The following is a 57,671-nucleotide window of genomic DNA, read 5'->3' as shown; positions in this document are numbered from 1 at the left end:
TTTAGGATTGTGTCCAGCAAAAAGTCCATTAGCACTAAGATTATTAAAGGCATATTCTATAATAGCAGCGCATGCTTCCTTAGCAATTCCCTTTCCCCAGTATTTCTCTTTTAAATGAATCCCAATTTCAAATACATTGTTTTCAGAATCATATGGCCTTAAACCACAGCACCCTAAATTTTCATTAGTTTCTATTAAATATATTGGCCAATATTGAAGACTGTACTTATTATAAGTTTCTATTTCCTTTTTTAGCCTTTGTTGCACTTGTTCTTCTGACATCTTTCCTTCTGCTATAATAAATTTTGTCACTTCTGGATTGCCCCATAATTCTAAAGCGTCAGGCATATCATTTTCACTCCATATTGAAAATCCAATTCTTACTGATTTCAAAAAGAATTCTTTCATGGTTATCACTCCTCGTATAAATTATCTTGATGCACAAATCTCTATTTTTTAATTAATTATTATCTCTCAATATACAAATTTGAAATACCAAAAACTATAATAAGTACAATAAATAGATTCTCTAATTATCAAAACAGTTTCCGAAAAAATTTAACTATAGCTTCAATTATTAAACCTGCAATGACCATAATTCTTCCAAAAAGCATTCCAATTATAATAAATATTAAAACTACTATTACGCCTCGTAGAACATCCATTTTGATTACTCCTTCTGTTGTTTTTCTATCTAACATTCAAAATTCAATTTTATTCCGATTTAGCTTATCATTATCTATCGATTATAGCATACTTATAAACATTATTTTACATTTCAATTCATTACTATATATAAATTTATACATTGGTGGAATTTATCGTGAAGCTGCTTTAGAAAATAATTAAATACCTGATATTAGCTTATTTAAAAGCAATCAGGTATTTGATTATAACCATTGCATTCTATATCCTCTTATCTGCGTTTTATACCTAAAATATGAATTGTTGCTGCGATTATCTGAAAAGTTATCCCAACACCACATACTCCAATCCATCCAAATAGTCCCCAGAAAAATGTTCCTAGCCATGAACCTAATGCTCCACCACAAAAGTAAAATGTCATATATACAGCATTGTTACGATTACGAGCTGTAGCATCTAAGGTATTTATACGTGCTTGATTTGAAATTTGACCCGATTGAATTCCTAAATCCAACAATATTACTCCAATGATAAGTCCCCACATTTGATATCCAAAAATCAGGAACCAAATATATGATAAAAATGAAAACATGATGGCTATAGTTAAAGTGAATCTAGGACTTCTTTTGTCTGCAATTCTCCCTACCATAGAAGCTGCCAAAGCCCCTACAATTCCTGCTAATCCAAATATCCCAGCAGCCTGAGCTCCCAAATTGTAAGCTGACGACTTAAGTAAAAAAGATAGGGACGTCCAAAATATACTGAATGTTCCAAACATCATTGCACCAATTAATGACGCTTCCATTAAAATTGGTTGATTTTTCGCTAACCCTATTAGCGATTTAAGTAATTCTTTATAACTCATTGAAGAATCTGAAATAGATTTAGGAAGCCATAACTTAAATACTAGAATTAACAAAATCATCATTCCAGCAGCTATACGGTAAACAATTTGCCATCCTAGAATTGATCCTATAATTCCACTAAATACACGTGATAATAATATACCAATTAGTAATCCACTCATTACACTTCCAATCACTTTGCCTCTTTCTGCTGGTTTAGCCAGATGTGCTGCTAATGGCACAATTAACATTGGAGTAATAGAAGTCACCCCAACTATAAGAGAACTTAATAATAGCCACCATATATTTAAAGAAATTGATAAAGAAAGCAGCGATATAGCAGAACAAAATAACATTATCATTATTAAGCTCCTACGTTCCTTAATATCTCCTAGCGGAACTATAAAGATCAATCCTATTGCATAACCAATTTGAATCAGCATTGCTGCAATGCCAATTGTAGACGATGATACATTAAAGAATCTAGAAATCTGTTCAAGTAAAGGTTGGTAATAATATAGATTAGCTACACTAACCGCACAAGCTACCGACATTAGTACAATTAAAAAATTACTCAATTCAAATTCTTTCTTTATAATTATATCTGTGTTTTTATACATAAATATCACTCCCTCAATTCTTCATTAAATCACTTTAACGTAAACGTTAAGTGTAATGTAAAAAAGTACAGGCCCATACCTGTTACTTACTTTTAAGACTTATCTTCATTGTTTTTAATAATTGCTTCTATCCTACAAATATTGTTCTTACACTCAGTTTTAAACGTGTCTAACTCATTTATTTTCTCTTCAGCTCTTGCAATATGGCTCTTTAGAATTTGTATTACCTGACGTTTTCCTTCTAAAAGTCGTCCGTCTGTAAAATATAAATCTATAACTTGACCAATCTCCTCTAAAGTGAGTCCTAAATCTTTAAGCAGCTGAATCTTTTTTAGACGCTTAATATCCTCATTTTCAAATACTCGGAGTTCCCCTACTACCCTATTATTTCTATCTCCTAATAGTCCAAGTTCTTCATAGTATCTGATAGTTCTAGTTGTCAAATTTGTAAGCTTCGCAATTTCACCAATTTTATAGCTCATATGATTGCACCTCTTCTTAACGTTAACGTCAACTGTATATTATCATCCATTTTCAAGTTTGTCAACTATTGTAAGATTTATTATCTCCATATTATAAAATTATTCTGCCATAGTAAAAATTTTTTACATTTTTACTTCTGAATTCTTGCTCTATTTTATAGGAATACATATATTTAAAATTATAAATTCACCTTAACCCGCATGTTTCCTATAAATATTTATATATTTTCATAGTAAAATTTTTTTATATGAATATATTTTTATTTGTTTTTATTTGTACATATATTCCTATCTAAATATTTTTCTATAAATAAACTTACATAGAAACATTCAAACATATTTTCAAATTTTTATAGCTTTATATGAACCTATGAATATTTAAAAATATATAAAAATTTTAATTTTTTTCTATTTAAGTATTTATATATTTTCATATTTCTATTATATAAGATAATTAAATCTGTTAAGGATAATTTAATTACACCCTCTGATTTCCATTGATGCATATTTAAAAACAAATAACTAGGCTTTATTAATGAAATTAACTACAAAGAAATCAAAAAGCTAATCCAAATGGCATGCCCCTTCTATTGATGGTGAAGCCTTTGATATGGTAAGAAGCTATACCTTAAGGCGCTCAACAGTCCGAAGCTTAAGTAAAATAAAAGCTATCCATGACGATGCTAATGATATTATATTTTGTAAAGAATGTACAGTTTAATTCCCATAAAAGAACAAAAAATTTACAATAAGAATATTAAGCCTTAATCAATTTCTGAATCTCATTTAATAAAACTGGAAAATTAGTATATCCATCACGAGCAATAAAATGCTTTCCTGATGAAAGGATAATAAGATTTGCATCTAAAGATTCAGCTAAATTTTGTGTAGATTCTGTTGGAACAATATCATCATCTGTTGCAGTAATAACGATTCTTGAAGGAATTAAACTTTTTATTCTTTCAATATCAAGTGATCCATCTACAAATTCCTGAAGTCCTTCTGTTTGTTCATCCATGGGATTTTCATTTATAAAACCTGAAACAAGTATTACACCTTTTATTTTTATGTTTTTTTCAAGAATATAGCGTAGTGCCGTAACACATCCAAGACTATGCCCAATAAATATTGTATTTTCATTAATATCCAAAATATTTTTCCTAAGATGTTTAAGCCAGGATTCAAGATGCGGATCTTGTGAATCAGGCATATTGGGAATATAAATTTTAACAGGGCTATTTTTTAACTGTTCTTTCAACCATGGAAACCATTCTGCTTCGCTAGAAGATGTATAACCGTGAATAACATATATATTAGCAACTTTCATTTTACCATTTCTCCTAATTATATAAATATTTTTTATTTCAAACTATTGTTCAGGTTACTATTTATCTTTTCAGCAATACTTATTAATAATACTGCACCCTTATTTACATATTGCTTATGTTATATGAATAATTGGAATTTTGTTTTTAATACTTAAAATTATTTTACTCAAGATTTAATTATTATAGTTAAAAATCTTTATCTTGCTTTTTAAGCAATTCCCTTATCTCTACAAGAACTTTAAGGTTTTCTTTCAATATTTTTGTGTTAGTAGACCTATCAATAGCAAGTTGTATTATAATATAAGAAAATAATACTATAATTATTATAAGTATAAATTCCATAATGCCACTCCTCATTTTTACATTAAACCTAGCAATAATAAGTTATAAGTTAATCCTCCTTTTATTTGATTACTATTTTGATATATATTATGAATTATTATTAATATAAATCTTTAATGCTTTAATTAATAAGATAAGCGCATAAATACTTAATCCACCTAAAACTATAGGAGCAATAACTAAAAATGAAGATAGAACCTGTCCTAAAAATTGCATTGTGTTCATTGATATCCCTCCAATTTAATATTCATTACATCTATAATAATAACATAATTTGTAAATGCTACACTATTCAATTTAATAGATCATTATTATATTTTATTAGATTAAATCTACATATTAAATAGATTATATGAATAATAGGAATTTGAAAGTCACTAGTTATCTAATATTATTGGGTATACAACCTTAAATTCTTCACAAACAACAAGCATATCTTCTGTAAATTTTTGATCAATCTCTTTTAGCTCCATAGAGAAAATTTCAGAATGACATTTTCTCCAAGATGTAAGTGTACGATCAAACTCCCCTTCTTTATATGCATGTTCCTCCTTCACTTGGTTAAAAGGTACAATATATACTTTTATGGTTTTTGTGATACAAACAGCTTCTCCTTTTGTATTTAATATCAAATTGTATCCTCCAACTGGTGGCAATGGAGCATTTTCTGCAACATAACAAGGATACGCACTAGCTGTTGCAATTTTAATCCCTTTTAATACTAATTCAGCCAATAAATCTGGCATGTCAGGTGCATTTCCGCCAAATGACCATGCCTCGTAATCTTTAGCATTCATGTTAATTTTAATATATTCATTCCACATTTGTATTTCAGTCATTTTCTTTCTCCTCTTTATATAATCTTTCAATAAATTACAATTTATAAGGCTATCCAATATTGTTCAATAACACGATTTTCTCCTTTAATTAATACTTCATTTTCTTTTTTTCCTCCTTTTGATAAAATAGTTTTCTGAGAAGCAAAATTATCGTTATCACAAGTTAATAAAACTTTATTACTATGTAATATATCTTTACAATAAATCAATGCTTGTCTTAATTCTTCTTTTGCATATCCCTTGTTTCTTTCAGACTTTCTTACAGAATACCCTATATGACCACCATATTGTAAAAGATGCTCATTTAGAGGAACAATTTTTTTATATCATCGTCTATTCCTGAACGAGAAGTATTTACTGTCTTTAATCACCATTCTCTATCTATTTTGCCTTCTCTCAATTTTTCATTTAAAACCCATCCGATTATACCATCTTTCTTAACTAGAGTTTGTGTACTTGATTTTTCTATTATAGAAACTCTATCTCCTTTTTTAACAGAAAGATAATAATCTGTACAATCATAACAGCGCATTCCTTCCTTAGTTTTAAAAAGTTTGTCATTTTTCACCCAAAGCTCATGATTTGAAGAAATATGCCTACATAAACTGAATTCTTTCCCCTCTTTTAATACCTCTATTGCATTATCCATCCATGAAATCTGAATTGTATTTGAATTTGAAGCTTGCTCTTCTACAATTTCACCTATTAAAAAATCATCAACTGCATCAAAAGTAATATTTCCATCACCATTAATTATTAGTGCATTCAACTGTCCTTCCGATTTAATCATATTTCCGCCATCAATACTGATAATTTTTTGTTCCTCGTTTATAATTGGATTGCAGCAGCCTCTTTCTTTCCCATAATTTGCCGTTGGCCAATGTCCAACAATCACATATTTAGAAAAAACTAATCCTTTCTCAATAAATGCATCATTTTTGATAACCTCACTAATATGTTGCTCTTCTAAATTATCAGACGTAATACCTGCATGAGCGAAAATAAATTTCTCAGTTTCAATAATATGAGGTAATTGTTCTAACCAATTAAGCTCACAGCTAAAATTTTGTCTTATTTGTTCTTTAATATATTTAATATCTGATTTTTCATCTACTTCAATTGATAACTCCTGACACATTTCATTTAAAATGCTGTTTTTTCTAAACATCATATATCTTAATAGATTTTCATCATCAACTTCGCTTTTTATATCTTCCCATACCGTATCACAGTTTCCACTAACCACATAAACTTCCCTTATCATTGATATCTCCATTATGTATCTTAAAGTCTTTAAGCTCATCTCACCCTTTTCAATTAAGTCTCCAACCAAAATTAAAATATCTTTTTCAGTAAAACATATCTTTTCTAATACTCTTTTAAAGGCACTTAAATTTCCATGGATATCACTTATTGCTATAACTCTTTTATCTTTTTCAACTAAAATTCTTTTTACTACTGCTTTCAAAATCTTACCCCCTTATTTATATTAATTAAATACATAACCTAAAATTCCATCTTTTCTGTTTTCTAGTTATTTTAGCCGCCTTGATATTTTCATTTATTTTAAAACAAACTTCAAAGCAACATCATCTCTCTTAAAAGTAATCATATTAACACCTTCAAAGAAAATCTTCGTCACTTGTGGTACGGTACATCTTTCATTATCCTAAACTTTATTTATCATTTAAATATTTTTTATCTAGTCGAATGAAGTTCACATTATAGACATAATCACCACTTCAACCATAGTGAATAAATCTCCCAAATATAAAAAAGATAGAACACTTATCTCTAAATATTCTATCTTCATTATACTTCAATTTTTACAAGTTTTATATTAATTTACCATATTATCTACAATATTTTCATATTCCATTTATTAAATCTTATAAAACAGCCAGCTGCATCCATCAACATCATATTTAAACTTAAGTACCTTCTCAATATCCCCAATAACAGCACTGCAGGTAATCACCACATCTTATTACCACATGGCATTTCCATATCAGTACTTATAATCTTTCCTATCTTTCACCAGGCATTTGTTTTCTTCTTCAATAATAAATCTTATGGTATTTACTTTTTCATACCTTCTTAAGCCTCATTCTCCAAGCATATTCTGAAGAATATTTATGGTAATATTGTTCGGAATATATATTCTTATATTGTAATATTCTTCAGAATAAATATGGTACAGAATACTTATGGTAAACCATATTAGAATATCAGATATTTTATAAGTAAAAATATTAGTAAAGAAGAACACCTGGCCTAGATGTTTATTACTTCTTGTTTTTAGAATTCTGGATCCAATGAAATAACAGTTTCAATGACTATTCAGTCTCTTATTATCTCTGGATGCTCATAAACTTCATTAGGATTCATTCCAATCCTAAATCCATCATTTAGTTTTTCAATTTTACTTATATCTTCTTTACTAATTTCAAAATTAAATATATCTGCATTTTCTTTTATCCTTTTATATGTTGTTGATTTAGGAATGGTAGCAACTCCCATCTGCAAATCCCATCTTAATACTATTTGAGAAATTGTTCTCCCATATTTCTGTGAAAGTTCCTGTAAAAATGGAATTTCAAAAACTAACCCCCTCATTAAAGGCGACCAAGCTTCTAGCTGAATATTATATTTTTTACAATACTCCATCAAGTCTTTCTGAACAAGCCTTGGATGAAATTCTATTTGGTTTACTGCTGGTATAATCTCAGCATTTTCTATTAATTCTTTCAAATGATGTATTGTAAAATTACTAACCCCTACGGCTCTTATATATCTTTCCTTATATAACTTTTCAAGTGCCTTCCAAGTTTCTTTATTTAAGGATTGTGGCCAATGGATTAAATATAAATCCAAATAATCGGTCTTAAGTTTTTTTATAGATTCTTTGAAAGCCTTAAGAGTTTTCTCATAACCTTGTTCTGAATTCCAAACTTTATCAACTAAAAATATTTCATTCCTTGAAACATCACTTTCCTTCAATGCACAACCAATTACTTCTTCATTTCCATAAAAAGAAGCTGTATCTATATGGCGATATCCAATTTTTATACTTTCCTTTATTGCGTTACTAAGTTTAACCCAGTCTTCAGCATTATAAGTACCAAATCCAAGTAAAGGCATTTTAACTCCATTATTTAGAATCACATAATCGTTACTATTTTCCACCATTTTTCTTCCCTTCATGTTATTTATAAAAGTTGAGGCCTGCAACTTATTATATTATAATAAGTTAATGATAATTTTTCCCTTATACTTGTTATCATTTTAAATAAAAAACATTTCAAATTAAATAAAAAGAAAGGTAATTAATTTCATATGAAAATTAACAATACAGACATTAAAATTTTGAAGGAACTTCAATTAGATAGTCGTCTATCTATTAGAGAATTATCAAAAAGAGTCAACCTATCTCCTCCATCAGTTGCTGATAGAATAAGAAAATTTGAAGATAGTGGAGTAATTGAAGGATACACTATAAAAATAAATGAAGCTGCTTTAGACTTTTCCATACAATGTATGATTCAAATTGATATTAAAAATAGTAATTTTGAAAAATTCAAAGACTTTATTTATAATCATCCCCGTGTAATTTTCTGTTATAGAATTGCAGGTCATTCTTGCATATTGTTAAAATTAAGTGTTAAATCAATATCTGAAATCGAAAAATTTGTTGATTCTATTTCATCATTAGACTCTACAACTTCTACACATATTATATTTTCAGAAATTCCTATAAATAAAAGTATAGAGAAATTCTTTTTAGATTTCTAAATTTATGTGTTTTGAATTAGCTATATATAAATTTTTATATTCACAGGATTTATCAATTATCTTTTTTGCTATTCCTTTGTATTAATTTTTAAATGTCATCTTTGTGATGGATAAGTATATTCCATAAATTCTTCATGAACATTTCTTAACAATTCAGGAATTTTCAAATTCTGTGGGCAGTGATTTGCACAAATTCCACAAGATACGCATTGATCTGCTCCAGAGCCTGAAGGCACTAGATTACTTTGATAAACAGCTTTATCTATTACATGAGATTCCATTAGCTTCTGGCTGTTATAAAGCTTAAATATTTCAGGAATTGCTACACCTTTTGGACATGGCATGCAATATCTGCATCCGGTGCATCCAATGGCTTTCTTAGCTTCATAAGCTTCTCGTATTTTACTAATAAAATTCAAATCCTCTTCTGACATGACATTTGGAGCTGAATGTTCAAAAATTTTCAAATTATCTTTTAATTGTTGTAACGTATTTGTACCACTTAGGATGACAGATACCTCGGGCATATTATACAGCCATCTAAAACACCACTCTACTAATGGACGTTTTTCTGGATATTGCTTAATTAAATCACGCACTTCTTCTGGAACAATATTAAGTATGTTGCCTCCTCTAAGTGGTTCCATTATTACTGCAGCTAAACCTTTAGCCGCACCATATTTAAGACCTTCTACTCCAACTTGCTGATTTTCATCCAATATATTCAACTGTATTTGAAACATTTCCCAATCATATGCGTCTACAATTTCTTTAAATGCATTTAAGGTATTGTGAATCGAAAAACCTTTATGACTTATTTTTCCTTTTTGCACCATTTTATCTAAGAAAGTAAGACCATCAAATCTCTTGACCTTCTCCCAGTTGCCATGATTCATATTATGAAGAAGATAAACATCAACATGATCTGTGCCTAGCCTTATCAATTCTTCATCCAAGTATTTTTCAAAGTCTTCATGTTTTTCTATATTCCAAATAGGACTTTTAGTAGCTATATAAGTTTTATTTCTGTATCCGTCCTCTAATGCCTTTCCTGTTATTCTCTCACTTTCTTTGTAAATAAATGCTGTATCAATATAATTCACGCCATTGTCTATGGCATAACGTACCATTTCAATAGCTTCCTTTTCATCAGAAGGAAAGCGCATACATCCAAGTCCAAATCTTGACACTTGCATTCCTGTTTTTCCAAATTGTGAATATTCCATAATATTTCTCTCCTTTTTTAAATTTTATTAGTTTTAAGTACCTTTATAAAATGCCCTTAGAAATATTATCATTAAAATTCCTTAACTACTCTAGACCATTGCTGCAAAAAAATTGCCTAAAACTGCAACCTATTATAATTTCAACTTAATAAGCTGTATTGAATTCTTTCATCATATCGAGTATTATTTAGAATAACAATATAATTGATAAAAACATATTCTTAAATTAACAAAATTGATAAAGGATTTTTTAATTAAAGGCTGGTGAGTGTAAATGTTAACCCAAAACCCCCGCTCCATAACTTTATCTGAAGAGAATCCCTCTAATAAGCAGAAGTTAATCAACAAAATCATTAGTATGACTGAAAAAATTACAAATACTGATGGATATACTGAAACAATAATTCCTTTCCTTATTATTTGCAGACATAATTATGAAACTCCAGTGGTTCAAGGTGTATTATCACCTTCGTTTTGCCTCGTTCTGCAAGGTAGAAAAGAAGTTTATCTTGGCGAGCATATTTTTCAAGCAAATCCTGGAGATTATTTGGCGTCTGTAGTGGATATACCAGCCTCTGCCAGAGTAACCGGGTGCACCAACAACTCCCCTTACATAGGTATTCGCATTAGTTTTACCATGGAAGAAATAACTTCTGTTATGCTGGAGGCTGACATAAGCGTTGACAAGAGAGATAATAAGTTAATATTTGGAACATGTATTGGAAAATCTGATACTGACTTTTTAGAATTATTTGTAAGACTTCTCAAGCTTGTAGATAATCCCTCAAAAGCTAAGTTTTTATCTAAACTTATAAAACGTGAAATGATTTTTCATCTATTATCAGGAGAGTATCGGCACTTATTTTTGCAGCAGGTATTTTTTGACCAGCAATCTGATGGAGTTGGAAAAGCTCTTGCATGGATTAAAGAAAATTACACTCATTCATTTACTATTGAAGAACTTGCAAGATCCTTTAATATGAGCGTATCCGGACTACAACATAAGTTCAAGGCTATAACCTCACTGAGTCCAGTCCAGTATCAAAAAAAGCTGCGTCTTCAAGAAGCAAGACGTCTTATGCTTAGTGGCTCTATGGATGCAACAACAGCTGCACTTGAAGTTGGCTATGAAAGTCCATCCCAATTTAGCAGAGAATACCGTAGGTGTTTTGGCATGCCGCCTCTTAAAGATATTAAGGCTGCACAAAAAAACTACTCCCCGACTGACTTAGAAAGTTTTCTGAAAAGATTAAACCATTTTGAAAAGACGACCTAATTATAAAAACGCCTCACTTAACTTCACATTAAGCGGCGTTTAGTATTATGATTTTAAAAAAAGTAACTGTTTAAGTCATATGCAAATGGTCGTGGGTTTCATGGTGGGGGCGAATCGCTATGGGTAAATTTAATTCCATACATCATTTGCATTTACTTTTAGCCATGAAACTTTATTTTATTATTCTACTAATTTCCTACCACCCGTAAAAGCTCTATCCATGAGTTCTTGAGGTATGCTATATCCTGGAGCCTCAGTGCTACAAGCAAGTATATTATCAATTAGATCCCATCCAAAAAGTTTAGAACGCATCTTTAGGGATTCAAAAAGCTCACTACATAAATCTTCATTATCTGCAGCCTGTGCAAATACAGCAATAATCTTTTTTCCAGGATAACGTGGCTTGAAGTCATGCCCAAACATAGGACGTAAACGGTCAAACCAAGTCTTTGCCTGAGCGCTAAAGTAAGACATATAAATTGGTGAACTTATTATAATTCCATCAGCAGATTCGATGGCGCTATACATAGATTGTAGTTTGTCTTTTATAATACAGACATTCTCCTTTCTGCAATAATCGCATGCCTGACATCCTCTAATTCCAGTATCATTGAGATCATATACTATAATTTCTGCTCCTTCGGACTTTGCCCCTTCTATTACTTTATTAAGGAGCTGCGTAGAAATCCCTTTCTTTCTAGGACTTCCAATAAATGCTACAATTTTACTCATTTTGTTACCTCCATAATCTTGTTTCACATTATTAATTTGTGAAATATATTATAATAAATGAATACTCATTCAATGATTTTCCTTAATATATTGTATTAATTTTGTTAAGCCATTTTAAAATACTTTTGAGCCTAAAAATTTGGAACCTGGGCTATGATGTTAAATATTCATTTAAATTAATCATAAAGAATTTATTTTTTTATTGAAGTACAACTCAGTTCAATTATTTCCCTAATATTTTGTTCTGTAAATTCAAACTCTCCATTGAAATACTTTTTAGCAATCTGCATTAATGGACTAAAAGAATAAATAAACAATAGCTCAATATCAATTTCCTTAAAAACACCACATTTTTTACCATTTTCTAAAAACTCTACTAAGGGTCTGCCTATCATCTGAACTTCTTTATATATTTTTAAAACAAATGGTGAATTCATGAACTGTTCAATAAAGAGAAAATTTTCCTTATTGTTTATAAAGAAATTAATATAATTATTCAATATCTTTTTAAATTCAGCTTCTGTTGGTTGTAGAATATTAACTCCATTTGATACTTTTTGCTGCATATCTTTTTTAGCTTCCAAAAAAAGTTTTCTAAGCATATCATCTTTATTATCAAAATAAGTATAAACTGTCCCAGGGGCAATTCCAGCTTCTTTTGCTATCTTTGATATTGAGATTTCCGCTAACCCCACTTCATTTATTAGTTGTATTGCTGCTTTAGTAATCTTTTCTTTTTTGTCATCATCTTTATATCTCATAGTTAATTCTACCTCATCCTTTGGTATTATACTGTTTTACCAACTATTTTATATATATCTTTGTACTTCATATTTCTATATTAAATGATCATTCAATTAAAGTCAATGCTTTTTTTGAATGATCATTCAATATTCAAACTCTTAATAAGCAAAAGCTTATAAACTCTTGTTGATTAAAAATAATATCTTTTAATTATAATAACATACCACCAGATGCTTCAATACGTTGACCGGTAACCCATCCCATTTCATCCGTACATAAACTAGCCACAACACCTCCAATATCAGAAGCTTCTCCAATTCTTCCGAGTGCAGCATAAGAACCAATAGTATCTTTCAAACTTGGATTTTTAATATAAGTATCTCCACTAAATTCAGTGTTAACAGCTCCAGGCGCTATAGTATTCGCTCTTATACCTCTAGCTCCTAATTCTTTAGCCAAATATCTAGTAAAGACCTCTACTGCACCTTTTGCAGCAGCATAAAGTCCAGAACCTGGAGCTGTAAAGCGAGTTAATCCTGTTGAAGTGTTCACAATTCCACCTTTGTCAGCAATAAGTGGAATTAGTTTCTGTGTTAAAAAGAAAACTCCTTTAAAGTGTACATTAACTATTTTGTCAAATTCCTCTTCTGTAACTTCTAAAATAGGAGTGTGATTTGAAATCCCAGCATTATTAATTAAAAAATTAAACTGCTCTCTATTCCATTCATCCTTTAAAACATCTGATACCTTAGATGCAAAGGAATCAAAGGAAGATATATTATTTACATCAAGCTGAATAGCAGCAGCTTTACCACCATTTGCTTCAATTTCTTTTACAACTTCATCTGCTTTTTCTTTTTGATTATTGTAAGTGATAATTACATCTATCCCCTTTTTAGCTAATGATATTGCAGAATCTCTGCCAATTCCACGACTTCCACCTGTAACTAATGCAATTTTACTATTTTGATTCATTCAAAATCTCTCCTTTAAATATTTATTAATCATTTAGAAATTAATATCTCATTATTTATACTGCTACTTATATTTCAAAGATAGTATTTCCTTAATCATCAATTTTAATGTTACCCAATAAGATATAAGTCACTTGAAATTTAATTTCCTATGATTTATACTCATGTTAATACCTAGAGATACCTCTAGGTCAAGCTTTTTTTAATAAATTTTAAAGGAGATTTTAAAATTGACTTATACAATAAAAAATATATCAAAAATGTTTGGAATTTCTATATATACAATTCGTTTTTATGACAAAGAAGGACTTCTACCATTTGTCATGAGAAATAAATCGGGAAACAGAGTTTTTACTGAATCAGATGTGAGTCTATTTAGAACAATTTGCTGTCTAAAGAATACTGGCATGCAGCTTAAGGATATAAAAAAGTATATTGATTTCTGCATGGAAGGTACTAGCACCATAGATTCACGAAAAGAATTACTTTTAAAACATCAGGAAGTAATTTTAAACCAAATAAATGAACTCAATGAAAATTTATGCCTTATTCGTTCAAAAATAGACAAGTATACATCTCCTGATGCAGTCCAAATTATTAACGAAGAAAGAAAAAAAGTTCATGAGGAAAAATGTGAAAATAACTTACTATAGTAGTCAAACTTGTTATATACTACTAACTATTAATTGTTATATACTAGTTTAATCACTGCTTTACATGATAATAATGAAGCCACTAATGATGACTTGGCTAATCTTGAAAAGTGGATAAAAAATCTAAAATAGTAACGCTCATCTCCCCTTTTGATGTGTTACTATTTATTATATTTTATATGAGTCTTAAACTGCTTAGTAATTTTCTAGTATTCTGTATTAAAAAATGCCACATTTTTACTTCTATACAATGTGACATTTCAATTTTATATTTATTTTTTGTAAATTAATATATCTTAGCTAAAAACCTAGGTGCTATCATTAATTTAAATTATACTGCCCATATTTATTTTTTAGCCTATAACTTCTTTTGCCATATTAACCATATCATCCTTACTTAATTCTGTATAACCCATATTGGTAATGGAATAAGATATTCCATCTTCATACCACATGACTGTTTGATCTTTAATAACCTTCACCTTTGTATCCTTGTCTCCATATCCAATTTCAAGAACCCCTTTATCTTCTAAGTCTTTTTCTTCATCTGTTGGTTTATATCCATCTGGAACTGTCTTGTATTGGCTGCTAGTGTATATAATTTTAACTCCATTATATTCTTCTGATACGGCATTTTGGTGTATTTCTTCATTGAAATATTTCTCATCTATTTTTTCAGCATACATAGTCAAACCTTGGTCTTTTTCGGAGCCATCTTTTTTATAATCAAAATCTGCACTCTTATACTTTTGAGTAGCATCTCCTTTATCATCTCTGATTTCTTTGTTTGAATAGTTAAATTTAATAAATTCAAACCCATTTTTAAAGGATTCAACATATTTAGGTGTAAAACCAACACTCTCTTTTACTTTATCTGCACTTGGAAAAGTTTTAACTTCAGTCAGATGAGATGAGGAACCAAATATTACAGGAAATTTAGTTGCTGCAACACATGTAACACTTGTTGCAATGATGAACATTACTGCAATTATAACTGTCTTCGATTTTAATAATTTATGTTTCATAATAAAAACTCCTTTACTATCCTTTTCTTTTAATATTTCATTTCTGATTTTGAAAAACATATTTTCTGGTACTGAAGCATTATCTGATTTTTCAATTAGGCATTCTTTAATATTTTCATCTATATTTTCATTAAAATTTTTATTCATTAAGTCTCACCCTCTTTAAATTTCTATGATTATATTCATCATCACATTTAATTAAACTGCTTTTTAATTTTTTTCTTGCACTATGAAGTCTCGATTTGACTGTCCCTTCAAAGGATCCCATTGTTTTTGCAATTTCCTTAACTGTAAGACCATTAAAATAATATAGAACTATTACTGTTTTTTGTTTTAAATCAAGCTTTTCAATTTCTTCATAAAGATTATTATTTTGCTCCTTTGTTAAATATTGCTCTATAGAAGTATCTATGCTTTTTTCATCTGATTTTTCAAATATATTTTCAACTGGCAGTGATCTTTTATCTTTTTTTGCATATCTCCATGCAATCCGCGTAAGCATTTTAAAAAACCATGATTTAAAAAATTCAGCATTTTTAAGGCTTTTAATATTGTTGTAACAGTTTATGAATGCTTCTTGTACAATATCTTCACTTGTATGCTTATTACCTGTAATAAGATATGCGTATTTAAATGACTCATTTTTATATATTTCAAACAGTTCACCTAATGCGTTCATATCACCAGACTGGATTTTTATGATAAGCTCTTCTTCACACAATTTACTATCTCCCTTAACTTCTTATGGATGCATCTATATATTAGAGACATTAGGTTCTTAATTGGTTCATCTTTAACAAAAAAATTAATAGTTATCCTACATTTCCCATGTGTTGTTTAAAATATTATACTTCACTTATTATAAATTTATATTAATTTATAATATTATCCACAACACTTTCCATATTCCATTTATTAAATCTTATAAAGCAACCAGCTGCAAGGTTAAATTTGATATGTAAGATTAAATTTTATATAACTACAATTCAGTTCTATATTTTCATCCATGAACTTTTTACCAGTAAAATATTGACACCACTTCATTCATATGGTAAGCTGATTTTAATCAGTCTATAGTTATAGACTAAAAATTTTAAGGAGATGTATAAATTTGAGTATTTCAAAAATCCCACAGTCTGAATTGAATGTAATGAAGGTTATATGGGCACATAATGAGCCTTTATCTTCAAAAGATGTTATTAAGGAATTAGAAGAACAAATTGGATGGAAGAGAACAACAACATTAACTTTGCTATCTAAATTAGTACAAAAAGAATTCCTAATGGCAGAAAAAATCAAACTATATACTTATTACAGTGCATTAATAAGCAAGAAAGAATATTTGGAATTTGAAACAAAATATTTCTTTACTAATATTCATGAAAATTCCTTAAAAAGTTTAATCACTGCTTTACATGATAATAATGAAATTACTAATGATGACCTGGCTGATCTTGAAAAGTGGATAAAAAATCAAAAAGAATAATTTATATTTTGAGGTGGTTATATGGCTCAAGCATTATTTACCAATATATTGAGAATAGCACTAATCAGTAGTATTGGAATTTGCATCATTTTACTTTTAAAGAAAACCTTATTTAAAAAATATACTCAAAGTTTCAATTACTACATTTGGCTTATAGTCATAATTAGAATGATTTTACCTTTTAAAATTCCAATATATCTAAACCAAAATCTTATGATTAATAAGCTCTCTACCTTCAGCTCTTTAAATACAGATAAAGCTATAAGTGAAGCAAGCAATAATGGTATCTCACTTAACAGTTCATCGAATACTAACCAAATCATTGATGCTACAAAGCATTTTAATATTAATACATTTGAAATTCTAAGTTATTTATGGTTAATTATAACTCTGATAATTATTATATATAGAATTTTTTCTTATTTAAAATTAAAAAGAACTATATTAGATTTATCAATTAATGTCCAAGATGAGAAAACAAATTATATATATAATGACTTGCTAAATGAAACAACGATAAAGAAAAATATAATATTAAAAATTTCTGATTATACTTCTGTACCATTTGGAATCGGTATTTTCAAGTCTTATATAATATTGCCAAAAATAGATTATGAAGAATCAGAAGTTATCTGGATTTTAAGACATGAGCTTATGCATTATAAAAAGAAGGATTTGATATATAAATTATTAGTTATGGTTGTTACTTCAATTTATTGGTTTAATCCTTTAATTTACGTAATGAACAAATATATAAATATTGAATGTGAGCTCTCTTGCGATGAAAAAATACTACACAAGTGCGATTTTAATGAGAGAAAAAATTATGCTTTAACACTTCTAAACTCTTTAAAACAAAGCCAATCTAATCTTAATTATACAAAGCTCGCAACTGAACTTGGAAATAAAGAAATATTAAAAAGAAGGTTTGATAATATGTTAAATAGAAAAACTAAACGTGGAATATTCCTTGGAGCTATAGCTATAATAATTGGTATTTGTTCTTTAGGTGCAGTATCAACTAAAGCTGCTCCTAATGTTTTAAAAGAAACACAAGAAAGTATTGACACTAGCTCAGATAAAAATGTAATTGAACAATATAGTATTGCGACCAGTAGCTACAAGGGTTACTACCTTATAATAAAAGATCCAACAAGAGTAAAAATAGCATATTCATCTAAGCTCATGACCGAAGAAGAAACCACAAGTGAAATTGCTAAAAATAATAATGCTGTGGCAGCAATTAATGGCATAAGTTTTGGTGATTTTTATCCAGAAGTTAAATTGTTCGGAGGGAAAACCCGAACTGGAATAGTCTTATCAAATGGGCAAGTGATATATAATGGATTGAAAGATGACCAAAAATCAGATTTATTTGCAATAAACAAACTTGGACAATTAATTGTCGGAAGTTATTCCTTAAATGATTTAACTCATCTTGATGCCCAGGAAGCATTAACTGGTTTTCCTTCACTTGTAATAAATGGTGAAAAGACTCAAATTCAAGGAGATGGTGGATTAGGTGCTACTCCAAGAACAGCAATTGGACAAAGAAAAGATGGTGCTATAATCATGCTTGCTATAGATGGTAATTTCGACGAAAGTAGTAGTTTAGGTGCTACAATAAAAGAAGAACAAGAAATCATATATGAGTTAGGTGCAGTAAATGCCATAAATTTAGGTGGTGGTAAGTCCACAACAATGTATTATACTGATGAAGTCATTAATAAACCTTCAGATGAAAATCGAGAAAAAAAAGTTCCAACAACAGTAATCGTAAAATAAATTCTATAAAAGTTTATTAGATTCTTATAAACCTAAAGAGAAGACAACTTTGTGTAAAAAGCAAAACTATCTTCTCTTTTGTTGTTTGAATTTCTATTTTATGAATAATGTGATATTTAAAATTACTATTTGTTTTTACTACTACACCAATTAATACATACTAGTATTATAATTCTTACAATTGTAATAGTTTAACAATATTATCCCCCATTATAATATGTTAAAACCGTATTTTTCTGATTTTCAGGACAATAGATTATACTTCCTCCTGTACTATATAACTCAAACCCTTCAACATTAATAACTTGATATAATGTTGAAATATCATTACGCCCAAATATTAATGTTAATATTTTGTTAAATACCTCTTCGCTAGACTTATACTTAATATTAGCAACTGGTTTCCCAAGTTTCCACGTATGCGATGAATCTGCATCTAATACGTGAACATAGGTAACACCATCCATTTCAAAATATTCATTTGTAGCATCGCTATTTGCTTTAAGTCCCCAATATCCAATTTTTCCTGATTGCACTATAATAATATTTTTAGAGATACTTTTGTTTCCTGAACGCACCATAGTGACCCAACCAATAGGAACCAACTCTACTAAAATGCTTATGATTAAAAAAATTATTGGAATAATAATATAGCGTTTTTTAGGAGTCTTTCCCATACGCTTTTTTATTGTCCAGATAATTATAAATACTACATTCAGCATTATAAAGAATAATGCTATAAAAAATAAAAACACCATTATTAAGAAAAATCCTAATACCACCATTCTCCCCCCATAATTTAAACATATTAAAAATATACTTAATGCTTAAAAATTCACTTTAGTGCAACAACTTCAAATTTGCGATTTGTAAGCCTTAAATTACTATTTTGGATCAATTATAACATAAATTCAAAATGCCTCTGCAGATAAAAGTTCACATGTTATCATCTCTAATATAATCATTAAAAAATTGAGGAACTTTTTTATCATTTATTTCACTCTGATTAGGTGATTGTTTAAGAATTTTTTCTATATTATATCCACCTGATACAGGGAAAAAAGTAAAAATCCCATAATTAATGGCTGATTTGGGGCAGGAATATACACATCTCATACAACTGTTGCAAGAAAACTTAAACTTAATTCTTCCATTACTATCATATATATTTCCGGCAGGACAATTCCTTATGCACAGTCCACAATGAGAACATGCTTTATTAACCTTCAAATATTTTCCAATTAAAGGGAATATCCATGAAGTTATAAACATAACCATTTCCATAAGCACCTTAAGTCCAATTCCTGTTTTGAGTATTCGTCTTTCACCGCTTATAACTTCTCTGCACATGATAGACACCTTCTTAGTTGTTGCTTCATAAAGCTTCCTTATAATTATATCATCAAATTTATTTATCCAATTACTGCTTATGGAGAATAACCTCTCATAAAACACTTCATATCCTTTTCTTGAAAGCTTTCTTATTATTGGTTTTGAAGCATTATAATTAATCGGTGCTATACCTCCTGAAGTTCTAAAAAGAAATACCTTTTTGTTTTGTGCCTTAGGAAGACACTTAATAAAGTCATATACTATATTGGGAACTCCAAATCCAATAACTTGGCATCCAATTCCAACTAGATCATAGCTTTCAAGATCTATTTTAAGATTTTTCTTTAGAACATCTTCAATCCTTAGAATACTAACCTTATATTTATAATTCACAAATCTTTCTTTAATCACATTAGCAACAAGTTCCGTATTTCCTGTACCTGAAAAATAATAAATTATAACTGATTTCATATTTCAACACCCCTTTTTTACTTCTTCCCTTATTTTTAATGACTTGATAAAATTTCTTCACATTGGTATACTATTAGTATACAGGTATACTTGCAGTATACTTAATGTCAATTTCTTTGTCAATAGATGGGAGAGATGTTTTTTGAAGGAATTAACAAAACGAGAGCGTGAACAGTTTGAAAGAGAAGAAGCTATTGTTTCTACGGCTGAAGAATTATTTTGCGACCATGGATTTGAAAAGATATCTATGGACAATTTAGCTAAAGAATGTGAATTTACTAAAAGGACAATTTACAGATATTTTACGTGTAAGGAAGACTTATTCTTTGCTGTTGCATTAAGAGGTTATAAACGTCTTTTTGACATGATAAAAAATGAAAGTCAAAAAGGAAATACAGGCTTTGAAAAAATACGTTTATCTTACTATGCCTATTATGATTATTTTTGCAATTTTCCAAAACTGCTGCAATTAACAAATACATGCGGAGTTATAAAATCAAATTCTGAAGGTATAAACATCCCTTATCGTGAGAAATTCACAGATTTTGATAAAAGTTTATTTGAAGAACTAACTAAGATGTTTTATGAAGGGAAAACAGATGGAAGCATTCGTTCTGATTTAGAAATATCTACACTCGCCTTTTCCTCAATTTTTGTTGCTACAGGATTTTTTCAAATGCTTTCTTTATCAGGTAGCACCTATACAAATTATTTTGGTTTAGACAAGGAAGATTTTATTAAATTCACAATTGAAATGTTATTAGATTCTTTGAAACATAAGTAGTCTTCAGATTACTTATTACTCTATTTGAATTAACTAATGGTTATTGCCCTCCTCAAGCAATAACCCTTAGTTAATTTGTTATTTATTTTAATATCCTTTTTATATCAACATTATTATTTCGAGTAATTGAAAGTTTTACTTTTCCATTAGCATTGCTTCCTACAAGCTTAAATCTATACTCTCCTTTTGTTAACTTTATTGTTTTGTTTCCTTGGTCTGTTCCTTCTAATATATTTTCTATTTTCTTTTCTGGATTAACCAAAATCGCCTTAAAATCACCACTGTTAACTTTTGAATCATAATCTAATGTAATTTCCTCATTATCTGTTGATTTTAAAATCCAAACTGTATCAACACCAGAAAAGCCACCATATTGGAATTCTATATCATTATCAGAATAACTACTAATATTATATGTTGTATGAGTGTGATCCTCAGATTCTTGTGCAATTCTTTCATTATCATTATACATACTGCTATATATATCTTTTTTATTATTACTTGACCCGCAGCCGTTAATAGTGCTAATTAAAAATACTATACATATACCAAGTACAAATTTATTCCTTATGTTCAAGTTTAAGCCTCCCCTTTAATCTATCTTTATTAGATAATCAAGCCCCCTCCTTTAAGAAGGACTATTAAGAAGCATATTTTTTCTTCCAATTATCACACCATTGCTCATAACTTAACCCTGTTATCTCCTCTAGTGTTTTCCCATCTAATGAATAACATCCTCCTACAAAATCTCCATCTGGAAATGATGTTCCTCCAATAATTTGACCATCAGAAATTAGAACATAAACATTAGTGTTAACATTATAAATCTTTTCTAAAGGATGATTTTTAACTATAAAATTATATCCTATAATTTGTTTTCCAAAATACTTATCAGGTTCTACTCTCTGCACTCCCCATACTTCTGAATAATCTCCACTTGATCCCCAAAGCATATTTTTCTCCAAAATGTACTCACTTGTTTTTCCTCTGGAAGTAATAATTTTATATCCTTGATCTGCAAGGTAGTTCTCTGCTGTCTTTTCATCTTTTTCAGAATCTGCTGAAACGTTTTGTGTACTTTGAATCCATGCTCCATCGGAACCTATCTTATATCCATCTATAGTTGTATCGTGTTCCATATAGCCATCAGAATTGAAATAATACCATTTACCATCAATTTCTTTCCATCCTACTGTCCATGAATTTCCCTCTGTATTCCACCAACCGTTAGAATCTTGTTTCCACTTTGCATTTACTCCAACTGAATTTAATGTTAATACTGACATTACTAGTAATGAACTCGCTATCAATTTTAACTTTTTCATCTTACATTAGCCTCAATTCCATTTTTATTCCCATATCTATTTTTCCATTACATACAAATTATAACACATCTTGTAACTTCAGTATTGTTCGATTTTTAGAGAATATAGTATTTCTTTACTTATAAAAATTATATTCAAAAACTATACTGACATTACACCATCATTATAATTCCAGAACCATCATGTTCAGATGGTCCTTTTTCAAATCCAATTTTTTATAAAATACTTCTTTATTTTTAGCACTCATAACTTCCAAGCATATCTTACACCCTTTTGGTTTTTGTTTTTCAATATAGTTCTTTATTTCTTGTATCAATAAACTTCCAACGATTTAATTAAATCTGTAATCGTATTATATGTTCTTTTCCAGTCTTCAAAAGGTGTATCAATAATAATTTTATCAATAGGAAGTTGTTCTAAAATTTTTAATTCCACTTTCTGTCTTTCTTCAAGGCATGAAATATATCCATCAAATCCATTAAAACAATTTGCCTTTCCATAACCCTGTAACGTATTATAATCAATAACACTTTTCAGCCATTCATCATCACGTTCCATAGCAATTTCGGAAACTCTTTCTTTGACTTTAGAATTTTGTAAATAAATCACAACAGGATTTAAAGTCTTGATATATTCAAAAATATTTATTATGTATTTTTGAATATCTTCATAAGAGTAATTAAATCTCATCATCATTTCACATAATGGATTCTGTAAAAAACAACAATTAAAAACATAAATTCTATCTTCTGTATATGCCTGTTTTTCAAATTCGGCCCAATGATTTAGCATTACTGTTTTTTCTCTTTCCCATGGCAGACAATCATATATTTTAAAAGGAATTATTTTATCAAATAACTCCCTATTTAGCTTGAAAAGTGGTATAACTAAACCTGAATTTTCCTCGACTCCAATATTCTTGACTTGCTGTAATTCGGTATTACTCAATATTTGCAAATCATTACTTGTCATAAATGCATGAAATTCATAGTCAGCAGGATGTTCTAAAGCACTCTCATCATAGTATAAAGTAGCATGTCCTTGCTTTAAAAGAAAATCTGATACAAATCTACCTGTAGTACTTTTACCAGTGCAAGGTAATCCTTCTATTATAAATAACTTATTTTTCAATCAAAAATTCCTCCAATATTTAAATTTATTGTCTATCTTCTAATACATCCATCGTCTCCACCGCTTTTGTAATAATTTACTATAATGCGTTAATTATAACATATTTTATTAATACAATATGTTAGATTTTCAAACTGCATTATTATTAGCTAAACTTTTAATCATTGTAACTGACATTTGGATATTAAAAGTGTACTTTTGGAAAGTATTATATTTATTGGAAACTTTATTAGGATTAGTATGTACATATAGCCTGATGAAAATATATTTTCAGAACTTTAAAAACACCAAACAATATTGATAGGGGGATTTGTTTTTATGAAAAGAAAAGTTATTAAGTCATTTAATATGATCTTAGCATGTGTAACTGCTATTTCTATGTTCTTTATCACACCAAGCAATGTGTTTGCAGCGGAACAAACTACTTCAATTAATCTGGAAACCTCACAAGAAAAGCCATCATCTTTAAAAGATGCCACTTATTTAGGAGTTACCGATTCAGATAATGATCTTATTTCTTACAGGCTGCAGGTTACAATGAAAGACAGTAAAATAACTAAAGCAAATTTTTATATGTGCTTTGATGGGTGCGAATACACATCCGATACTACAGCCTACTTGTTAAACAACCAAATTATGGGCATGAAAAATCCTGTAAGAAGAGCAAGATATGAATCAATGAATAATACCTTTACTGATAATGCCTTAGCTGCAAAATCCTATAATGAAAATTTAATTGGTATTTCTAACCCTAGTGAATTACCTCAGCCTTCAACCAATAAAGAAGTATATGCCGCACTACAGGAAGCTTGGAAAAATATTATGGAAAATCAACTTATTGTTATTGAACATAGAGACGAAGCGCTAGGTGATAATAATAATGTTCTTCATGACTGGAACGAATATATTCCTAAATATGTACAAGATCATCAAAATTCAAAGGTACCTATGGTTATGGTGTTACACGCTGCAGGTAACAATATAGAACAAGCTGAAGGCTTAGGTTTTCCATATGTGGGAGCAAAGGCAAATTTTATAACTGTTATTCCAGCTTCAACTACACCTGGATTTTGGAGTGAACCAAATTCTAAATCAACTTCTTATAATGATGAAGAATTTCTACTTAAATTAATTAATGCTGTAGAAAAACATTATTCAATCGATACTCAAAAAATATATATGTCAGGAATATCACTTGGTGCAACAATGACTGCTGATATGGGCCTATTACATCCTGAAATTTTTTCGGGAATAGATGTAGTTGCAGGTGGGCCTTCATTAAACGCTGATACTGTTTCAAGCATTCAAAAAAGAGTGTCACAAAATTTGACACGTCTTCCGATAACATTTGGAGTTGGAACAGATGATGGTGTTAATTTCTTAAAGGCAGATAGTAATTCCAAACCTCAACTACGTACTGAATACGAGTCTTTTTTCAACACACTTAAGAAAATGAATAATATATCTTTAACAACTTTTGATGCTAATTATACATTCGGCTCTCCTCTTAAAAATAGCCAAACTCTTGAAAAGTACGGTTATAAAATTAATACTGGTGAATGGTATAGTAATGATAATTTACAAAAGACAGATTATATGATGATGTGTACAGTTAATGAAATGTGGCACAGTAATCCAAATCCATATTATGCTGAAATGTCATGGAACTATTTAAACAAATTCAGTAGAAAAGCTGATGGAACTTTAATTCAATTACCATCGTAATTATAAAATGCTTAATTCAACCACTACAAGAATGTAGTGGTTGAATTGTATCTTAATTAATTATTCTTAGTCTAAGTTTAAGATTGTTTCAGTTTTGTTTAGTTTTGTTAATTCAACACTTGTCCTCCATAAATCCTTCCTATTTTCTTTGTTATAGGAAAGCTCCGAAGATTTTATTTCCTTTGTACCTTGAAAATATTTACCTGTAACTTCGTTTAATTCAGGATTAATCACTAAAGATGCTAATGCTTTACCTGATTTGTCAGCAGTATTAGCATTTGGTCGAAATAAAGTAGTAACAGGGAGAATATAGTCACAAACAAATTTCATTAAAGGAGGAAAAGTTCGAGAAAACCCTGTACCTGGCATCTGTCCAGGATCAAAAGCATTTACTGTAATATTCTTATTAGTTTGCTTTTTTATTCTTTCAGCTAACTCATAAGTGCAGTATATATTACATAATTTTGAAGTAGTGTATCGACGTTGACCGATTAACATCATATTTTTATTTTCACTGGTTTCTTTAGGATAAGCTAATAATCTGCCATTCTCATATACAGGCTCAGCTATCCCTGTTTTTCGTAATGGGTCATGAGTTGCGCTACTAACAAAAACTATTCTACCTGAATTGATAATTTTTTCTGATAGCATATTAGCTAATAGAAAATGTCCAAGATGATTAGTTCCAAAGGTACTTTCAAAGCCATCCTTAGTATAATGAGTTTTATCAACCATGATTAATCCCGCATTGCAAACTAGCGCATATAGTGGTGGATAATCTGAATTTGAAAATTTGCTTACAAAATTTCTTACAGATTCTAAAGATGCAAGGTCAAGTTCCAAAGAAGTTATATTGTTATTATTCGTTTCCTTAATTAGTGAATTTACTGCTTCCTTTGCTTTAGCTGCATTACGGCAAGCTAGTATAACATTATTATTTTTATTGGCTTTAGCAATGTATTTAGCACATGCATAACCTAATCCTGAGTTCCCCCCAGTTATAATAATGGTTTTTTTATTTAAATTCATTTCAGTTAACATAATTACACTCCTTCTCTAAAAGTGGGATTAGTATATTTTGTTATTGACACCGTCAACTTAAATTCATTATAATCTAGAACATTGACAGTGTCAACATGATGTTGTAAAATTAATTATAAATATATTTGGAGGATACTATGAAAAGCATTAATGATACAAAACAAAAGCTAATTGATGTTACAAGACAAATGATTGATGTTAATGGTGTTGATTCAGTCAGTATGCGTGATCTTGGAAAAGAAATGAATTTATCTAGAAGTGCGGTTTATGTATATTTTAAAAATAAAGACGATTTACTTGCAGCCATTGTGACTGAAAACTTTGAAACGCTAAAAAATCGCCTTTGCAAATCAATTGAAGAAATAAACAATCCTAGAAAGCTTGTTTATGAAGTTTTATATACTTTTTATGATTACGGGATAAATAATCAAGAGCATTGTGAATTAATGTTCCGCAAACAATGGCCCAAAGATCAATATCCTAACCTACACATTTCAGCCGTTGAAGTATTTGGACTCATCTATAAATCTTTAGAAAAAGCTTATAAGCAAAAATGCACTATCAGTAAATCTCCGAAACAATTGACAGCAATGGCATCTGCATTTATTTACGGTCTGGTTGAGCTTAATTCTACTGGACATTTAGAACCTGAGAAAGGATTAGATGATCCAACTGGTTTAATTAATTCATTTTTAGATTTAATTTTTCTATAAGTTTATAAACTGGTACGCCCCAACATTCCCGTCAAGAGCTTATATGGTGAGGGCTATCCACTTTTAATTATTATATAAAAACTTTACTTATTCATGATAGGGTTTGCTATATCAGTAACAAGTGATATAACTTTTAATGTACCCTTTTTTAGTATTTCGTAGTATTTTGAGCATAAAAAATACCGCAAATCTATTCTCATTATAAAATACTGCGATATCCTAACTTATTATTAAATTTTCAGATATAATAACATGTAAAGCAACTCTACAAATTTTGAATTTATCGGTTATCACTCGATTATTAGTAACATATACTTAACTTTTATCTTTTTTAGGACTAACTACAATATAAGTGTTACTGTATAGTGGCATATATATATTCTTTATATTCCACATTATTTTAAAATCCTTATAATTTACTTTACGGTTACATATCCCTTTTTCATTGGTAATATTACTTAATTTTTCAATAGATTCTGCCATATAAAATCCATCTTCATCATATCCTGTTACAGGAACAAAATGACTTCCTTTTGAATTAGGACTTGGATGAATAAATACAATTACTGGCGCTCCATTATTTAAATCTTCTTTTAAATTATATATACTACCTTTTTTATATTTAGTTTTTAAATTATGCTTTCTTAAAACAATTCGAATTCCAAGTGGTGTGACACCACCTGGAACTTTACAGGGAAAATGTTGATACAATGTATTGCCATCAGAATTAATGTTAAAATGTCTTAAAACATATGCAGTGGCAAAAGCAGCACATTTATTTCCATGTTGAAAATCAATCCTATTTTTCATATTAATGCTGAACTTTAGTGGAATTTCCCTCCTCTTTTTTAACTGTAGTATCGGAACAGACATAATTAATGCATCAATTACTATAATCCAAAATATTGTTATAATAACATATTTCAGGAAATTAAGAATTTCAATATTAAAACTCATACCAAACCTCCCAAGTATCACATAAAGTATTTATTATGTTGCTTTACAAAGTACAATTTATCCTTTGGTTAATTATAGCACATTTGTAAATATCACACTATTTTGTTTTCAAAGAACATATTTTTTATTTACTGAGTCAAATCTACAAATTATCCATTACTTTTTTCCTACTACAATACCAATGAATGCTCCCAAAAAAGCACCTACTGCTATGCCTATACCAACTTTATTAAAGACTACACCTAATCCAGCACCTATTGTCAGGCCAATTATTATATATTTTTTGTTGTTTTTATTGCTGTTATTTTGTGTCAATGCTTTCACATCCCTTGTTTATATATAATACAATTATTAAAAAATTTCCTAGATATCAAAAAAGTCCTTGTAAACGCCGAAAAATCGGCATTTTCAAGAACTTTAAATCAATTTCCATTTCTTATATCTTTTAACAGTCCTTCAAACCACTCTACATTTACTAAATGATGAGAATGCGAATTTTCCATCATTTTCCTAAAATAAGTATGAAGAGTGTCATCATGCTCAAGCGATTGTTCTAATAAAGAAATTTTCTTTTTAGTTTGTTCAATTTGTATTTCTACTAGTTTTATTAAATCCTCACTTTTATATTCATTAGCAAATAACATTGCTGCATAAAAGGATAGATTTATATAATCAGTCTTAGAACCATATTTATACATTAATTTTTCAAATTCCTTCTCTCCTAGTTCAGTGATGATATAATTATTCGTTTCTCTAGTAGTATCTGATTGGTTAATTTTTTTAATATATTGTTTTTCTTCTAATTGTTGAAGATTGTAGTAGAATGAACCTTTAGTGAAACTTACTATATATTTATAGTGCCTCTCTTCCATTAAGGCTAATAATTCATATCCGTAAGAACCTGGATTTTGTTTTAACAGCCCTAAAATTAGTAATGGTATCAAAAAAACATCTCCTTTATGCTCTTCATCGAAATTATATTAACGGTTATTTCATAATTATAGGGTTTAATCATTGTTAGTTTGCATTACTTGAGATACAAATTCCTCATATGATATTTTTCCTAATGCAAAATCCATACTTTTCATATATATCTTTTCTGTTTTGGTATGTGTTCTAGCATTATCTAAATTTAGCAGCTCATTTTCATTAATTAATGGCTCCAATACATGCTGCCTATTAGAAAAGGCTTTAAAATACCGTAAACCAAATTTTCTTTGAGAAATTGCATTAATATGAATACCATCAGGATTAGAAGTTAAACCTGATGCTGTGACAAAGTAACAATTATCTTGTTCAAAAGCAAATTTTTGTAACTCTTCATTAATTAATTTATATTCAGTACAACTTTTTCCAAATCCTTCTTTGCCTAAAAAATCTCCTAATCCCCCAATGATAATTGGAATATCTGGAGCATTTAATTCTTTTCTAAAAGCCTCAATAATTAAAAGTAATTTTTTATAATATACTTTGTAGTTACCATTAAGGCTATCACTTTCTCCTTGGTGCCATAAAATTCCTGTGAGCTCACTACTTTGCATAGCAAATTTAGCTTCTGTTATGGCATGTCTAAAAAGCACTTCATCTACAGCCCACTCATCTAGTGTACTTCCACCTTCAGCACAAGGAATTAAACCAATTGTATCTTCTCCATTTTGACGACACCATGCATCTGAAAATGAACCAGCAAGACTTATTCCTGAAACAGGACGGTCATAATTAATGGGCTCCGTCATCATCTGCCATCTACCATTCCTAAGCATTTGTATTCTCTCATTATAAATTGGTGGCACCTCATGAATAAACCCGCGCCCAGCCATATTTGATTGTCCTACCATTAAAAACGATTTAATCATTTTTTTCATCCTCTCTTTATCTTTACTAAGAAATTCTTCTGATTCTTAATAAATGTTAAGTATTTACTTTGTTTATATATTAGTTATTCTTAATATATTTACCACTAGTCTAATTAGACTAACTTCTCTTAAATATTATAGTCTAATTAGACTAATTGTCAACTATAACTTTTTTCTTAGCCTTTATACTTGGTCTTGATTTATTATTTGCTTTTATTCAAAATATAAAACTTGAATTTGAAAAAGAGTGAACAAAATCGCAAGCGACTAAAGAATAAAAAAAATCGCAAATTCCTTTGAATAATGCGACTTTAAAATCTGTTATTTATTTTTATTGATTAATAATGATATTGTGTGTTTGAAATTTACCTAACTAGATTTTCTCCATCCTTAAATGCTCTCAAAGATAGTTCCTTAAACTGCTCTAAATTAGAATCATACCTCTCAAGCTTTTCTGAATGAAAATTCGTAGTTCCACAGCAAACAATACTATCTTCTAGTTCCCAACCATATGCTACAAACATACTATTAATAACTTTAATGTTCTCTGCACCCATTTCAGGATTTGGACTACCTTTAGTAAATACCGATATTACCTTTTTGCCGGGATGTCTCGGTGCAAAATCATCTCCAACCATTGGGAATGTACGATCTAGCCAATTTTTTGCTTGACCTGTAATCTGATAATAATAGATTGGAGAACCAAATACAATAGCATCTGCCTCAGTAATGGCCTTATACATTGGCTGTAAATAATCTTTAATCGCACAACCATCATGTGTACGGCAATAAAAGCAGCTTTGACAACCACGAATTCCAGAATCATTTAAATCAAATTCAATTATTTCGGCACCTTTAGATTTTGCTCCTTTTGCTACTTGTTCTAACAATTTTGTGGTATACCCATTTTTTCTTGGACTACCGTTGAAAATAACAACCTTTGACATTTTACATCTCTCCTTCTAATAATCACTTTTAATTTTGTGTAAGAATAGTACAAAGCTCAGGCAAACGATCAAGCATTTCGAAAGTATCAATAGGATTCCAGTAGTCGCGTAAAGTTATGATTTCACAATTACGAACCTCAACAACTTGAAGATAACTTCTCTGAAAAGGCTTGCTATTAGCCGTAACTTCACCATACATGTCATACTCAGCTATAATAATTTCAGGATTGCTTATCTCATGTATTATCATGGATTTATATCCTATTGGCTTTAAAAGTGTAGCTGGCATAGTCGCAAGATAAGAGCGGATATTCTCTCGCCCTGAATTAACCTCATTGATTTTTGAATATGAAACGGCAATTCCAATATACCATCACTTGCAAATAAGTTAGAAAAACTGCTCAAGTCCTTATTTAGAAACATAGTTTGGGCAAGTTCAAATATTTCCCTTGGACTTTTGATATTTTTATTTTCTTCATTCATAACAAACACCGGCTTTTAATATTAATTTACCAAAACGGAACTTAAGCTCCGCTTATAGTAAATATTATACGGAATCATGATTCCATTGTCAATATTCAAATTTTAAAGTAAAATAAAAAAAGGAACGTCAATTCCTATAATTTGAATTGCTCGACAGGCTGGTGTAGGCATTGGTACAGTATACCGCCATTTCTCGAGCAAAGAAGCATTGTTTGAGGCAGTGAGAATGTTAGTTATGCGTCTTCTGTTTGCTATAGATCAGCGTAAAGGTGATTTGGATATTGAACGATTCAATAAATTAATGTCCATTGTTATTGATGGACTTCGTTATAAAGATATCAATAATAAGTCAAAGTGAATATAGGTGTTATTCAACATCTTTTAAGATCTACATAATTCTTTCTTATTTGGGTATTAATCTGGTCAAAAAACACTGATTTTATATTTTACATATAAAATCAGTGTTTCTTCGTTTTAAACCATTATTTTCTTAAAATCTTATCCATGGCTTTTCCCTTTGCTAATTCATTGATTAGCTTATCCAAATAACGAATTTCCTGCATAATTATTTTGAAATAACTTCTATCCCCTCTTCAGTTACAAGAACTGTATGTTCCCATTGTGCTGAAAGAGAACCATCAGAAGTCAATACAGTCCATCCATCTTTTTTATCTATAAATATTTCATGACTTCCGGCATTTATCATTGGCTCAATTGTAAATACCATTCCAGGCACTAAAACCATATCTGTTCCTCTTCTTCCATAATGAAAAACAAATGGTTCTTCATGAATATCTAACCCAACTCCATGTCCTCCAAATTCTCTAACTACTGAATACCCATTACTTTCAGCATGTTCCTGAATTACTGCTCCAATATCTCCTAAAAATCCCCAAGGTTTAACTGCTTCCAATCCTTTATTAAGGCATTCTTTAGTTACTCTAACTAACCTTTCAGCTTCTTCATTTACTTCTCCAATCATAAACATCCTTGATGCATCTGAATAATACCCGTTAAGAATAGTTGTTGCATCTACATTTACAATATCCCCACTTTTAATGATAACATCTTTACTTGGTATTCCATGGCATACTACATTGTTTATTGATACACAAATACTTTTAGGGTATCCATCATAATTAAGCGTTGCTGGAATTCCACCCTTTGATATTGTATAATCATATGCTAATTTATCTATTTCCTCTGTTGTCATGCCTTCTTTAATGTTCTCACTAATTAAGTCTAAAAGACCATTATTAATTTCCGCACTCTTTCTTATTCCTTCAATTTGCTCTTTTGTTTTTATAAGCTTTTTCGTTGGTACTATACATCCTTTTCTTTTTAAGTCACTTAATTTTTTATCAAATTCTAAATGACAATTTTTATATTTAAGTCCACTTTTACACCAACATAAATCATTTCTGTTTAATATCATTATATTACTCCTTATCTTGACTATTTAATTGATCCTCCATGAAAATAACATTCATAAACTTTAGTATCATCAAAATATATTTCCTCATACCCTTGAAACCACTTAAATTCTCCATTTATAATGCAATGATATTTATACTGTCCATTTTGATAAATAATAGGGCCTCTATATGGATTATCCTTAGTCACTAAACTCAAAGCTTCCTTTAAAAAACCGCCTGAAAATCTTTCATCCAAAACTCTTCCAGTATAATTCATTGCCCAAACTGGGATATCATCCTGCCATAAACCTTCTTCTCCTGAAAATCTTTCTGTGCCCAAATAAGTATCAATATATTTTAAGTTGCCCTCTACATATTCTAAGTCATGAGAATTTGGTCTTGAGGGTTTACCTTCTGGCCCTTTTCCAGCATATGTTGATTTTTTAGCCCTGCATAAAAAATCAATTATACTTTCATTTATACATTTAATTTTATTTTCTTCTATGGACAAGCGGCAATTTTCTTCATAATCATTAACTAATTTATCAATGCTTACCTTAAACAAATCACTTAATGCAATTAATCTAGCTATATCAGGATAAGACTGTCCTACTTCCCATTTTGCAACTGCTTGCCTTGATATACCTAAAAATTCAGCTAATTTTTCCTGCGATAGACCTTTCGCTTTTCTAAGTGTTTGCAATTGTTCTTGAAAACTCATAGTTTAATCCCTCCTAATATTAGTATACTGATATTATTATCATGTTTCTACCACTTAAATATAACAAAGTTGACAACCAAAAGTTGCTTTCATCAAGAAAGAGAACCTCCTCCATCTGGATTTGGTTCTTCAACCTCACCTTTATTATCTATGTTGACATTTAAAGTATTAAATTGTAATTTCCGTGCATAATTCAATAGGTCTTAGTGGTTACTGCCGTCACCAACCTCTTTGTCATAGCAGTCAAAATTATTTTAAGCTCTTATATACTAATTTTCCATTGTTGTCCATAATAGCTATAAATCCATCTTTAATTTGAATAAGCTTCCCTTCGTATTTAACTTCTTTACCATTTGCAAAATTTCTTACCTCTCCCTTAAGATTGTCGTTAATTAATATTTCGCTTTCATCGCTAAAGTACAAATCATTTTTATCTACACCCGAATCAAGTGTTACTTTATTCCAAGTAGATGGATCTTCATCAACTTTACCATAAATTATACTTGATATTTTGTCTTCATTAATCTCACCCATATATATTACATCATTTTTATCAATGCCTAAAAGTGCTAATTTCTTACTTGAACTAAATATCAATTGTTTATTAGGACTTGTAATAAAGAATTTATCATTTGCCTTATCTTCGTATATTAATCTATCCTCATGCGGTATTACTTGCATATTACCTAAACTATTAGCTTTGATATCTACATTTGTAAGATCATCATTTCTATCTATCCTATAGACTATATTTCCTGAATGTTCATTATTTATAACTATATAAAACACATTAGTAAGTACTGATGTTGTCATATTGTTTACTACCATATTCTTTTCATACTTGCAGATTTCTTTTACTAAGGTTTTAGAAGTATTTGCAGGATTATATGTTATAAGTTGAACTTTTTCTTTTCCATCTTTTTTTATATTTTCAACTATTGCAATTAAGTCTCTACCTGCTAGCCATTTATAGTACATAATCTCTTCATTATTTTCAGTATTAATTTCACTTACTACTCCTGTTTTAGTATCTTGAATATATAAACTTTTTTCATTAATATATGTTAAGTATTTTCCTTCATAAGATAAATCAACATTCTCTGCATTACTTGGAATAGTTGCATTGATACCGTTTGTAAGATCTTTTTTAATTTCAATCTTTTTACTATTAAATTCTGATGAATTTGTAAACACAAAATTATTTAATATGTATAACGAACCAACTTCTAATATTAAAGCTAATATTGCCCAAATAATTATTTTTTTCATTCTGTTTTAAATCTCCTTAACTTTACTTAACAATGACTGCTGTTGGAATTGTTCTTTCGCCCATACTATTTGATAGTGTATTCCTAACTTCTCCATCATAATATAGTGTTGTAGATTTTCCACCATCCAAGTTAATCGCATTAATAGCGCCTAGCTTATGCATTACTTCCTGTACTTCTTTATATGTTGCTCCTAAACTAGTTAAACTTCGGCCATCTATAACCATAAGAATTATTGCACCATCTTCTCGCTGGCCAATTGCTGTTCTTGGAGCTACTCCTCCATCTACTGTAATATTACTCTCTTTTCCATTTACAATAAGTGTAGGTCCGAAGCTCAATGCTTCTTGAATGCCTAATTCTTTAAGTTGATTTTCTGAATACTTACCGACAATTAATACTCCATCCTTTGTTATTCCAAACAAATCTGTTTTACCATTCTTATCTAAACTATTCCATACTTCTTTTCCATCACTCATTACAATCCCATCTGGAAATGCCCCTGTACCTGTCCACGTAACTGAAGACTTGTCTACAAATGCGCCTCCATTAACAGCTGCAATCGCATCATTATTTTGGGCAATTTGAGATGTTGTTTCACCTTCTGTTTGCAATTTTGAACTAACACCTATTTTTACCCTTGTTGGATCCTTTATTACAAGATAGTATCCCTTATACTTAGGATTATCAGCTATCTCGTAAAATTCAATACTATCATCTTTAATCTTAGGTATCTTAACGTTGCTAATGTTAGTAGTTTCATTTTCTGCGCCAGATGATGATTTCCCTATAATACTGTTTATTTTCTCCTCTGATAAAAACAATGTAGCCAAATATTGAGTATTCATTGTACCCATTGCTGATCCAACAAATGTTCTTTTTGCATTTTCAAAAGGTCCATATAAAAGTAAAAAAGGAAATGTGCATACAATAAAAATAAGCTCAAATATCATAAAAGAAAGCAGGCTAGTAAAGCGTGATTTCTTCTTGTTTTTTATATTGCGATTTACTTTTGATGTTAGCTTTACATACTTTTTTTTATGTATTCCATATTTATTCATAACTAAGTATCCTTTCTACAAAATACACGTATACTTTTAGTTTATTACAAGTTAAGCAAATCAAGATAAAATGTAAACAAATACGAAGAGCTAATATAACAAAAGCGCTCTATTTAACATTATGCAATCTAATATAATTCAAAGAGATATTCTGAGTCTATTTTATTAATTTCACTATTAGATGAATCATCTTGTTGTTTATTTATTTCAACTCCAGTAATAAATTTATTATGGTCAGGGCTAAAAATAAAGTGCCTTGCTGTATTACATCCATTGTCTTCTTTATTTTTAAATATTTTATCTTTAATAACTATCTTATTTCCTTCTAGCTTTCCATACATTGCTATATTTTTATTTCTCTCTTTTCCTTCACCAAGATATGTAAACACAACAAACTCATTTTTTAAATCAACTGCATCGATTGACAAATTCTTACTTTCAAAATTCACATCATATTTAGTTATATCTTTATTGTCAAAATCTAACTTGTACCACCTTTCACTAACATTGCCGCTTTTATTTTTTTCAACACACTCAACTAATAACGTTCCATCTTCAAACACCTTTTCAATTTTGGGTTCACTTAATTTCATTGATGACTTCTCTCCAGTTTCTAAATTCAACTTAGTTATTTGACCTAACTCTTGTATGAAGATATTCTTACCTGTTAAATCAGTTTTGCAATTAAGTCCCCCGCCATAAAAACTTGATTCAATAGTATATTTTTTATTTTCATTATAATTTAATATTGTATACTCAGCTGTCCCTTCTGTCTCTTTTATATCATTAGATGGCTTATAATTCACTTTATTAGCATAAGATATATAATCTCGATTTATCAATTTTAAATGAGTTTGAGATAATACATCTTCCTTATTTTTTAGAGATTCCATATCTGAAATTTTATCTTCAAATTCTTTACTAAAGTCAAGTACTTCCTTAAGCTTTTCTTCCTTAGCATCATATATAAACGCTTTATTATCACTTCCAAGCAGCACAACACCACTCTCATCAAATCCATATACCCTAGTTATGCTACTATCATTTAATAATTCCGTACTCTCTTCGCTCTCCAAATTATAACTACTTAAAATAATATTTTTATCTTCCATACTAAATGCATCGCTGTTAATTATTAAAATATTCTCGTCATCAATCCAAAACAATATTATCTTGTTATCTAGGCCCTCTAATTTCTTTTGTAATGCTGGTTCACTTCTAATTTTATTGTCCTCTGTTTTAGCTAAAATATCATTTTTAACATTTTCTGAAATCTTAATTTCTTTTGTATTAGTGCATCCACTTAATATTGTAGTTGCAGTAATTAACCCAATAAGAGTTGTTTTTGTCATATATTTCACTGTAGTTCCTCCTAATACATTTAGGATTTTAAAAAATTATCTAAATATTTTACTTTATAATTAATATCCCTAACATGCAATATAAACTAAAATATACAGTATTTAATTTTAAAATGTTTCTTACACTCATATTACGCTGCAAATGTTTCAAAGTATGCATAAGTTGTTACAAACATGTTAACTTTACAATGACCTTTACTATATTATCTAAAATCTTTATTCTTATTTCTCCATTATGTTCTTCTACAATTAGCTTACATATATATAATCCTAATCCGTTTCCCTCCATGTCATTGGCATTCTCTCCCCTTATAAATGGTTCGAATGCTTTTGCTTCAAAATCTGAATTCAGATTACGGCTTTTATTGGAAATTATCACGTTATAAAAGCCACTCTCTTTATAGCCTGCAATATCCATATCTCCATTTTCAATTGAATATTTATATGCATTTTCAAGTAAATTTATTAAAATACTTTTTATATCATCATATATACCAAGAATGTTCCCTTCTTCAATATTAACTTTAACTTTTATACAATTGTTATTTCTAATCCTCATTTCATCTGAAATTTCATTTAACATTTTCCCTATATTAAATTCGCTTTTTTCCCTGCTTAAAATCTGGCCTCTTGATACTTCTAATATGCTTGAAATCATGCTATTTAATTTATCACTTTCCTTTTCAATCGAATTTATTGCCTGCTTTCTAAATTTTTCATTATGAAAATTAGTTTGTAAAAGTTCCGCATATCCAGATATTGAAGTCAGTGGAGTTTTTAATTCATGAGTAATGTTGCAGAAAAAATCTCTCCTAGTTTTTTCTAAGTGATGCGTTAGTTCTATCTGCTTTTTAATCTTTCTTCTCATTTTATTGTATTCATAAGCAAGATCACTGATTTCATCTTTATTTGCATGTTCTAATACCTCATACCCATAATTACCATTGTATATTTCCCTAACTCCTTTTAATAGATTTTCAATAGGCCTTGTTGATTCTCTCATTATAAGATAAGTTAATATTAAAATTATAAGAAAGAAAAAGCTCTCTACTAATGTAAAGAGTAAATATATGTTTCTATTATTTGTTATTATCTCTTTGTAATCTCTAATAATTTCAACAATTCCAATAAATTCGTTGTTTGAATAAAACGGATATGCAAAATATCCTTTATAATCATTATTTTCGTCACTAAAATATATATACGCCTTATTTTCCTTCGCCTTATCAATATGCTCACTAATTTTTTTGTTAACTTCACCCTTTACATTTTGGTATTGAAGTTGTCCTTTATCATCATAAATACCTATTGTTGAATTATTATTTTCTGATAAACTTATTGCTATTTTAGCGCTATTACTTATTAAAGTTTCTCTATCCAAACTTTTACTATTTACCATAAAGTATTCATTAATAAAATTTATAGAATTATTTTGCTGCATAACCATATCATTTTTTATAGTACTATTACTACTATAATCAATAATATTTTTTACCACTATATTTAAAGTAACACCACCTAAAACTAACAAAGCTCCAACTCTTATGGTTATTTTAGTTCTTAGTTTCTTATTTTTCATATTGCTACCTCATCTTATATCCAACACCAAATACTGTTTCTATGTACTTATTTTGAGCATCTTCAAGCTTAGCTCTAAGTCTTCTAACATGTACATCTACGGTCCTAAGTTCTCCAAAATAATCATAACTCCATATTTTATCTAGGAGCTCTTCTCTTGAGAAGACCTTCCCTTTATTTGTTGCTAGTAAATATAGAAGCTCATACTCCTTAGGCCTTAAACCTATTTCTATACCATTCTTAATTACAGTTCGTCCATCTTCATCTATGTATATATCTTTTCCTATTTCTATTAAATTCTTTTCTTTTTCTAATTTTATTACCTTCTCTATTCTTTGGAGCGACTTATTAACTCTTGCAATTACCTCTTTTATATGAAAAGGCTTAGTAATATAATCATCAGCACCTATTTCTAACCCCAACACCTTATCAACAATATCATTTTTAGCCGTAACCATAATTACTGGTATGTCTCTTTCTTGCTGAATTTTTTTGCATACCTCAAATCCATTTATATCAGGCAGCATTAAATCTAAAAGTACTAAGTTAGGTTTAATTTCACTATTTTTCTTTAAAGCTTCCGTTCCATTTTTCCCACTCTCCACCTTAAATCCCTCTGCTTCAAGAGCAAAAATCAGCATTTCCCTTATACTTTTATCATCTTCAACAACTAATATTTTGTTATTCTCCATCTTTTCACCTCATGTCTAAATTATATTTCTATTTTACCATTAATTTAATATAAAGGTATTTATATCTAGAATAAACTTGTAAATTATATGTAAATATTGGTATTAAATACTTTTATACTACAATAATGCATTTTAAAGGTTACAAAAATGCAAAACAGCTCTTCCAATTTTGAAACTAATCATATATTAAAATAGGCTGCATTATAGAAATAAATTCTATAATGCAGCCTGCTTTTTAATTACGACGCATATTCTACATGTTTGAAAATTATGTGATATCTTGAACTCATCGATATATATAGTAGATTTATAATTAACTTACAAATATATAATTTAAAAATGGAGAAGTATTCTTATCTTTTAACTAAAGGAAATGCAATAACATCCTTTATTGTATTTGATCCAGTTAGAAACATTATCATTCTATCAATACCAATACCTAAACCTCCAGTTGGTGGCATTGCTGTATCAATAGCTACAGCAAATTCTTCGTCCATTGGACTTGCTGTTTCTAGTCCTCCTCTTAATTTTTCAGCTTGGTCATGTAATAATATACGCTGTCTTAATGGATCATTTAATTCTGAATAAGCATTTCCAAGCTCTACTCCATAGGCATATGGTTCAAATCTTTCAATTAAATCTGGATTTTCTCTATGAACCTTACAAAGTGGTGATGATTCTTTAGGAAAATCTATAACAAAAGTGGGTTGTATTAGTTTCTTCTCGCTATATGATTCAAAAAGATTTACTATTAATTCTCCTTTCGAAACTTCAGTTATATTTAAACCTTCATTTTGTTCTTCAAGCAAAAGAGAATTCTCTTTAATTTTACTTATAATTTCTTCTTTAGTTAAATTCTCTACATCAATATCTGTATCTTGTTTTACAAGATTACACATAGTTTCTCTTTTCCATGGAGCTTTAAAATCAATTTCTTCTTCACCGTATTTTATTTTAGTAGAGCCATTAACGGACATAAATACATATTCATATATTCCTTCCATAATTCTCATCATATCTTCATAGTCTGCATACGACATATAACATTCCATTAGAGTAAATTCTGGATAATGTGTTCTATCAATTCCTTCATTCCTAAAAGATCTTGCAAATGTATAAACTCTTTCTATTCCTCCAACAATAAGTCTTTTTAAATATAATTCTGGAGAAACATTCATATATACTTCTGAGTCTAAATCATTAACAAAAGTTTTAAATGGTTTTGCTTCTCCTCCACCATATTTAGTATCAAGTATAGGAGTATCACATTCAATAAAATTCATATTATTCAAATATTCTCTAATTGTAGTAATTGCTTTAGAACGTTTAATAAATCTTTCTTTAACGTCTGAATTCATTATCATATCTAAAGATCTATGTCTTTGTCTTAAATCTGAATCTTGAATTCCATGATATTTTTCAGGGAGGGTTCTTATTGATTTAGATAACAATTCAAATTTGTTTGCTCGAATAGTTATTTCCCCTGTCTGAGTCTTAAATACAGTTCCCTCTACCCCAACAATATCACCGACATCGATTAATTTTAAAACATTATAATTTTCACTTCCAATTAACTTTTTACTGAAAAATATTTGTATATTTCCTCTTTCATCTACTATATTAGCAAAAGTTGCATTTCCCATTCTTCTAAGAAACATTATTCTTCCTGCTAAAGAAAGCACTTTACTTTCATCAATAGTATCAAAATTATCACATATATATTTTGTATAAGTTTTTTTGTTAAAATCGTAATTATAAGGATATGGATTTATTCCTAGCTCACTAAGTTTATTTAACTTTTTTATTCTCTCCACTATAAATTCATTTGCATCTGTCATTATATTTTCTAATTCATTTAGATTTTCATATTGCTCATACATTTTTGTTACCACCTTTACTTATTTATTGATTAATTTAGGCACATAAAAGAAAATAACACTTTCAATTTACCATGAATATTTTATTAGGCAAGAAAGCAGATTTACTTATTATTCTCTTATATTGCCTTAACACAAATAAAAAAAACCTTCACCTCCAAGATTTCTAATCTTGAGGACGAAAGTTATAAATTCGTGGTACCACCTCAGTTTATGTATGCGTTGCCGTATACACCTCTTCAAGTACATCAAAAAATGTGAGATACTCTATACCTATAACGGGGTATTCCGTCACATCCTACCTCTATGAAAATAGACTCAGTGTGCAGCTCCAAGACCTTCTTCAATAAAAATCCATTGCTCAATCCCACCATCTAGAGCTCTCTGAAAATGAACTATTCTATCTACTCTTCTTTTCATTGCTTTTCATATAGTTTACAATAAAAATCTGCTTTTGTAAAGATAACCTTTCTTATTCTGACTTGGTTCTCATCTATTTCTTCATTCTTCCTAGCTTTATTTATTTTCACTAACTGCCATATTATATTCTAACTCTGCATACCCTTTTACTGAAAAGCCCCATACTTTACCTGTAAATGGGCTAATAGATACTTCTACTTTTTTAGAAGAATCATTTTCGTCTTCATAAAAAAGGCGATGTCCTTTTAAAAGGATAAACTTAGGCTTTTCTATATCTCCTAGTTTGTTCTCTTTAATGAAGTCCTCTGCTGTATTTTTTAGTTGGTCGCCACTAAGTACTAATTCAGTCCCTTTATCAAGATTATTGTCATTAACCATTACCATATCTAATTCTTTTGTATTTTCATTAAAATCAAAAAGATAGCAATTATCACTACTTATATCAGTCCATCCTGTTTGAACCATTCCATGCTTTAATTGTCTTACTCTCTCTTTAAGTCCATTATCATTATCTTCAATATAAGCCATTTGCTTATCATACTCTTCCTTTGACATCTCTTTCTTATCATATAACCTTTGAACACATTCTTGTTCTTTTGGCTTTATTTCATCCAAAGTTTTTTCATTTAATATGCATGCACTAAACTGATTGCTTTCACTTTCCTTAACTTCTGGTATGTTAAAATATTTTTTTAAGACATCTAAAGACTTCTGTCTATAATCTTCCTCTTCTGCACCAGTTACTTTACCTGTACCATCATCTTGAGAAGCTGCCTGAGTATCCTCCTTAGTATATACAGTATTTTGCTTTACTGTATCTGCAAAAGCTCCCTTTATATTAACTTGGTCAAATATAGCAGAAGTAGATGCTATTACTCCTACGACTACTAATGCTGCTGTTATTTTTTTTGATAACATAATAATTCCTCCAATATTCTTATTTTATTAATTTTTAGTCCTATATTTATTTTTATTTTTAATTCGATCTTAGTCGTGCGTAAGTACTTACCACTCTTTAAGTATAGAATTAAGATGTCCCAGAAGTTTATTCCGAATGTAAAATAGTTGTAAACTTTAACCAAATTACATTTTTATATAAAGTACGCTACATATTATCTTTCAATTGAAATACTCCTCAAAGCATATAACTTATCTCTAAAATGGTCATGCACTCAATTTACTATTTTAATTGGTGAAAATTATGTCAACTTCAGTTCCTTTGCCAAGTTCGCTAATTATTTTAATATCTGCATTATGAACCTCTGCTATTTTTTTGCAGATAGAAAGTCCAATGCCTGCTCCATTGCTTTTTCTGCTCCTTGCTTTATCAACTACATAGAATGGATGCCAGATCTTATCTAAATGTTCCTTTGATATGCCTGAGCCTAGATCCCTTACAGATATAGTAGTTTTATCATTTAAATTAGATACCTTTAAGTTAATTTTACAATTATTTTCAGAGGCTTTTATAGCGTTTTCTACTAAATTACACAAAGCCATTTTAATTAAATCCTTGTCCATATTTAATATGCAGTCTTCTCCTTCAATAATTAAATCTATATCTTTCTCCTTAAGCTTAACAGATACAGACTTTTTAACTTCCAATACTATTGGCATTATTTTTTCGGGTGTTAATTTAATTTCTTGCGTCTTTGCATAAATTAAATCCATCATCTTAAAAGCCATTTGTTCAAGCCTTTTTCCTTCTTTATAAATATAATCTGAAGCTTCAAAAAATAATTCTTCATTATATTTGGAGGTTCTTATTAGATTAGCGTATCCAATTATTGACGTTAATGGTGTCTTAAGCTCATGAGTAAGATTATTTATGAAGGTTTCTTTCTCAATATTAGACATCTCCAGCTCATTTATCTTATCTTCTATTGTCTGTGCCATTAGGTTAAAATTATTTGAAAGCATATTAAATTCATCTTTTGATTTAATTCTTACCCTTTCAGAATACTGCCCTTGAGATATTTTTTGAGTAGAAGCTATTAAGGTATTTATTGGTTTTGTTATTAATCTGCTTATAAAAAACATAAAAACAGCAAAAAGAGAACAAATTAAAACATCTAATTTCATAAAAAGCGTATATTGATTCATTTTTTCAACATATATACTTGAAACATCCTTAGCATAATGTACTTTTACTTGAGAATTATAAACATCCACCAAACTACTTACATATAAATACTGTTTATCATCTACAGTTCGAATAATATAATTAATTTTCCCTGCTGAAAGATTTTCTAATTCTTCATTTTCATTTGAAACAGGGAATTTCATATCTGAAAACAGTATGTTATCCTTAGAATCTAAAATTTCTGTATCTCCATGCTGCCAGGGTTCATCATTAACAGACTTGTTATACTCATCCATTAATGTGCCAAGTAATAAATTAATATCATAATCAGTATCTGAATAAATTTTCTGCATATATAGAGAATTAATTCTTAATTGTGAAGAAACAGATTTTTGTTCTGAAAGACATTTATCCACTTCCTTTTCCAGCAAATCATTATGAAACTTTTGTATTAGTATAAATCCAGCTAAGTTTAAAGTGAGCACTAATAAAATCAAAGAAAAAAGATATATTTTCAGCCATAACTTCATATCTATTACTCCTCTAATCTATATCCAATTTTATATACAGTTTTTATGTTATCCGTAAGATTCAGCTTTTTTCTTATTTTTTGAATATGAGTATCTATTGTCCTAGTTTCCCCCATATATTCATATCCCCATATCTTTTCTAATAAATATTCTCTAGATAATGCCATATTTTTATTTTTCACAAGCATAAGCATAAGTTCAAATTCCTTTAAAGTTAAATCTATTGTCTCACTATCTTTTTTTATAATTCTTTCATCTTCGTATATTTTCAGATTCTTAAATTCTATACAATTATTATTTTTAGAATATCTCCTTAATACTATTTCAATTCTTGCCAAAAGTTCAACTGTCTCAAATGGTTTTACAATATAATCCTCTGCACCTGATGTTAATCCCGTAACTTTATCAGCCAGTCCATTTTTTGCTGTTAAAAATATTACAGGAATATTTAAATCTTTTATTTTTTTCATCAATTCAAAACCATCCATTCCTGGCAGCATAATATCCATAAGTATTAGGTCAAAAGTTTCTTCTTTTAACAAATTAAAAGCATCTAATCCATCAAATACCTGATTGCTTTCATAGCCAGCCATGCTCAAGTTTATTTTTATTAAATTAGAAATGGCTTCATCATCTTCTATTATTAAAATACTTATTTTCAAATCTGATCCTCCTTGCATAATAACCTTATATTTCTCAGTAAATTCTTAAATAAAACTTATATATCCATTATATAACAAAACTTTTAGAGAAATTGTAAAATAGTTGCAAAATAAATCACTCTACTTACTGCTTATAATTTAATGTCATCTGGCTTTTCCTCAATTTAATTTCCCCTTATCAACTAGAAAAGGAATACTCAAAGCTTTGATTACTTTGAGTATTCCTTTTATTTTATTATAGCTTCAAATATATAATCGCTTATATTGATATAATGGGTATGTTAGAAATTTATCCAACTAGATTTTCCCCAGCCTTAAATGCTCTTAAAGAGAATTCCTCTAACGCTTTTGAATCTGGAACAAGCTCAGCTCCACAAACGTGAATATTATCCTCTAATGTCCAACCATATGTGTTGAAAAAATTAGTAACATATTTAATACCTTCTGCACCTATTTCAGGATTTGAATTAGCTTGAGTAAATATTGTTACTACCTTTTTACCTGGATGTCTAGGTGTAATACTACTGCTTCCATCATGATCAATCAATGGAAATGTACGGTCTAACCAAACTTTTGCTTGACCTGTAATTTGATACATATATATTGGCGAACCAAATACAATAGCATCTGCTTCATTAATAGCTTCATACATTGGTTGAAGATAATCCTTAATAGCGCAACCATCATGAGTACGGCAATACAAGCAGCTTTGACATCCACGAATCCCAGGATCGTTTAAATCAAATTCTATAATCTCAGCACCTTTAGACTCAGCACCTTTTGCCACTTGTTCTAATAATTTTGAATTATATCCATTCTTTCTTGGACTAGCATTAAAAATAACTACTTTTGACATTTAATATCTCTCCTTCGAAACACAAACATTTTTTTAATTGAGTTAACTATTTATGTTTGTTCTCATTTATTTAATATTTACTCAAATAAGAGTACTTGGTATAATTATTATATCTAAATAAATTTATATTAACAAGAACGCAGAATTCTGTGATTAGGTATTATTTTTCTTATCTAGGAGGAATAGATATGGCAAGCAAACAAGAATTAGAGAAATATTTAAATTTAATAAAAGAATCAGATTTTCACCAAAAATGTCCTCTAAAGGATCCATTGGAAGTAATCGGAGGTAAATGGAAACTGAATATATTAGGGCAGTTACTAAGAAAGGAAGTGTGTCGGTTTAATCAATTAAAAAGAGACATATCAGGAATAACAAATACAATGCTAGCAAATTCATTACGTGAACTTGAGAATGATAAATTAATTACTAGAAATCAATATAATGAAATGCCTGTAAGAGTAGAATATACTTTAACTGACAGAGGAAAAGATCTGTTACCATTACTTTATGAATTAACTATTTGGTGGGATGATTATTTAAAGCATGAAGAAATTTTAAAATAATACATTAAATAATGAAGGAAAACCTCCTCCCTCTGGACTTGGTTTTCCTTCATCATTTGAATATATTTTATTTAACTTACTACCTCTCCATTATCTATTCCTTTGGTTTTTTTAACGTGAGTATTCCAAAGTGAAGTGAATATTGGAACCAAAATTGAAGTTACAACAACGCTTGTAGCAACCAGTGCAGTTGCTTGAGCTGCAACAGGCGCAAATTGAGGCGCCATTTTTGATATTATAACTGGATTTGCAACAGCTGCACCAGCTGAACTTGAAGCAGCTAAACCTGCCAATCCATTTCCTCCTCCTACGTACTTATCTGCAAGAATAAGAGGAATACCTGTAATAACAATAACAGCTAGTCCAAGGAAGATTCCAAGTAAACCAGTTTTGAAAATGTTACTTAAATCAATTGTATTACCTAGTGCAAATCCGAAGAAAGGTATCATAACACCAGTTGCTTTATTAAAGAAAGCTTTAAGTTCAGGATCTAAATTACCAAGAATAATACCAACTAAGAAAGGTATAACCGCTCCAAGAAAGTTATTAAGTGGGAATGATGCAGCTCCAACAGCACCTAATATTAACATACTTACTAATGGACCTGATTCTAATGACATTAAGATAAATGCACCAGCTTCTTCTTTTGATCCATATTGTTGCATTAATGCAGCATATAATCCACCATTTGTCATATCCATACAGGAAATAACTGCTAAAACAGATAAACCTGCAAAAATTCCTGTTTCTATGCTTCCACCAGGTATTAACTTACTAAAAATTAGTGTAACAAGCCATGCGACTAAAGTTTTTGTTATAACAAGCGTACCGGACTTTCTTAAAATAGTTGGTGTAGCACTAAAGCTTACACTTGCACCCATACAGAAAAACCAAACTCCTAAGATTGGTACAGTACCACTAATTAGTCCTCCTGTAAAAGATCCAAAGTATTCACCTGCCCCAGGTTGAAAAGTTTTTACACATGCACCTATTAATAAAGGTACAAGCATCATACCACCAGGTATTTTTTCAATACTAGCTTTAATTTTCATAAATAATTCCTCCTTAAATAGTTCTTTAGAATCGTTTTTTAGTTATCGTTTTCATTTACAATATGTCTTGTTTTATGAATTTGCATATCTTACGGCTATCTTTTTCCTCCTTAATTTTAAAATAATTTTAAAATAATTTTTATAATGCTAATTATTCCGTTTTTGTTTCGTATTGTGAAACTCGTTTTCGTATCACGAATACACTTTCATTATACAAGGCCTTGTAATCTTTTTCAAGTATAAATGTAAACATTTTTATTAATTTTCTAAATTATAGGATATTATTTGTTTACTCAATGCATTTGTAAAATAATTGGGCGCAAAAAAAAAGAGCTTGGCTACATTTATTTTCTGTAACCAAGTTCCTTTGATATTTTATCCGCATACTCCAAAATTACTTTAGAGAAATAGCTTATTTTATCTTCTGTGAAGCTTAATATTGATCCAGATATACTGATTGCTCCACAAATTCTGCTTTTATGATCTTTTAATATGGTTCCTACACATCTTATGCCTTCTTCAACCTCTTGATTATCCATGGCATATCCCTTTTCTCTAATATCTTTTAAATTCTCTTTAATATCATTAAAATTAACTATTGTATTAGATGTAAGTTTTTGTACATCACTTTCATCCCAAATCTTTTTAGCCTCTTCTTCAGTCATATACGCCATCATTGCCTTACCCATTGCTGTACAATATATTGGTTTTCGCATTCCTATTCTCGTATACATCTTCATGGATTTTTGTGGTTCCATTTTTGAGACATACATTATATCAGAACCTTCTCTTATTGCTAAGTGGACAACTTCATTGGTTTTCTCCATAAGCTCTTTTAAATACGGTTCAACAATAGATACTAAATCCATGCTCTCTACCTTTTTATTTCCAAGTTCAAACAATTTTAAAGTAAGTTCATATTTGTTTGTATTTTTATCTTGCTTTATGTATCCTTTATATATTAATGTATTCAATAACCTATGAACTGTGCTCTTATGTAATTCTACTTTTTCACTAATTTCAGTTATTCCTAAACCATCTTCATAATCTGATAGCACTTCTAAAATAGTTAGAGTCCTATCAACTGATTGAACTATTTCCTGCATCTTCGTAATATCTCCTTTATCCTTATAGAAAAATCTAAAAGTAAACGATATACTCATAATACAGCAAGTTTACAGTAAATACAAGCATTTTAAAGATCTGATCTTAAGATAATTTTTAACATAAAATTGTTTTATTGAACCTATATATTGTAAGTTCTATCTACTAAAAATATATTACATTTTATCTATAATTTTTTTCTGAACATATCTAATAACATCGCCTCTACTCACAACTCCAACTACTTGCCTCTCTTTATTTATTACCGGTATCTTTTTAAAATTATGTTTTGAGAACATAGATAAAACCTTTTCCATACTATCCTCTGGAGAAACGCAATAAATATTATTACGTCTTGCAATGGTCATAATATTTGCATCTTTTATTAATTCTATACCTTCTTCTAATTCTTCTTTTTTAATATAAAATATATACGACATAAAATCATACATTTTTTCTTCCTTTGGATTTATATTTCTTATTATATCACCATCACTTATTATACCTACAAGTATTCCTTTATCATCTACTATAGGAACTCCCCCTATTTTTTTATCTACTAGAATTTTCATAACACTTTTTATACTATCTTCCTTCTTTGCAAAAATTACATCAGTGATCATAAAATCTTTAACTTTCATACTAATTTACTCCCCTATCTGTTTTTATGTATATTTTATATAAATTTTATTTTCTAAGTTACCTCCTGTTTCTCATAAACAGTGTTAAGAATATGTTAATGCTGATATAAATGTATCAACTATAATTACCTATTTCTCTACAATATCAAATACCTTTTTTAATAAATATGATCATATTCTCGCTTAAATAAGTTACACTATGAAACTTATTTAAGTATAAGTTTCACCATGTAACTTGTCAATGGATTTTTAATGATATCACTAACCTTGTAAGTTTATAATTCATTTGCTATGATGTAATTGTTAATTATCAAGGAGGTAACGAAATGGAATTTCAACGTGCTCGTAATGAAGAACAAAAAAACATTCGTCGTGATCAAATCATAGAAGCCACTTTGAAACTATATGAAATAGAACCCTTAGAAAAAATCACACTTGCTTCGATAGCTAATGAGTTAAATTTTTCAAGAGCAAATTTATATAAATATGTTTCTACAAAAGAAGAAATTTTCTTATGGATCTTGATTTCTGATTTAGATCAGTGGGTGAAAAAGACCTATAATGAATTTAAAGAATATGATAGATTAGAGCTTAAAACTTTTTGCCGCTTATGGGCAGAACAATTATATCAAAATCAACGCCTATTAAAATTATTTTCTATTCTCATATCAGTGCTAAGGAGTAATGTAACAACAAATTCATTAGAAATACTAAAAAAAGATTTATCTAATAGCTTTGACAAACTTAATTTAATTGTTAAGAAATTTATTCCTGATTTATCAAGTGATCAGCTTAAACTCTTTAACGAGTATCAAATTTATTATGCTATTAGCCTATATTCTCCAGCTGTCTCAGCAAAAAACCAGAGGCAAGAATTTCAAACGATTGAACTACTTGATGCACCGCCTGATTTTGTTTCACGGTTTACAGAATATATTGAAATTATTATTCTAGGTTTTCATTCAAAGAATATATAATATTATCTCTAGCAGATTAATATATACATATAATTACCCCAATGTCTATAAAAAATAACGCGCCTGCTTTCATGCAAGTGCGTCATTATTATTTTCACTAATTATTACAAACACATCTTAAAGATGTTCTCAATGTCCTGCTCATTAAGCGGCTTAAATCCTGGCAGAACACTTCCTCAGCTTCTCCATTTCCATAAATACTAATTCATTTATAGTGTTTTTCTTTCTCTAATAAAAATTTTTGAATTTTATAAAGTTACTCATAAAAACTTGTGAAAAGCAATAACTAAATTGATATCCCTATGTTTATTAATCAAGTTCATTCTTAAAATAATGTGTTACTTTATAATATCTGCCAACATTTTTATGCCCTTTTCCATTTGCTCAACTTTCGTATTACCATAACCAAATATTAATGTATTATATATTGTAAAATCTGAATTATCCAATATATAATGCTTATTCATAGCCGTAATCTCTATATTCTTCTCTTCAATCTTTCTCATAAGATCCTTATCAAAAGTTACATCCTTAAAAGCAGCTGCAAAATGCATTCCAGCCTGAGCACCAGTAATCATCACACGTTCACCAAGCTCTTTCTTAAGACACTTAATGAGATAGTTTCTCTTTTTAAGATACAATCTTCGCATCTTGTTTATATGACGATCAAAAAGACCTGTTTCTATAAACTTTGCTAATGTAATCTGTTCAAAATTGGGCGAATGCAGGTCAGCTACATATTTTATAGCTTCTATTTTACTAAGAAGTTTATCAGGCAAAACCATATACCCTATTCTTAATGCTGGCATTAAAGTTTTGGAAAACGTTCCTACATAAATTACCTGTTCAGGGTCTAAATATTGCATAGACTGTATTGGGTCTCCATCGAATCGAAATTCGCTATCATAATCATCCTCTACAATATAAGTCCAGTGTTTCTTGGCATATTTTATCATTTCAATTCTTCTGTTAATCGGAAGAACTACCCCTGTTGGAAACTGATGACTTGGTGTAGTAAATATCAGTTTGGGAGGCTGTTTAGGTAATTCAGAAGTAACCATTCCTTGTTCATCAACCCTAATTGGTTTTATAGACACATGATTACTCTCTAATGTATGGAGAATACCATAACTAAGGGGATTTTCAACTAACGCATATTCATGCTTATCTACAAGCTTACATAATAAAGAAAAAGCTTGTGCTGCACCATTTGTAATCAGTATATTGTCTGGTAAAGTATTTACGCCTCTAACACGTTCTAAATAAGTAGAAAGCTGTGAGCGTAATTCATAACTTCCAAAAGAATTTTGATAATCCATCTTTGTCACTTCCAGGTTAAGAATGCTTTCTTTATACATCTGTGCCCATTTATTAATAGGTATATTATCTAAATCTGGAATTCCTGTACGAAATGATATTTTTCTTATGTCATCATCACTTTTATTAAACTGTGATTCCGTTTTTATTTTTATTGGCTGGAATTTTACCCCTTCACATATATAAGTCCCCGAACCATTTTTCGTATAAGCATATCCCTCTGCTATTAACTGCTCATAACAATCTAACACTACATTTCTTGCAATATTTAAATCTCTTGATAATTCTCGTGTTGATGGAAGTTTATCATTTGATTTTAGATTACCGTTTAAAATCGATTCTTTGTAATACATATAAAGTTGTTTGGATAAAGAAATTCTAGACTCTCTATCAATACTTATAAAATTCATAAAAACACCTTCTACGCTTTTTTAAAATGGTTCTATAAAAATAATCAAAATGTGGATCTTATCACGACCACTATATAATGATAAATTATATCATATCAGTTAATAAAATACATTAGGAGGTAATTATGAATACATTAAATTTTTTAGTCACATCGTTTATTATAATATTAATTCCAGGCACTGGAGTTACATATACAATTTCAACAGGAATAACAAAAGGAAAAAGAGCAAGCATATTTGCCGCTCTTGGTTGTACTATAGGTATTATTCCACATTTATGCATTAGTATTGCACTTTCATCATTTATTATTAATATGAGCAATAACTCTTTCTTCATTTTAAAACTAATTGGCGCTATATATTTGCTATATCTTGGTATTGGCATGATACGATCAAAAACAAATTTTGACCTAATAAACAATAAGTCAGAAGAAAAAGCCGGTACTATAATTCGTAGTGGAATTCTTATTAATCTACTCAATCCAAAACTCACTTTATTTTTCTTCTCATTTCTGCCTCAATATGCAAAGTCTATCAATGATAATTATATAACTGAATGTTTGCTTTATGGCTTTACATTTATGATTGTTACACTTTTAGTGTTTATTGGATATGGCTTACTAGCAGGAATAGCAAATAATTTTTTTATGAATTCTCCAAAAAGGATATCGCTGCTTCAAAAAACATTCGGTATTATCTTTATCGTTTTTGCAACACAGCTTGCATTTAGTTCAATTTAGGATATCTACCTTATGTTACTTATGGATAACCTTACAAATTGGAATTTGTTAATCTAATAATCTCATTTTTATTTTGTTGTCAACTTCCCATAAAGCTACTTTATTACTATCATATCTTAACTTTTCCTTAGCAGTTTTATAATCCATCCATTGGCAATCAGTATGTTCATTGGAAAGTATCATTTCATCAGTTTCCACATTCACTGCGAATGTATATTCAGGAATAACAAGACAATCTTCCCCCCATATGCTTCTGTATGATTTAAAACATTCAGTAGAAATACTACAACTTGTTTCCAAATGATAATAATTATTGTCAGTTGAGATACTAGCTTCCTCAAAAGCTTCACGTTTTGCAGATTGGAGTGGCGTTTCTCCATCTTCGCCACCACCAGCAATAAACTGCCATACTTGCATATCCGACCTATGAAATACAGCATACTTTATTATATTATCTTGAATTATATATGGTATAACCAACACTTGATATTTTGCTCTCCCCATTTTTGCTCCTTTCAACTATCGTTAATAGCCTTACAAATTATAATTTATCTTTCAATTAATCCTCACAACATATTTTCAAAATACTATAAACAATTTTTATTTACGTCCCAAATCTCAGCTTCGTATTATTAATATAATTGACAGTTCCTCTGCATAACTTTTTTGTTTTTATGCAATACTCTAAATAATTAATGATTTCACGCTCACCTAATAATTCAGGTGGCTTGCTATAAAATCTAGAAAAGGCGTTCATAGTGCAAACCATATTTCTAATCGTGGCTTTACTGCGTCCACAAAGTTCTAGATATTTAATCATTTTTTCTATCTTTTTGATACATTTTATCACTCCTTGTAAAAAAGCGTGTAAAATATGAGAAGTGAAGTTCCTTGAGAAAGAACTTCACTTCTTATTTTTTGCATATAAAATTTTATTTAATTACCAACCAAGCCATCGCTTTTAGCGATTTAGTTCTTAATTTCTGAAGCGAATTAACTTCATAATATAATATTAATATTTGGAACTATATATGGAAATACTTTACTTACTCCTTATGCTTCCTTGGTGTTTACATATCAACAAAGTTGGAGTCTGCTATTCATGCCACTTCTATTCAAGGAAGTATAGATAATGTGTGTATGTCGGCTATCCCACTAGAACCCCAACATCCATAAAACAGATTAATAGTTTATCTATCTAAAAAATTCATTTTAGTATCTTGATAAGTTAGGACATTATAGCACAGGGAACTTAAACTCGATCTCATCGAACTACTGTCACCCTGCGGATTCCTAGAACGTCGTCCCACCGCTCACGTTAAGCAGTTGACCAGTGATCCAAGACGCGTCATCCGAAGCTAAGAACACCGCACTTTTCGCGATATCCTCCGGCTGACCAATTCGGCCGATAGGCGTACTCTTAAGCACCTTTTCTTCGAAATTATCTCCCATTGCGTCAGACTGTAATCCTGGAGTCGCCACCATTCCTGGATTGATCGCATTGACGCGGATCTTACGAGGACCAAGTTCCTTGGAGAGCGAAACGGTAATCGAGTTCAGCGCACCTTTGGTTGCTGAATAGATTGAAAGCCCTGCAGCCGGCATCTGGCCCGAAAGTGAACCGATGTTGATCACCGACCCACCCTCAGGACCAATCATAGCCGCCGCTTCCTTCGTTGCCAGTAGCAGTCCTAACACATTCAGATTAACCTGTCGGTAAAATTCCTCTGGCGTAGTGTCCTCAAGCGATGCGTATCCAAATACGCCAGCATTGTTCACCAGAATATCTAACTTCTCGTGCTTCTGTTTGATTTCCGAAAAAACTCGAGTGATCTCTTCCGGTTTCGAAAAATCGCCCTGCACTGCCCATGCGGTACCACCTTCTGCCTGAATTTCCGCAACAGTCCTGTCCGCAGCTGACTTGCTGCTTGAGTAGTTTACCACCACAGTTGCCCCTGCCGCCCCAAGATGTTTTGCAATAGAAGCTCCAATACCTTTCGATCCTCCAGTCACCAATGCTATTTTGTTGGAAAGTTTTCCCGAATTACTCATCTAACTCACTCCTTATCATATTGAAATTTTAATATTCACTTGACACTCTGTCAGCTATTTAAGTATAACATTTAGCTTACATTGCGTCAACTATTATATTAAACTTCATCAAGCTTATGTTAGTATTAGTATAACATTCTAATCATATTTTATGCTTTTTCTATTAATTCTTATTCTGACGAGATTTAATTGTGTAGCATAAGTGTATATTTATATTCAATCAGTTTTATGGTATGCCAAAAAGCCACGTATACAGTGGTAACATTTACAATTTAATCAAATTGTTTTACGCTGCACTTTTAACACTACTGATATTCGGTTATAGATAACATTTTTATATATGTTTTTTTTATAGAGCTCTCTTAGCATGATGGCTGTGTGGTTCTGCCAACATTAAAATGTTAGCAGAACTACACATAGAAACAAAAAAATGGCAAAGTCGAAGGAATTTGAATACCTTGACTTGCTCTTTGCCAATTAGAATAGATTAGACAATTAGTTAGCTGGATTAGATCATAAATCGGACAACAGAAGTAATATTCCATGGTAACATATATATTGAAAATCTGGTACATGGAGACCAGTCTTTGTCTGTTCAATGACCTTCATCCTTTTCTGAGATGGATGTAACACTGGGAACAAGCCAAATGTATAAGCAAAAAATGTAAATTGAAATATCTCCTTTTTTTCTGCGACAGCCGTAGGGAAATATTGGTTCACGCTTGCAGCAAAAGTGCTCCGAAGCTTATTAAGTTCCTTTTCAAAATCTTCCTGTTTCTCAAAGCTGACGCTACTGTTGACTTCAATAAATATCGCGAGGATGCTTGATAGCATCAACAATTTATCATGTGATTCCAGTTGCTGCGTCAAGGATCTGCTGTATTCTTCCTTTGTCATTGTAGGCGTTATTTCCATCATTTCGACAAGACATTTCTGCCAGTCAATTAATTCCCTTTTTATGAGATCCAGCAAAACCTCATCTTTCGTTTTATAGTAATTATAAATCGATGGACGGGTAAAAGAGGTTAGTTCCGATATTGCCTTAAACGTTACACCCTCATATCCAAAGCGGCTTAATAGCTCATCACATGCATTGATTATCTCTTCCTGCCGGCTGGTGATTTGTTCCTTTGTTCTTGCTCTTACGAAAGTCATAGTAACCTCTCCTTTATATTAATACTAATCCAATTCTAACATAGGCTCAATGAAGTTTCAACATAGTAATTGACAAATTGTCAGTTAAATGCTATGATTTAGTAGCTGACAAAACGTCAGTTGTAATTAAAAAAGTATAAATAATGTGTAAAAAAACAGCCATAATACAATTATTGCCAATTAGATACAAGTTGAATAGCTTTTATAAAGCATTCTTACACAAACAGTTGTGTTTCAAGGAAACATATCTATCTTTTTCGAGAGGTTAAAATTTTAAGGAGGTTTAATCATGGCACAAATTATAATGAAATTCCAAAAATCGAGCAGAGGAGGACACAATAATGGAGAAAGAAAATATAAACAATAAATACCGTACATTTACCTTAGTCATACTTCTATTTGGGGCTTTTATGGATATGTTGGATACTAATATAATCAACATTGCTATACCTTCAATTCAAAGCAATTTACAGGCTAGTTCGTCAGCTGTTCAGTGGACGGTAAACGCATATATCCTTGGAATGGCTCTAATTATAATTACTGGCGGGCGACTTGGGGATATTTTAGGTCGTAAAAAGATGTTCATGATAGGTGTAGCAGGGTTTACTGTTGCATCCGCTATTTCAGGTTCGGCTCCCACAATCAATGTTATGATTTTTTCGAACGCAATACAGGGAATCATGGCTGGGATAATGGTTCCACAGGTGCTTTCTTATATACAAGTTTTATTTGCGCCTAAAGAACGTGCCGGGGCACTTGGCATCTACAGTGGAATTGGTGGATTTGCAAGTGTTGGCGGACCATTATTGGCAGCATTCCTGATAAAGATTAATCTTCTTGGGCTAGGCTGGCGCACAATATTCTTCATTAATGTTCCGGTCGGAGTTTTCATTTTTATAGCAGCTGCTATTGTACTTACAGAATCAAAATCTATAAACCCGTTACGTGTAGATATACCGGGTACGCTAATGGCGATGACTTCGCTTATAATGCTGCTGTATCCGCTGATACAAGGGAATAGCTTGGGATGGCCTGTTTGGACATATATTTCAATGGCAGCTTCACTCATCGTTTGTATCCTTTTTATTGTCTATGAGAAGCACCGTATGAAACTGAATAAATCTCCTTTAATCGCACTAAACCTTTTCCAGATTAAGAGTTTTGTTGGAGGGGTATCGGTATTCACCTTATTTATGATTGCAATGATCGGCTATAATATCGTCTTTACTTTTTACTTACAAATGGGATTGCATTTTACACCTATGCACGCAGCTTTGACCGCATTGCCGTTTTCACTTATGCTCCCTGTAGGGGCAGCGTTTTCAGTAACGAAATTGGCGCCGCGATATGGTCGCAATATCGTTGTAATAGGTTTAATTTTATGCTCGCTTGGGCTTGCAGGTGTAGAATTAGTTATGCACGGAGCCGGTACATCTATGAGCAATTGGCAGTTAATTCCCGTACTTCTTATCGCTGGTGTGGGTATGGGCATGGTTGTAGCTCCTCTTACTGATTTTAGTATTTCACAAGTTCCACAACAGGATGCAGGTTCAGCTTCTGGTGTTTTGAGCATG

62 protein-coding genes, 1 pseudogene and 1 other annotated feature (2 of these 64 running past the window's edge) are annotated in these 57,671 nt (G+C 29.9%); of the genes and pseudogenes, 13 read left to right on the top strand and 50 right to left on the bottom strand.

Going from position 1 to position 57,671, the window contains the following annotated elements; genetic code table 11:
- From CDLVIII_RS14530 to CDLVIII_RS14495, 11 genes are all read right to left on the bottom strand, one after another.
- On the bottom strand, positions 1-408 hold the 5' portion of the coding sequence (locus CDLVIII_RS14530; protein ID WP_009170204.1) for a GNAT family N-acetyltransferase. The gene continues 129 nt to the left of window position 1, outside the view; the window shows 408 of its 537 coding nt (coding positions 1-408); the start codon lies at positions 406-408; its stop codon lies off the left edge, out of view.
- A gap of 128 nt (positions 409-536) precedes the next feature.
- On the bottom strand, positions 537-701 hold the full coding sequence (locus CDLVIII_RS31325) for a hypothetical protein (RefSeq protein ID WP_186005618.1): 165 nt from the start codon (positions 699-701) through the stop codon (positions 537-539).
- 215 nt (positions 702-916) lie between these two features.
- Positions 917-2,110 carry an MFS transporter gene (locus CDLVIII_RS14525; protein WP_009170202.1) on the bottom strand — a complete coding sequence of 398 codons (1,194 nt, stop codon included), beginning with the start codon at positions 2,108-2,110 and terminating at the stop codon, positions 917-919.
- A gap of 92 nt (positions 2,111-2,202) precedes the next feature.
- Positions 2,203-2,592 (bottom strand): MerR family transcriptional regulator, encoded by a 390-nt coding sequence (locus tag CDLVIII_RS14520; RefSeq protein WP_009170201.1) that lies wholly within the window; start codon positions 2,590-2,592, stop codon positions 2,203-2,205.
- Between the two features lie 757 nt (positions 2,593-3,349).
- On the bottom strand, positions 3,350-3,919 hold the full coding sequence (locus CDLVIII_RS14515; RefSeq protein ID WP_009170200.1) for an alpha/beta fold hydrolase: 570 nt from the start codon (positions 3,917-3,919) through the stop codon (positions 3,350-3,352).
- Positions 3,920-4,106: 187 nt separating this feature from the next.
- Positions 4,107-4,262, bottom strand: coding sequence for a hypothetical protein (locus tag CDLVIII_RS31320; protein WP_009170199.1), 156 nt, complete (start codon positions 4,260-4,262; stop codon positions 4,107-4,109).
- Between the two features lie 87 nt (positions 4,263-4,349).
- Positions 4,350-4,487 carry a hypothetical protein gene (locus CDLVIII_RS31315; protein WP_009170198.1) on the bottom strand — a complete coding sequence of 46 codons (138 nt, stop codon included), beginning with the start codon at positions 4,485-4,487 and terminating at the stop codon, positions 4,350-4,352.
- 152 nt (positions 4,488-4,639) lie between these two features.
- Entirely contained in the window at positions 4,640-5,101 is a 462-nt protein-coding gene (locus CDLVIII_RS14510; RefSeq protein ID WP_009170197.1) for an ASCH domain-containing protein, read from the bottom strand.
- Between the two features lie 41 nt (positions 5,102-5,142).
- The gene (locus tag CDLVIII_RS29955; protein WP_242835994.1) at positions 5,143-5,376 is read right to left on the bottom strand and encodes a GNAT family N-acetyltransferase; all 234 of its coding nucleotides are present in this window, start codon (positions 5,374-5,376) and stop codon (positions 5,143-5,145) included.
- A gap of 92 nt (positions 5,377-5,468) precedes the next feature.
- A complete protein-coding gene (locus CDLVIII_RS14500; protein ID WP_009170196.1) occupies positions 5,469-6,569 on the bottom strand; it encodes a metallophosphoesterase in 1,101 nt (366 codons plus the stop codon).
- 872 nt (positions 6,570-7,441) lie between these two features.
- Positions 7,442-8,287 carry an aldo/keto reductase gene (locus tag CDLVIII_RS14495; protein ID WP_035302310.1) on the bottom strand — a complete coding sequence of 282 codons (846 nt, stop codon included), beginning with the start codon at positions 8,285-8,287 and terminating at the stop codon, positions 7,442-7,444.
- Between the two features lie 150 nt (positions 8,288-8,437).
- Between CDLVIII_RS14495 and CDLVIII_RS14490 the strand changes: the two genes are divergently transcribed.
- Positions 8,438-8,893, top strand: a complete 456-nt coding sequence (locus CDLVIII_RS14490; RefSeq protein WP_009170194.1) for an Lrp/AsnC family transcriptional regulator — start codon at positions 8,438-8,440, stop codon at positions 8,891-8,893.
- 95 nt (positions 8,894-8,988) lie between these two features.
- Here CDLVIII_RS14490 and CDLVIII_RS14485 read toward each other — a convergent pair whose 3' ends face one another.
- Positions 8,989-10,119 carry an aldo/keto reductase gene (locus tag CDLVIII_RS14485; RefSeq protein ID WP_009170193.1) on the bottom strand — a complete coding sequence of 377 codons (1,131 nt, stop codon included), beginning with the start codon at positions 10,117-10,119 and terminating at the stop codon, positions 8,989-8,991.
- A gap of 358 nt (positions 10,120-10,477) precedes the next feature.
- Here CDLVIII_RS14485 and CDLVIII_RS14480 point away from each other — a divergent pair, with 358 nt between their 5' ends.
- Positions 10,478-11,395 carry an AraC family transcriptional regulator gene (locus CDLVIII_RS14480; protein ID WP_242835932.1) on the top strand — a complete coding sequence of 306 codons (918 nt, stop codon included), beginning with the start codon at positions 10,478-10,480 and terminating at the stop codon, positions 11,393-11,395.
- 180 nt (positions 11,396-11,575) lie between these two features.
- Here the strand turns inward: CDLVIII_RS14480 and CDLVIII_RS14475 are convergent, their stop codons facing one another.
- The 3 genes from CDLVIII_RS14475 to CDLVIII_RS14465 all read right to left on the bottom strand — a co-directional run bounded on the left by CDLVIII_RS14475 (position 11,576) and on the right by CDLVIII_RS14465 (position 13,846).
- Positions 11,576-12,127, bottom strand: a complete 552-nt coding sequence (locus tag CDLVIII_RS14475) for a flavodoxin family protein (RefSeq protein WP_009170191.1) — start codon at positions 12,125-12,127, stop codon at positions 11,576-11,578.
- A gap of 191 nt (positions 12,128-12,318) precedes the next feature.
- A complete protein-coding gene (locus tag CDLVIII_RS14470; protein ID WP_009170190.1) occupies positions 12,319-12,888 on the bottom strand; it encodes a TetR/AcrR family transcriptional regulator in 570 nt (189 codons plus the stop codon).
- A 193-nt stretch (positions 12,889-13,081) separates the two neighbouring features.
- Entirely contained in the window at positions 13,082-13,846 is a 765-nt protein-coding gene (locus tag CDLVIII_RS14465; protein ID WP_009170189.1) for an SDR family oxidoreductase, read from the bottom strand.
- A 229-nt stretch (positions 13,847-14,075) separates the two neighbouring features.
- Between CDLVIII_RS14465 and CDLVIII_RS14460 the strand changes: the two genes are divergently transcribed.
- On the top strand, positions 14,076-14,498 hold the full coding sequence (locus tag CDLVIII_RS14460; protein WP_009170188.1) for a MerR family transcriptional regulator: 423 nt from the start codon (positions 14,076-14,078) through the stop codon (positions 14,496-14,498).
- Positions 14,499-14,851: 353 nt separating this feature from the next.
- On the opposite strand, the gene CDLVIII_RS14455 is transcribed toward CDLVIII_RS14460, so the two are convergent.
- Positions 14,852-15,670, bottom strand: a complete 819-nt coding sequence (locus CDLVIII_RS14455) for a hypothetical protein (RefSeq protein ID WP_009170187.1) — start codon at positions 15,668-15,670, stop codon at positions 14,852-14,854.
- The gene (locus CDLVIII_RS14450) at positions 15,663-16,244 is read right to left on the bottom strand and encodes an RNA polymerase sigma factor (RefSeq protein WP_009170186.1); all 582 of its coding nucleotides are present in this window, start codon (positions 16,242-16,244) and stop codon (positions 15,663-15,665) included. Before CDLVIII_RS14450 ends, CDLVIII_RS14455 begins: the two co-directional genes overlap by 8 nt.
- Positions 16,245-16,634: 390 nt before the next feature.
- On the opposite strand from CDLVIII_RS14450, the gene CDLVIII_RS14445 reads away from it, so the two are divergent.
- Both CDLVIII_RS14445 and CDLVIII_RS14440 read left to right on the top strand, forming a co-directional pair.
- Complete coding sequence (locus tag CDLVIII_RS14445; RefSeq protein WP_009170185.1) at positions 16,635-17,009, top strand: BlaI/MecI/CopY family transcriptional regulator; 375 nt, start codon at positions 16,635-16,637, stop codon at positions 17,007-17,009.
- 21 nt (positions 17,010-17,030) lie between these two features.
- Entirely contained in the window at positions 17,031-18,794 is a 1,764-nt protein-coding gene (locus tag CDLVIII_RS14440) for a M56 and phosphodiester glycosidase domain-containing protein (RefSeq protein ID WP_009170184.1), read from the top strand.
- A gap of 200 nt (positions 18,795-18,994) precedes the next feature.
- Here CDLVIII_RS14440 and CDLVIII_RS14435 read toward each other — a convergent pair whose 3' ends face one another.
- Both CDLVIII_RS14435 and CDLVIII_RS14430 read right to left on the bottom strand, forming a co-directional pair.
- Complete coding sequence (locus CDLVIII_RS14435) at positions 18,995-19,579, bottom strand: hypothetical protein (RefSeq protein WP_035301802.1); 585 nt, start codon at positions 19,577-19,579, stop codon at positions 18,995-18,997.
- Positions 19,580-19,730: 151 nt separating this feature from the next.
- Positions 19,731-20,597 carry an EFR1 family ferrodoxin gene (locus CDLVIII_RS14430; protein ID WP_009170182.1) on the bottom strand — a complete coding sequence of 289 codons (867 nt, stop codon included), beginning with the start codon at positions 20,595-20,597 and terminating at the stop codon, positions 19,731-19,733.
- 142 nt (positions 20,598-20,739) lie between these two features.
- Here CDLVIII_RS14430 and CDLVIII_RS14425 point away from each other — a divergent pair, with 142 nt between their 5' ends.
- The gene (locus CDLVIII_RS14425) at positions 20,740-21,381 is read left to right on the top strand and encodes a TetR/AcrR family transcriptional regulator (RefSeq protein ID WP_009170181.1); all 642 of its coding nucleotides are present in this window, start codon (positions 20,740-20,742) and stop codon (positions 21,379-21,381) included.
- Between the two features lie 82 nt (positions 21,382-21,463).
- Here the strand turns inward: CDLVIII_RS14425 and CDLVIII_RS14420 are convergent, their stop codons facing one another.
- The 3 genes from CDLVIII_RS14420 to CDLVIII_RS14410 all read right to left on the bottom strand — a co-directional run bounded on the left by CDLVIII_RS14420 (position 21,464) and on the right by CDLVIII_RS14410 (position 23,837).
- Positions 21,464-21,958, bottom strand: coding sequence for a hypothetical protein (locus CDLVIII_RS14420; RefSeq protein WP_009170180.1), 495 nt, complete (start codon positions 21,956-21,958; stop codon positions 21,464-21,466).
- Positions 21,959-22,022: 64 nt separating this feature from the next.
- Positions 22,023-22,706, bottom strand: a complete 684-nt coding sequence (locus CDLVIII_RS14415; RefSeq protein ID WP_009170179.1) for a cell wall-binding repeat-containing protein — start codon at positions 22,704-22,706, stop codon at positions 22,023-22,025.
- Between the two features lie 312 nt (positions 22,707-23,018).
- Positions 23,019-23,837 (bottom strand): hypothetical protein, encoded by an 819-nt coding sequence (locus CDLVIII_RS14410; RefSeq protein WP_009170178.1) that lies wholly within the window; start codon positions 23,835-23,837, stop codon positions 23,019-23,021.
- A gap of 318 nt (positions 23,838-24,155) precedes the next feature.
- On the opposite strand from CDLVIII_RS14410, the gene CDLVIII_RS14405 reads away from it, so the two are divergent.
- Entirely contained in the window at positions 24,156-25,562 is a 1,407-nt protein-coding gene (locus tag CDLVIII_RS14405; RefSeq protein WP_009170177.1) for a PHB depolymerase family esterase, read from the top strand.
- A 66-nt stretch (positions 25,563-25,628) separates the two neighbouring features.
- On the opposite strand, the gene CDLVIII_RS14400 is transcribed toward CDLVIII_RS14405, so the two are convergent.
- Positions 25,629-26,603 (bottom strand): SDR family NAD(P)-dependent oxidoreductase, encoded by a 975-nt coding sequence (locus CDLVIII_RS14400; protein ID WP_009170176.1) that lies wholly within the window; start codon positions 26,601-26,603, stop codon positions 25,629-25,631.
- 137 nt (positions 26,604-26,740) lie between these two features.
- On the opposite strand from CDLVIII_RS14400, the gene CDLVIII_RS14395 reads away from it, so the two are divergent.
- Positions 26,741-27,316, top strand: a complete 576-nt coding sequence (locus tag CDLVIII_RS14395; protein ID WP_009170175.1) for a TetR/AcrR family transcriptional regulator — start codon at positions 26,741-26,743, stop codon at positions 27,314-27,316.
- A 315-nt stretch (positions 27,317-27,631) separates the two neighbouring features.
- Here the strand turns inward: CDLVIII_RS14395 and CDLVIII_RS14390 are convergent, their stop codons facing one another.
- The 6 genes from CDLVIII_RS14390 to CDLVIII_RS14370 form a co-directional block, all read right to left on the bottom strand.
- Positions 27,632-28,273 (bottom strand): C39 family peptidase, encoded by a 642-nt coding sequence (locus CDLVIII_RS14390; RefSeq protein ID WP_009170174.1) that lies wholly within the window; start codon positions 28,271-28,273, stop codon positions 27,632-27,634.
- Between the two features lie 156 nt (positions 28,274-28,429).
- The gene (locus tag CDLVIII_RS31310) at positions 28,430-28,588 is read right to left on the bottom strand and encodes a hypothetical protein (RefSeq protein ID WP_009170173.1); all 159 of its coding nucleotides are present in this window, start codon (positions 28,586-28,588) and stop codon (positions 28,430-28,432) included.
- 107 nt (positions 28,589-28,695) lie between these two features.
- Complete coding sequence (locus CDLVIII_RS14385; protein ID WP_009170172.1) at positions 28,696-29,217, bottom strand: helix-turn-helix transcriptional regulator; 522 nt, start codon at positions 29,215-29,217, stop codon at positions 28,696-28,698.
- A 63-nt stretch (positions 29,218-29,280) separates the two neighbouring features.
- Positions 29,281-30,129: a sialate O-acetylesterase gene (locus tag CDLVIII_RS14380; protein ID WP_009170171.1), complete on the bottom strand. Its 849-nt coding sequence runs from the start codon at positions 30,127-30,129 to the stop codon at positions 29,281-29,283.
- A 365-nt stretch (positions 30,130-30,494) separates the two neighbouring features.
- Positions 30,495-31,076 (bottom strand): flavodoxin family protein, encoded by a 582-nt coding sequence (locus tag CDLVIII_RS14375; RefSeq protein WP_009170170.1) that lies wholly within the window; start codon positions 31,074-31,076, stop codon positions 30,495-30,497.
- A 28-nt stretch (positions 31,077-31,104) separates the two neighbouring features.
- Positions 31,105-31,365 carry a hypothetical protein gene (locus CDLVIII_RS14370; protein ID WP_186005574.1) on the bottom strand — a complete coding sequence of 87 codons (261 nt, stop codon included), beginning with the start codon at positions 31,363-31,365 and terminating at the stop codon, positions 31,105-31,107.
- Between the two features lie 420 nt (positions 31,366-31,785).
- Between CDLVIII_RS14370 and CDLVIII_RS32565 the strand changes: the two genes are divergently transcribed.
- Positions 31,786-31,917, top strand: a complete 132-nt coding sequence (locus CDLVIII_RS32565) for a hypothetical protein (RefSeq protein ID WP_278245925.1) — start codon at positions 31,786-31,788, stop codon at positions 31,915-31,917.
- Positions 31,918-32,041: 124 nt separating this feature from the next.
- Here the strand turns inward: CDLVIII_RS32565 and CDLVIII_RS31305 are convergent.
- The 13 genes and pseudogenes from CDLVIII_RS31305 to CDLVIII_RS14310 all read right to left on the bottom strand — a co-directional run.
- Positions 32,042-32,122, bottom strand: a pseudogene (locus CDLVIII_RS31305) (DUF2200 family protein); the annotation flags it as partial.
- 2 nt (positions 32,123-32,124) lie between these two features.
- A complete protein-coding gene (locus CDLVIII_RS14365) occupies positions 32,125-32,994 on the bottom strand; it encodes a methionyl aminopeptidase (RefSeq protein WP_009170168.1) in 870 nt (289 codons plus the stop codon).
- A gap of 20 nt (positions 32,995-33,014) precedes the next feature.
- Positions 33,015-33,695, bottom strand: a complete 681-nt coding sequence (locus CDLVIII_RS14360; protein WP_009170167.1) for a DUF5680 domain-containing protein — start codon at positions 33,693-33,695, stop codon at positions 33,015-33,017.
- A gap of 249 nt (positions 33,696-33,944) precedes the next feature.
- Positions 33,945-34,964 carry a hypothetical protein gene (locus CDLVIII_RS14355; protein ID WP_009170166.1) on the bottom strand — a complete coding sequence of 340 codons (1,020 nt, stop codon included), beginning with the start codon at positions 34,962-34,964 and terminating at the stop codon, positions 33,945-33,947.
- Positions 34,965-34,986: 22 nt separating this feature from the next.
- Positions 34,987-36,024, bottom strand: a complete 1,038-nt coding sequence (locus tag CDLVIII_RS14350; RefSeq protein WP_009170165.1) for a phosphodiester glycosidase family protein — start codon at positions 36,022-36,024, stop codon at positions 34,987-34,989.
- A 128-nt stretch (positions 36,025-36,152) separates the two neighbouring features.
- A complete protein-coding gene (locus CDLVIII_RS14345) occupies positions 36,153-37,376 on the bottom strand; it encodes a hypothetical protein (RefSeq protein ID WP_242835992.1) in 1,224 nt (407 codons plus the stop codon).
- A 175-nt stretch (positions 37,377-37,551) separates the two neighbouring features.
- A complete protein-coding gene (locus CDLVIII_RS14340; protein ID WP_009170163.1) occupies positions 37,552-38,964 on the bottom strand; it encodes a HAMP domain-containing sensor histidine kinase in 1,413 nt (470 codons plus the stop codon).
- A gap of 4 nt (positions 38,965-38,968) precedes the next feature.
- Positions 38,969-39,655 (bottom strand): response regulator transcription factor, encoded by a 687-nt coding sequence (locus CDLVIII_RS14335; protein WP_009170162.1) that lies wholly within the window; start codon positions 39,653-39,655, stop codon positions 38,969-38,971.
- Positions 39,656-40,008: 353 nt separating this feature from the next.
- Positions 40,009-41,535 carry a lysine--tRNA ligase gene (gene lysS, locus CDLVIII_RS14330; RefSeq protein WP_009170161.1) on the bottom strand — a complete coding sequence of 509 codons (1,527 nt, stop codon included), beginning with the start codon at positions 41,533-41,535 and terminating at the stop codon, positions 40,009-40,011.
- Between the two features lie 168 nt (positions 41,536-41,703).
- Positions 41,704-41,961, bottom strand: a binding site (T-box leader).
- Between the two features lie 87 nt (positions 41,962-42,048).
- Positions 42,049-42,870, bottom strand: coding sequence for a hypothetical protein (locus CDLVIII_RS14325; protein WP_009170160.1), 822 nt, complete (start codon positions 42,868-42,870; stop codon positions 42,049-42,051).
- 267 nt (positions 42,871-43,137) lie between these two features.
- Positions 43,138-44,565 carry a HAMP domain-containing sensor histidine kinase gene (locus tag CDLVIII_RS14320; protein ID WP_009170159.1) on the bottom strand — a complete coding sequence of 476 codons (1,428 nt, stop codon included), beginning with the start codon at positions 44,563-44,565 and terminating at the stop codon, positions 43,138-43,140.
- 5 nt (positions 44,566-44,570) lie between these two features.
- Entirely contained in the window at positions 44,571-45,227 is a 657-nt protein-coding gene (locus CDLVIII_RS14315; RefSeq protein WP_035301800.1) for a response regulator transcription factor, read from the bottom strand.
- 289 nt (positions 45,228-45,516) lie between these two features.
- Positions 45,517-46,083, bottom strand: a complete 567-nt coding sequence (locus CDLVIII_RS14310) for a flavodoxin family protein (RefSeq protein WP_009170157.1) — start codon at positions 46,081-46,083, stop codon at positions 45,517-45,519.
- A gap of 188 nt (positions 46,084-46,271) precedes the next feature.
- Between CDLVIII_RS14310 and CDLVIII_RS14305 the strand changes: the two genes are divergently transcribed.
- Positions 46,272-46,649 (top strand): helix-turn-helix domain-containing protein, encoded by a 378-nt coding sequence (locus tag CDLVIII_RS14305; protein WP_009170156.1) that lies wholly within the window; start codon positions 46,272-46,274, stop codon positions 46,647-46,649.
- Positions 46,650-46,720: 71 nt separating this feature from the next.
- On the opposite strand, the gene kdgT is transcribed toward CDLVIII_RS14305, so the two are convergent.
- The 3 genes from kdgT to CDLVIII_RS14290 form a co-directional block, all read right to left on the bottom strand.
- Positions 46,721-47,701 (bottom strand): 2-keto-3-deoxygluconate transporter, encoded by a 981-nt coding sequence (gene kdgT, locus CDLVIII_RS14300; RefSeq protein ID WP_009170155.1) that lies wholly within the window; start codon positions 47,699-47,701, stop codon positions 46,721-46,723.
- 344 nt (positions 47,702-48,045) lie between these two features.
- Positions 48,046-48,807, bottom strand: coding sequence for an IclR family transcriptional regulator (locus tag CDLVIII_RS14295; RefSeq protein ID WP_009170154.1), 762 nt, complete (start codon positions 48,805-48,807; stop codon positions 48,046-48,048).
- A 174-nt stretch (positions 48,808-48,981) separates the two neighbouring features.
- The gene (locus tag CDLVIII_RS14290) at positions 48,982-49,446 is read right to left on the bottom strand and encodes a CBS domain-containing protein (RefSeq protein ID WP_009170153.1); all 465 of its coding nucleotides are present in this window, start codon (positions 49,444-49,446) and stop codon (positions 48,982-48,984) included.
- A gap of 326 nt (positions 49,447-49,772) precedes the next feature.
- Between CDLVIII_RS14290 and CDLVIII_RS14285 the strand changes: the two genes are divergently transcribed.
- Positions 49,773-50,423 (top strand): TetR/AcrR family transcriptional regulator, encoded by a 651-nt coding sequence (locus tag CDLVIII_RS14285; RefSeq protein ID WP_009170152.1) that lies wholly within the window; start codon positions 49,773-49,775, stop codon positions 50,421-50,423.
- A 338-nt stretch (positions 50,424-50,761) separates the two neighbouring features.
- Here CDLVIII_RS14285 and CDLVIII_RS14280 read toward each other — a convergent pair whose 3' ends face one another.
- Positions 50,762-52,150: a PLP-dependent aminotransferase family protein gene (locus CDLVIII_RS14280; RefSeq protein ID WP_009170151.1), complete on the bottom strand. Its 1,389-nt coding sequence runs from the start codon at positions 52,148-52,150 to the stop codon at positions 50,762-50,764.
- 125 nt (positions 52,151-52,275) lie between these two features.
- On the opposite strand from CDLVIII_RS14280, the gene CDLVIII_RS14275 reads away from it, so the two are divergent.
- Positions 52,276-52,890 carry a LysE family translocator gene (locus CDLVIII_RS14275; RefSeq protein ID WP_009170150.1) on the top strand — a complete coding sequence of 205 codons (615 nt, stop codon included), beginning with the start codon at positions 52,276-52,278 and terminating at the stop codon, positions 52,888-52,890.
- Positions 52,891-52,938: 48 nt separating this feature from the next.
- Here the strand turns inward: CDLVIII_RS14275 and CDLVIII_RS14270 are convergent, their stop codons facing one another.
- From CDLVIII_RS14270 to CDLVIII_RS14260, 4 genes are all read right to left on the bottom strand, one after another.
- Positions 52,939-53,394 carry an NUDIX pyrophosphatase gene (locus CDLVIII_RS14270; RefSeq protein ID WP_009170149.1) on the bottom strand — a complete coding sequence of 152 codons (456 nt, stop codon included), beginning with the start codon at positions 53,392-53,394 and terminating at the stop codon, positions 52,939-52,941.
- A gap of 100 nt (positions 53,395-53,494) precedes the next feature.
- On the bottom strand, positions 53,495-53,659 hold the full coding sequence (locus CDLVIII_RS29935; RefSeq protein ID WP_242835930.1) for a phage integrase N-terminal SAM-like domain-containing protein: 165 nt from the start codon (positions 53,657-53,659) through the stop codon (positions 53,495-53,497).
- A 524-nt stretch (positions 53,660-54,183) separates the two neighbouring features.
- Positions 54,184-54,942, bottom strand: coding sequence for a glucose 1-dehydrogenase (locus tag CDLVIII_RS14265; protein ID WP_009170148.1), 759 nt, complete (start codon positions 54,940-54,942; stop codon positions 54,184-54,186).
- A gap of 513 nt (positions 54,943-55,455) precedes the next feature.
- Positions 55,456-56,097, bottom strand: coding sequence for a TetR/AcrR family transcriptional regulator (locus CDLVIII_RS14260; RefSeq protein WP_009170147.1), 642 nt, complete (start codon positions 56,095-56,097; stop codon positions 55,456-55,458).
- A 341-nt stretch (positions 56,098-56,438) separates the two neighbouring features.
- Here CDLVIII_RS14260 and CDLVIII_RS14255 point away from each other — a divergent pair, with 341 nt between their 5' ends.
- Positions 56,439-57,671: the 5' portion of an MFS transporter gene (locus CDLVIII_RS14255; protein ID WP_009170146.1), read on the top strand. It continues 201 nt past the right edge of the window; 1,233 of the gene's 1,434 nt are visible here — the first part of the coding sequence; the start codon lies at positions 56,439-56,441; its stop codon lies off the right edge, out of view.

The organism is Clostridium sp. DL-VIII (assembly GCF_000230835.1).
Classification (GTDB): Bacteria; Bacillota; Clostridia; order Clostridiales; family Clostridiaceae; genus Clostridium.
Note: the sequence above shows the minus strand (reverse complement) of the source record. Positions and strands in the feature narration are given on the sequence as shown.

Excerpts from the sequence above, each read along its gene's own strand:
- CDLVIII_RS14485 (WP_009170193.1), bottom strand. The coding sequence starts at position 10,119 with ATGGAATATTCACAATTTGGAAAAACAGGAATGCAAGTGTCAAGATTT.
- CDLVIII_RS14465 (WP_009170189.1), bottom strand. The coding sequence starts at position 13,846 with ATGAATCAAAATAGTAAAATTGCATTAGTTACAGGTGGAAGTCGTGGA.
- CDLVIII_RS14435 (WP_035301802.1), bottom strand. The coding sequence starts at position 19,579 with ATGGTGGTATTAGGATTTTTCTTAATAATGGTGTTTTTATTTTTTATA.
- CDLVIII_RS14380 (WP_009170171.1), bottom strand. The coding sequence starts at position 30,129 with ATGATTAAATCGTTTTTAATGGTAGGACAATCAAATATGGCTGGGCGC.
- CDLVIII_RS14265 (WP_009170148.1), bottom strand. The coding sequence starts at position 54,942 with ATGAGTAATTCGGGAAAACTTTCCAACAAAATAGCATTGGTGACTGGA.
- CDLVIII_RS32565 (WP_278245925.1), top strand. The coding sequence starts at position 31,786 with ATGTTAGTTATGCGTCTTCTGTTTGCTATAGATCAGCGTAAAGGTGAT.
- CDLVIII_RS14440 (WP_009170184.1), top strand. The coding sequence starts at position 17,031 with ATGGCTCAAGCATTATTTACCAATATATTGAGAATAGCACTAATCAGT.
- CDLVIII_RS14365 (WP_009170168.1), bottom strand. The coding sequence starts at position 32,994 with ATGATATTAAACAGAAATGATTTATGTTGGTGTAAAAGTGGACTTAAA.
- CDLVIII_RS14415 (WP_009170179.1), bottom strand. The coding sequence starts at position 22,706 with ATGAAAAAGTTAAAATTGATAGCGAGTTCATTACTAGTAATGTCAGTA.
- CDLVIII_RS14510 (WP_009170197.1), bottom strand. The coding sequence starts at position 5,101 with ATGACTGAAATACAAATGTGGAATGAATATATTAAAATTAACATGAAT.
- CDLVIII_RS14275 (WP_009170150.1), top strand. The coding sequence starts at position 52,276 with ATGAATACATTAAATTTTTTAGTCACATCGTTTATTATAATATTAATT.
- CDLVIII_RS14480 (WP_242835932.1), top strand. The coding sequence starts at position 10,478 with ATGACTGAAAAAATTACAAATACTGATGGATATACTGAAACAATAATT.
- CDLVIII_RS14525 (WP_009170202.1), bottom strand. The coding sequence starts at position 2,110 with ATGTATAAAAACACAGATATAATTATAAAGAAAGAATTTGAATTGAGT.
- CDLVIII_RS14430 (WP_009170182.1), bottom strand. The coding sequence starts at position 20,597 with ATGAAATCAGTTATAATTTATTATTTTTCAGGTACAGGAAATACGGAA.
- lysS (WP_009170161.1), bottom strand. The coding sequence starts at position 41,535 with ATGTATGAGCAATATGAAAATCTAAATGAATTAGAAAATATAATGACA.
- CDLVIII_RS14355 (WP_009170166.1), bottom strand. The coding sequence starts at position 34,964 with ATGAAAAAAATAATTATTTGGGCAATATTAGCTTTAATATTAGAAGTT.
- CDLVIII_RS14340 (WP_009170163.1), bottom strand. The coding sequence starts at position 38,964 with ATGAAAAATAAGAAACTAAGAACTAAAATAACCATAAGAGTTGGAGCT.
- CDLVIII_RS14455 (WP_009170187.1), bottom strand. The coding sequence starts at position 15,670 with ATGAATAAAAATTTTAATGAAAATATAGATGAAAATATTAAAGAATGC.
- kdgT (WP_009170155.1), bottom strand. The coding sequence starts at position 47,701 with ATGAAAATTAAAGCTAGTATTGAAAAAATACCTGGTGGTATGATGCTT.
- CDLVIII_RS14290 (WP_009170153.1), bottom strand. The coding sequence starts at position 49,446 with ATGAAAGTTAAAGATTTTATGATCACTGATGTAATTTTTGCAAAGAAG.
- CDLVIII_RS14345 (WP_242835992.1), bottom strand. The coding sequence starts at position 37,376 with ATGACAAAAACAACTCTTATTGGGTTAATTACTGCAACTACAATATTA.
- CDLVIII_RS14270 (WP_009170149.1), bottom strand. The coding sequence starts at position 53,394 with ATGGGGAGAGCAAAATATCAAGTGTTGGTTATACCATATATAATTCAA.
- CDLVIII_RS14350 (WP_009170165.1), bottom strand. The coding sequence starts at position 36,024 with ATGAATAAATATGGAATACATAAAAAAAAGTATGTAAAGCTAACATCA.
- CDLVIII_RS31315 (WP_009170198.1), bottom strand. The coding sequence starts at position 4,487 with ATGAACACAATGCAATTTTTAGGACAGGTTCTATCTTCATTTTTAGTT.
- CDLVIII_RS14305 (WP_009170156.1), top strand. The coding sequence starts at position 46,272 with ATGGCAAGCAAACAAGAATTAGAGAAATATTTAAATTTAATAAAAGAA.
- CDLVIII_RS14325 (WP_009170160.1), bottom strand. The coding sequence starts at position 42,870 with ATGTTATCAAAAAAAATAACAGCAGCATTAGTAGTCGTAGGAGTAATA.
- CDLVIII_RS14285 (WP_009170152.1), top strand. The coding sequence starts at position 49,773 with ATGGAATTTCAACGTGCTCGTAATGAAGAACAAAAAAACATTCGTCGT.
- CDLVIII_RS14360 (WP_009170167.1), bottom strand. The coding sequence starts at position 33,695 with ATGAGTTTTCAAGAACAATTGCAAACACTTAGAAAAGCGAAAGGTCTA.
- CDLVIII_RS31325 (WP_186005618.1), bottom strand. The coding sequence starts at position 701 with ATGTTAGATAGAAAAACAACAGAAGGAGTAATCAAAATGGATGTTCTA.
- CDLVIII_RS14400 (WP_009170176.1), bottom strand. The coding sequence starts at position 26,603 with ATGTTAACTGAAATGAATTTAAATAAAAAAACCATTATTATAACTGGG.
- CDLVIII_RS14375 (WP_009170170.1), bottom strand. The coding sequence starts at position 31,076 with ATGTCAAAGGTTGTTATTTTCAACGGTAGTCCAAGAAAAAATGGGTAT.
- CDLVIII_RS29935 (WP_242835930.1), bottom strand. The coding sequence starts at position 53,659 with ATGGTTTGCACTATGAACGCCTTTTCTAGATTTTATAGCAAGCCACCT.
- CDLVIII_RS14335 (WP_009170162.1), bottom strand. The coding sequence starts at position 39,655 with ATGGAGAATAACAAAATATTAGTTGTTGAAGATGATAAAAGTATAAGG.
- CDLVIII_RS14520 (WP_009170201.1), bottom strand. The coding sequence starts at position 2,592 with ATGAGCTATAAAATTGGTGAAATTGCGAAGCTTACAAATTTGACAACT.
- CDLVIII_RS14470 (WP_009170190.1), bottom strand. The coding sequence starts at position 12,888 with ATGAGATATAAAGATGATGACAAAAAAGAAAAGATTACTAAAGCAGCA.
- CDLVIII_RS14260 (WP_009170147.1), bottom strand. The coding sequence starts at position 56,097 with ATGACTTTCGTAAGAGCAAGAACAAAGGAACAAATCACCAGCCGGCAG.
- CDLVIII_RS14370 (WP_186005574.1), bottom strand. The coding sequence starts at position 31,365 with ATGCCAGCTACACTTTTAAAGCCAATAGGATATAAATCCATGATAATA.
- CDLVIII_RS14490 (WP_009170194.1), top strand. The coding sequence starts at position 8,438 with ATGAAAATTAACAATACAGACATTAAAATTTTGAAGGAACTTCAATTA.
- CDLVIII_RS14295 (WP_009170154.1), bottom strand. The coding sequence starts at position 48,807 with ATGCAGGAAATAGTTCAATCAGTTGATAGGACTCTAACTATTTTAGAA.
- CDLVIII_RS14475 (WP_009170191.1), bottom strand. The coding sequence starts at position 12,127 with ATGAGTAAAATTGTAGCATTTATTGGAAGTCCTAGAAAGAAAGGGATT.
- CDLVIII_RS14280 (WP_009170151.1), bottom strand. The coding sequence starts at position 52,150 with ATGAATTTTATAAGTATTGATAGAGAGTCTAGAATTTCTTTATCCAAA.
- CDLVIII_RS14320 (WP_009170159.1), bottom strand. The coding sequence starts at position 44,565 with ATGAAGTTATGGCTGAAAATATATCTTTTTTCTTTGATTTTATTAGTG.
- CDLVIII_RS14390 (WP_009170174.1), bottom strand. The coding sequence starts at position 28,273 with ATGAGTTTTAATATTGAAATTCTTAATTTCCTGAAATATGTTATTATA.
- CDLVIII_RS14395 (WP_009170175.1), top strand. The coding sequence starts at position 26,741 with ATGAAAAGCATTAATGATACAAAACAAAAGCTAATTGATGTTACAAGA.
- CDLVIII_RS31320 (WP_009170199.1), bottom strand. The coding sequence starts at position 4,262 with ATGGAATTTATACTTATAATAATTATAGTATTATTTTCTTATATTATA.
- CDLVIII_RS14310 (WP_009170157.1), bottom strand. The coding sequence starts at position 46,083 with ATGTCAAAAGTAGTTATTTTTAATGCTAGTCCAAGAAAGAATGGATAT.
- CDLVIII_RS14405 (WP_009170177.1), top strand. The coding sequence starts at position 24,156 with ATGAAAAGAAAAGTTATTAAGTCATTTAATATGATCTTAGCATGTGTA.
- CDLVIII_RS14515 (WP_009170200.1), bottom strand. The coding sequence starts at position 3,919 with ATGAAAGTTGCTAATATATATGTTATTCACGGTTATACATCTTCTAGC.